Here is a 57,671-nt window from a genome sequence, read left to right as displayed (position 1 = left end):
GCGAACTCTATACGATTCATACTTGTAACGCTTGATGTACGATTGTGTAAATCTCTCAAATGCTTGTTTTGATTTTAGAGGGTCTAGCTGTACTTTATCGATATCATTCATATAATCCCATTTATACGAGGTGCTTACCATGAAAAAAACATTACTCTTGATTTTGTTATTCGTCATCCTTGGTTTACCCGCTTCAAAGTCTCTTTCATATGCGACGAGTGATCCAGGCAAACAAACCGTCGTCGATGATACAACGAAAGATCCAAAAAGTAAATACAATGCCAAATACGAACCATCAGTAGGAACACATTGCTCATCTGTTTTGCTCACATCAAGTGCCGCACTGACTGTTAAACATTGCCTTGGTCCTTCCCCCTCATCGTTTGGAACGATTTACCCAGGTGAATCAGGTCTACAAACACCGTTCGGTTACATGAATATCCGTACCTATATCCCTCATTCCACATATGACATTGCTATTCTCAAAGGCACCGATAATGACAAGTCGTCCGCCTATAAATACTACCTTAAGAATATTAAAACTGAAGTAAAAGGATTGACAGACGACGAATTAGATAAACTTAAAGGAAAAAAGATATATTCATATGGCTATCCGTACCAATTCAGTGGCTATAAGCAATACTTGAGTACAGGCACGGTTGAATTTTATGAGAAAACCCCTCATAACGTTCTCCGTACAACAATGCCAGCGACAGGCGGACAATCCGGATCTGGCGTCTTTTTACAAGAAAACGATCAACTCATTGGTATCATTATTACAGCAACACCAAACGGACAAGCGAATGTACTTCCAATTAGCCAAGAAATTGCTAATTGGATTAATCAGAACACAAATTAAACCGATGTCCTTAAGCCAATTGGCTTTAAACCTTTTGATACCTGCCATGACCAATTATATGAAGAAGATAAAATATGTCGTCTCAAGTTGAACTATCCATCATGTCTTCCTGTTTTCCTTAGTTCAATTGCATACACATTTATCTATAACAGATGCTCTTAACCTCCTCTTTTTATCACAACGCACGAAATAACGAACACTCGACACCACACAACGTCGTGTCAAAAGTGTTCGTTATATTACAAAGGGGATGTCCTCCCATTTACAGAAGAAATCGCCAACTGGATTAACGACAATTCATAATTAACAGTACATAGGTCACTCACGCACAAAGAGGTTGGCATCGCATCTCCAGCCTCTTATTCATGTCATGATTTAAATGCAAATAAACTTACACATCGAAGTGCCATGCAATAATCTCTTGTCACTTTGTAATTACACATATTTATTTTTTCATAAATTTTTAAAGTTATTCCTTTAATATATTAAATAACATCTATTAAAGGAGTGATCATATGCAAAAATTACGATTTCTATTTTTAGTGACACTAGTATGTTTTATCCTGTTACCTGTCGATACTGCTTATGCCAAAAAAGGAACACAAGAGATTGTCTCAGATACAGTTAAGGACACGCACAGCAAATATACTGCTAAATACGAGGCTGCGAACCACTCACATTGTACGGCCATCCTCATTTCACCAACTGTCGCATTAACCGCCAAACATTGTGGTGGGGATCATCCTACGACATATAACGGCAAAATTTATCCGGGCGAGTCAGGGTTGAGTACCCCTTTTGGTTATATGGATGTTAGTACCTATATTCCAAACCCGAACTATGATATTGCGATATTGAAAGGAACTGAAAAAGACCAAAGTCGCGCCTATCATTACTATATTAAATCATTCAAGACACCTGTTACAGCTCTTTCAGATGAAAAATTATATGCTATTACGGGACTTGACGTATACTCATATGGTTACCCTTACAAGTTTAGTGGTTACAAGCAATATCGCAGTGATGGTAGTATTTATTATTATTATAAAGATGTTGCTTTTGTTCATACATCATTACCTACGTATGAAGGGCAATCCGGATCCGGTGTTTTCCTAAAAGATGGTGAATTCGTCGGTATCATTATCACAAGAACAGAAAAATTTGAAGGTAATTTCCTCCCTTTTACGCAACAAATCGCGGACTGGGTTAACAAAAACGCAAATTAGTATTTTATCCTTTGTCTTATTCGCCCAAAACGAGGCTGGCGCATTACAACCAGCCTCTTCGTTATGTCGTCAACTGTCATTTAAACACATGTTTCATGCTATTTCACGTATAAAAAACATGCATGCATTACTTTTTCTTACACACTGAGTACTTTCAATTTCTTTTTGAATTTATAATACACGACAAATAGCGGTATTAAGAAAAGCAAATAAATGAAATGACCGACGATACGCATCATCGCAAAAGGGAGTTCAAACAAGTATGCAAACCAAAATTCAGCACCTTCCTTCTCCCATAGTCCTGGAGTTAAGAATATGTCCCATTTGAAATGGCTTTGCGTTAAATTTGTCATGAATAATATGAAAAACACTAAAAACATACCATTCAAATATTTCAGCCAACGGTTATAATAATTGCTTAAAGACTCTCGATCAGAAAACAACACTTCTGTCTTGTCACCTGCTTTCATCCAATATTGATTCGTACAACCGCCGCGATAACCATGTACATGCTCCCAACCAAATGATTCATATAAAGCAAGATAATCATTCATTTTTTGGCGGCTATAAATCTCTTGATAATCTAAGCGTACGATATGCGATTCATCGGTCTTTTCGAAATAATAATTGCCAAAAACTGATACTTTGGCTAAACGATAGCCTTGTTGAAGTTGGTCATTAAGCCATCGTTCTTCTTTGAGAGGATCAAAAAAACAATTCCACTTTTTATAATGCATTTTCATCTGAAATCCCTCCTTGTTGATAAAGTGACACTAAATGTTGCAAGCGTTCTGTTTCAAGTTTCAAAATTTCTTCGCCTCGTGCTGTGATTTGGTACACTTTGCGTCGTTCTTTCGGATCGCTAATCATTTGAATATAGCCATGTTTACTTAAATTTTCTATCGCCCCGTATAATGTTCCAGCAGCAATTTGTACTTGCCCTAAACTTAACTCTTGGACATAAGTCATCACACTATAGCCATGCAACGGTTGCCGTAATGCTAATAAAATGTAATGCATTGTTTCGGATAACGGGACGAGTTGAGGTCTTTTTTTCATTTATTTTCACCACACACTATATAGTTGTACTGTATAGTCAGATTATATAGTTGGACTGCATAATTGTCAAACAGCAAAAAACAGGCATTGACCACTGTCATATGTAACTAAACTCAGACAATGGTTCAACGCCTATTTATATATGTATGAAATTGTGCAAATTACCAAAATACGACCTTTTGTTTTAAAGACACTTAACGACAAATCCCTTTATAGCCTGCATTAATTAAAAATTATAGAATTAACGAAATAAAAGATAACTTTTTTATTGTATTGTATTTTTAAGTAATTAAACTAAAATACGTATAACTTAATTTATAAAGAGGTGCTTATCATGAAAAAAGTATTATTATTGATTTTATTACTTGCCACTCTTTGTCTCCCGATTTCAAAACCGCTCGCTTATGCGGCGAGTGATCCAGGTAAACAAACGGTTGTCGACGATACAACAAAAGATCCAAGAAGTATATATAATGCCAAATACGAGCCGTCAGTAGGAACGCACTGTTCAGCGCTTATCATTAACTCGAATACCGCAGTGACAGCTAAACATTGTCTCGGCGATTCACCCAAATCATTAGGAACGATTTATCCAGGTGAGTCCGGTTTGAAAACACCTTTCGGCTATATGAATATCAGTTCATATTTCCTGAACGATAAATACGACATTGCGATTCTTAAAGGAACAGACTATGATAAATCATCCGCCTATAAATATTACCTTAAAAACATTCATACAATTGTGCGCGGCCATTCAGACGAAGAATTATTTAACCTTAAAGGAAGAAATGTTTATTCGTATGGCTATCCGTACAAACTTAGTGGTTACAAGCAGTATTTTACTACAGGAACTGTTGAATATTATGAAAAAGTTCCTTATAACGTGCTTCGTACAAACATGCCTACGACAGGTGGCCAATCGGGTTCAGGTGTCTTTTTACAAAACACAAATGACTTTATCGGTATTATTATCACCCAAACGGGTGGAAAAGGCGATGTCCTTCCAATTAGCCAAGACATTGCCGATTGGATTAATAGTCACAAAGACTAATTTAAGGTCATCGTACAAAGCGATTTATCATGCCATTTTAATGAAAGAGATATCAAATCAAAATAACGAACACTTTTGACACGACATGGCGTGGTGTCAGGTGTTCGTTATTTCACTATAAAATCAGTAACTTTTCCAGTTGCCTATAACAAACAAGGTTGGACGGAGTGATTTCATTTTAATCCTCCATTTCGACTGTCATTTTCCAAGTGTGCTGTTATTTTTTAATCGGCAAACTATGCGTAATATCAATTCCTAACACAAGTGGCATGATAAAGTACACGACGACGATAATCACAACAATACTGATTAAGTTCATGACAAACCCTTTGACTGCCATTTCTTTAATTTCAATCTTGCCTGTACCAAAAACAATGGCGTTCGGTGGTGTACCGACTGGTAACATATAGGCACAGTTGGCCGCCATCGCAGCCGGTGCCATCAACAGCAATGGATGTACATCAATTGCTACTGATAAAGTCGCCAGTATTGGCAAGATCATTGTTGCGGTCGCCGTATTCGAAGTGATCTCCGTTAAGAATAAAATAAACACTGTAATCACGATTACAATGACCAGTGGACTTACGCCCTTTAATGACGTCATCTGTTCACCAAGCCACGCTGCAAGACCACTTTGTTGAATCCCTTTGGCTAATGCCAAGCCCCCACCGAATAGAATGAGCACACCCCATGGCAATTCTTTTGCAACTGACCAATCTAAAATGCGTTGATGTTGGTGTTTGGATGGGATTAAAAATAGTACAATCGACACAAACATCGCAATTGTACCGTCTGCCACGAGTTCTGTAAAAGTCCATTTCGACAGTAAAAATTCACGTGAAATCCATAAAAAACTCGCCAACAAAAAGACAACGAAGACGACTTTTTCTTCGTATTTGATTTTACCTAAAGCATCTAATTTGTCTTTAATAACTTTTTGACCACCTGGCAATGTTTTCATATCATGACGAAATGCCACAAATTTGAAGTACAACCATGCTAAAAACAGCAGTAAAATAACAGTTGGTACACCGACAATCATCCATTTCGCAAAGCTCAGTTCGCCACCAAAGTTTGTCGCATATTGGCCTTTTAAAATGATGAGCGGTGGCGTGCCAATAAGAGTACCCAAGCCCCCAATAGTGCCGGCATAACCGATACCGAGCACCAGTGAACGTTCAAACTTTTGAATACTTTCATCACTATCCGCTTCAGTTTTCAATGCATTAGCTTCTTTTACAATCGCTAAACCAATCGGAATCATAATCATTACCGCAGCAGTATTCGATACAAACATCGATAAACCACCTGTTGCAACCATAAAACCAAGTAAAATGCGCCCAGTGCTTGTACCAATACTGCTAATAATCGTGAGAGCAATCCGTGTATGTAAATCCCAGCGTTCCATCGCAATGGCCAAAATAAAACCACCTAAGAAAAGATAAATAATATCATTTCCATATTGTGCGGATACTGTCGCACTGTTCATGACATGTCCCAACGGTAACAAGACAAGTGGCAATAAACTTGTCGCTGGAATGGGAATCGCCTCTGTAATCCACCAAATCGCAATCCAAGCAGTTATCGCTAGAACGTAAACCCCTTTGAATGATAAATCATCTGGTCGTACAAAAAGTGAAATCAATACGAAAAGTAGTGGCCCGAGTACGAGCCCAATCGCTTGAGCTAACGTATAAGATGGATCTTTCTTTTTGTCAGTAAAAAAAGTTAATAATCTTGATTCGTTTGGACTGTTCATGATACGCCCCCCTTTGTTTACAATAGAACATCCGGAATTATAATAATTTTTTAAATAGTATAACATATTTAGAGATTAAGTATCTATAGGGAGTTAAGCGCTTTCTTTTCAATATTTACCAAGAAATTTAAAGCCTATCTATATTTAAAATAGAATTAAATCTAAATATAAAAAATATTAGCATCCTTTGGTGTAATAGTATAATAAAGGCAGAAATATAATGAAGAGATTGTTTTTAATTTGTTTTGGTTATGGTGATAAATTCAAAAGAAGCTATGAAATCTTAGAAAAGTTTCTCAGAATTAATATGCATAAGGTGATATGAGAATAGAACAATTTACAATCTAAAAGTGGAATTAATTACTTTTTGATACCGTTTTATTCACTTTAGTTGTTAGCCTTTTGATCACATGTATCTCTTTTTTGATGGCGATAGAAAGACTCAAAAGTGAAAGTAATAATTACGCCAGTATAGGTTGAAGTATCATGGACTCAATCCATACTGACGTTTTTTATAGTAATATCCTTTGATCAGGCAACTTGAAATTTGTATGCTACTTTTTAGCCGGCAATTTCAAAATTTCAATAGGCTTTCGAATAAATGATTTAGCCACTTGATCCGATATGAGGAGGCCTACTGCAATCGCCCCTGCGATAAGCGTCGCACGAACAAAAATATCACTTGCTTCATTAAAATTTAATGTGAGCAGTTGCTGTGTCGCTTTAAAAAAGATACTTCCCGGCACTAATGGAATAATCCCAGGCACCATAAAGATAATGACTGGCGATTTATATATTCGTGCCATGATATGTGAAATAATCCCTAGTACAAAACTGCCATATAGACTCGCATAAATACCATCTACGCCAAAAATTTCAAAGCCAATATGATACGTTAAATAACCAAAGCCCCCGCATAATCCAGCAGGTAAAAACAAACGCTTCGGCGCATCATAAATAAACGCAAAACAAAAAGACGTTAAAAAACTACAGATAAAAATGAAGAAAATTGTCAATGCAACGACCCCCTATAAAATAAGAAAAGCACTCGTCACACCTGCACCAATCGCAAAGGACGTCACAATCGCTTCTAAAAATTTCGCAGTAAACATCAACATATGGCGTCCAAACAAGTCTTGAATGGCTGTCGTAATTAATACACCCGGTACAATCGGCATCACAGCGGCTGTAATCACCGCACCGATGTTTAATCCCCCTAAGGCATGATGTAATGGAATCGCAATCAATCCAATCATCATCGCTCCTAAAAAGTCGGGAATGAATAAGGTTAACTGCTTTCCTTTCATCCATTCTGTCACAAAATAACCTAATGCCCCCGCTAGAACAGCTGGAAATAACTCGACCCATGATGCGCCTTGTAAATATAAAAAGCCCATAGAAATCAACCCTGCAAACAACATTTTATGCCCAAGTGTATAACGTTGCTGTTGTCCTTCCAATTGCTTTAACATGCGATAAGCGGTACGAAAATCTATTCTTTGTTGTGCAATTTGTCTTGAAATATGATTAACAAGGTAAACATGTCTTAAATTCGTATCATTTTTTTGAATTTTAACCATCCGTGTGTCATGGCTTGGTGATAAAGAAAAATTAATGAAAATGTTCAATGCATACCCTTGCGATGCTTCGTATCCATAACTTTTTGCAATGCGTGCCATCGTATCTTCGACGCGTGTTGCTTCAGCACCACATTCCAACAATATGCGCCCTGCTAAAATAACAAGGTTCGTTACCTCTTGATCTGACGGAAGATGTTGTGTCATCTGATCACCTTCTTTTGTTGTTTTATTCTTTCACACTTTTCATATACGTGCGCATCTCCTATGGTGCTTTCCCATTCGATGTAGAAACTACGCGCGCGACTTAAACGCTTCTCCTCAATTGAACCAGACATCGAAGTGCGGTTGTCACCTTCATATAGGCTTCACTTGATTCAAAAAGTATAAACGATTTCCGTCAAAATTGCTATGAAAACTCTATAGCACATTTCCTCACTACAACTGAATCTCCCGCTGCATTTTTCAACATATCATCTGTTTGAAGGCCAGATTTTTTCATTTGAATAACAGTCGTCAAAATGATGCCAAGCGTGCTCCTTTGAAATTTCTAAATCGAAAGGGTCACATTCAATCCTTCATTTCGTACTTACAGCTAATGGCATATCATATGCACAACATAAATAAGCAGTGACGCGATTGTACAACGTTCACTGCCCTTTTTATTCAGATTATATTTTAAATAATGTTTCTAAACGTGCATCGTCCAAACGATGTCCAACGAAGAAATTGCCAAATTCACCATAGCGCGCTGTTGTTTCATCAAACCGCATTTCATATACGATTTTTTTGAATTGTAGGACATCATCTGCAAAGAGTGTCACGCCCCACTCATAATCATCAAAACCAACGGAACCGGTAATAAATTGTTTAATCTTGCCCGCATATTTACGACCGATTAAACCATGATCATACATTAACTTTTTACGTTCTTCCATTGATAACATATACCAGTTATATGTTTCATTACGACGCTTGTTCATCGGATAGAAACAAATGTATTCCGTCTCTGGTAACGTTGGATATAAACGCGCTTTAACATGTGGATTTTCATAAGGATCTTCATTAGAATCTCCTGCTAAGTAATTGCTTAATTCTACAACGGATACATATGAATATGTTGGAATAAAATGGTCCGCAATGGCCAACTTATTGATTTCATTCTCTATTTCATTCAACGTTTTCATTTCTGGGCGTAAAAACCATAACAAGAGGTCTGCTTTTTGCCCTGTCACATTATAAAGGACTTGATCGCCTTGACCTTCAGACTGTGCCTGTTTGTACTGTTTCATCAGTTGGTTAAATTCTGTTACCATTGCTTCACGGTCTTCCTCTGGGACTAAGCGCCAAGAAGCCCAATCTATTGCATAAAATAAATGTAAACTATACCATCCATCTAAAGTCTCTGCTGCATGACTCATTCAGAACACTCCTTAGAATTATTATTATCTGTACAAATTAAATTTTATCACACATCCCGTCGTCAAAACGATTTAAATGATTACAAATTCGTGTCATGGAAATCTCAAAATAAATGGCGTATAATAATATGTGAAAAATTTGATAAAGGAAAGTCGAGGAGAAGCAGGATGTCTCATTTGTTAGATGGACTTAAAGATAAACTTTCAAACAAAAATGTTCGAATTGTACTACCAGAAGGAGAAGATGTGCGCGTCCTTAAAGCGGCCGTACAATTACACGCTTCTAATTATGTTACACCTATCGTACTAGGAAACATCGATAAAATTAAAGCACTCGCTTCTGAAAATGATTTAACGATTGAAGACTTAAATATGATTCAACCTGATACAAGCGATCTTAAAGCGGCATTAGTTGAGCAATTTGTTGAACGTCGTAAAGGAAAAGCCACTGAAGAACAAGCACAATCACTACTTAATAACGTGAACTACTTTGGAACGATGCTCGTCTATGCAGGTCATGCAGACGGTTTGGTAAGCGGCGCTGCACATTCAACAGCAGATACCGTACGCCCCGCCCTTCAAATCATCAAAACAAAACCAGGTGTCTCTAAAACATCAGGTATTTTCTTTATGATTAAAGAAAATCAACAATTTATTTTTGGTGACTGTGCAATTAATCCACAACTAACAGCCACAGATTTAGCTGAAATTGCTGTAGAAAGCGCGAAATCTGCACAAAGTTTTGGTATGACACCTCGCGTTGCAATGTTGAGCTTCTCAACAAAAGGGTCTGCTCAATCAGATGATACACGCAAAGTCGCTGAAGCCGTACAACTTGCACAAGAAAAAATTGCAGCTGAAGGATTATCTGATGTCGTGATTGACGGCGAATTCCAATTTGATGCCGCAATTGTTCCAGAAGTCGCTCAGAAAAAAGCACCGGGTGCACAAATCCAAGGCGATGCAAATGTTTTCATTTTCCCAAGTTTAGAAGCAGGTAATATTGGTTATAAAATTGCGCAACGATTAGGGGGCTTTGATGCAGTAGGGCCTGTATTACAAGGTTTGAACTCACCTGTTAATGACTTATCAAGAGGTTGTTCAACAGAAGACGTTTACAACTTATCTATTATTACAGCTGCACAAAGTTTACAATAATGGATTTCACACAACGTTTTTTCAACGGACACACATGGCGTTACGTTGACCATTCGACCGGTTTAGAACCGATGCAATCTTTCGCCTTCGATGACACCTTTTGTGAAAGTGTCGGTGCTGATTTGTCACCCAATGTTGTGCGCACTTGGGTTCATCAACATACGATTATTTTGGGCATTCATGACTCACGACTTCCTCATTTAAAAGAGGGGATTCAATATTTAACGGACGAACGCGGTTATAATGCGATTGTTCGCAATTCAGGTGGGTTAGGTGTCGTACTCGATCAAGGGATTTTAAACATTTCTCTTATTTTTAAAGGGAAGACTGAAATTTCTATTGACGAGGCATTTACTGTGATGTATGTCTTGATGAGTAAAGTCTTTGAAGACGATTTTGTAGCGATTGATACACATGAGATTACCCATTCTTATTGTCCGGGTAAATTTGACTTAAGCATCCGCCAACAAAAATTTGCCGGTATTTCACAACGCCGTGTACGTGGGGGCATTGCCGTTCAAATTTATTTATGTGTTGAAGGGTCTGGCAGTGAGCGTGCAGCACTGATGCGCCACTTTTATGCGCGCGCACTCAAAGGTGAAACGACAAAATTTACTTATCCTGACATTCACCCTAAAAGTATGGCCTCATTAGAAGAATTACTCGGTCGCCCCATTACTGTTCAAGAGGTCATGTTTAAGTTACTTTACGCAATTAAAGACTTAGGTGGGGATTTAAATATGGCACCGATAACCGATCAAGAATGGGACCGTTATGCACATTATTATGAACGAATGCTTGAGCGCAATGCGAAAATGAATACAAAAATAAGCGAGAAATAGTACAGCCACAATCATTTGAGAAAGCTTAAAAAAGAGAACTGACCACTCGTGTATCACACACGCGACCTGTCAGTTCTCTTTTTATTATGAATATGTTCCACGTTTAAAAATCGGATGTGTTATTCATGAGAAATATAATGTGACTTCCCTTTCAAGAAGAAACTTAAAATTAATGCTAATGCACTTAATGCCGTCGCGATCCAGAACGCACTATTGACACCATCTACTGATGCGAGACGACTGACGAATTGAATCAAAGCCCCCATCGCTTGTTGTTGCCCTCCCATTTGTTGCGCCATTGCTTGTAAACTATCTTGAATAGCTGGGTTTGTACGATCTAAATCTTGTTGAAACGTTGCAAGATGCGATTCTGTTTGTTGCGTCATCACAGTAACGAGAATGGCTGTCCCAATCGAACCTGCCAATTGTCTCATCGTATTCACCAGTGCATTACCGTGAGAAATTAAACGCGATGGTAAAGCATTCATTCCAGCTGTCATGATAGGCATCATCACAAAACTCATTCCAAATGATCGAATAATATAAATCATTAAAATGCTACGATAAGGCGTGTCGATTGTAAGCTGTGTGAGTTCCCATGTGCCATATGTGGTAATGGCTAAACCAATAATGGTAATCGGTTTGATCCCAATTGTATCGAGTAATTTCCCTGCAATGGGCCCCATCACCCCCATAATTAAAGCCCCTGGCAACAGGAGTAATCCAGAATCGAGTGGAGAGAATCCTCTTAAATTTTGTAAATAGAGCGGCAACAAAATCATGCCTCCGAAGAGACTCATTGTCAATATCATATTAATAACTGCCGTTAATGTGAATCCGGAATATTTAAGCACTTCAAAATTAAGCATCGGCGCTTTCATCGTCAACTCACGAACAATAAATGCGATTGTAAAAATGGTCCCAATGAGAAACATGATGACAATCTTAGTCGCGCCCCAGCCCTCATTTCCTGCTTCACTAAAACCATAGAGCAGTGCACCGAACCCGATTGTACTGAAGATGATACCCGGAATATCCGCAGTAGGGTTCGTTGTTTTTTGATAAATACCAAACCATACAAAAGTGAGTACGAGTGAGATTAAACCGACAACGAACATGCCAAAAAACATCGTATGCCAATCATAATTTTCAACGATGTAACCAGAAAGCGTTGGACCAATGGCTGGCGCTAAAATCATCGCAATGCCCATCGTCCCCATCGCCATACCACGCTTCTCAGGTGGAAAAATCGTCATAAAAACATTTGTCCCTAATGGCATTAACACACCTGCCCCCATCGCTTGAAGTACACGGCCACCCATCATCACTGGGAAATTCCATGCAAAGCCACAAACGAGTGAGCCAACCGTAAAAATCAACATCGCCGTTAAAAATAATCGTCGATATGAATACTTGTTAAAGAGAAATGCGCTAATTGGAATTAAAATCCCATTCACTAACATAAATCCTGTCATCAACCACTGTCCTGTTGATGGAGAAATATTGAAGTCCGTATTGATCTTTGGTAATGCTGTATTCAATAATGTTTGATTCAAAATGGCAATAAACATTCCGAAGACCATTGCAACTAATATTTTCGAACGTGTCACACCTTTTTTAAACACATAGCTTTGTGCTGCATCCGCAACTTTCTGATTGACGTCCTGTGTGTGGTGTTGAAGGTGCTCTGAGTGAACCATATCATCATGGTGATGCAACATCTGATGTGCTTTGCTTTCTTGCATCATAGCTTCATCGGTTCTCAGACGTTGTTGAGACCATGCACGTTTCTTTCTTCCTCTTATTAAAATTCCATTCATAATCAGTATCACAATAAGAGCGACGATAACATAAATCATCACAAACATTTGATGACCCCCTCTTAATTTTTGTGAATACGTACTTCTGCGTTCATCCCTGGAACGACACCATGTGCAGGTGGATTGTCTAATTTGATTTTAACTGGAACTACTTGAGTCACCTTTGTATAATTTCCATCACTGTTTGATGATGGCATTAACGAAAAGCTTGATGCAGTTGCAAAGCCCAGTTGGTCAACTTTCCCTTTAATTTTTGCATCTTGTCCATCAATTGTGACATCTACCTCTTGACCCGCTTGAACGTCTTTGATTGCTGTTTCATCGATGTTCGCTGTAATATATAAATCGTTCATATCATATGCGTAAGCAATAGGCTGTCCTGCTTGTACAATCCCTTCTTCTTGTGCTTCTAATTTTACAATTGTCCCTGTTTTAGGCATCTGAACTGTCATTGTCTGTGGTCCATCGCCTTCACCTGCAGTTTGTAATTTTGCGACAGTCTCTCCTTTTTTCAATTGATCCCCTTCACCCACATTTAAATCTGTGAGTTTTCCAGATGCTGGACTGGCAATTTTGATTTGTACGCCATCCACTTTGGCGTTATCTGTTTTAATATAATTTGCAGATTGATTATAAAAATAAAAACCTACTATACCTATTACAACAAGTGCGACAATTGTCACTATATTCACTAATATAATCTTTTTCATATTTGAGACTCCTTTTCTTTCATTCTTTAACTTTTGTAGTATAAAATAATTAAAGTTAAAAAAATAGAGACAATCTTTTCAAATGTGTCGGATTCGAAACTATACTATAATGTGAATGGGTGATGATATGGTAAAAACAAAATCAAAAGCACGACGCCGCATTGTTAAAGCGATGATTAAACTATTAAAAACGGAATCTTTTGAGGCGATTACAATTAAACAGATTTGTGCAGAAAGTGGCGTGCATCGCTCCACGTTTTATGCTCAATTCGAGGATAAGTATCAACTGTTCAATCTACTCATTCGCTATCATATGGCAAAGTATGAAAAACTCATGCAATCTACCTCCAAGGTCATTGGAACCTATCCGCTCGTTGAATCAAAACGTCGTATCATTAAAACATTTAGAATCTTATTCAAATATTTAGAACGGCACCGCACATTTTTTACTGCGATTCTCGTCACACGTCCACAACTTCATGTCATTAGACAATTTTTACATTTTACAAATGAGGCTTATGAATCATTATTAGCCCAGTTACCTAAAATGCATCAACCCCATTATTTTATTCACTACACGATAGGCGGAGAACTTGCATTGATTTACAGTTGGTTATCCCAAGGCTGTCAAGAATCACCAGATGAAATGGCACATATTTTGTACACGAATATTATTAAAGCGGAGCGCTAGTTTCATTTTCAAATCGCCGAACAGTCACTTCGGATTCGTTGTGGCCTCATTTCAAACAAACGATGTTCTCATCCTTCCACTCCACCTGATTTGAACGCGCTAAATAGGCCTGTCTCATCATGAACAGTCGCTACGCTATTCATGAGAGCAGGCCCTTTATTGGAGAACTTTTTGAAAATGAAAAACGCAAAATGATATGTATTTACTGCCATATATTTTGCTTATCACTACTTTACCATGTTTTTCTTCATTTGGGGATACAATTATTAAAAATTTATTGGTTTTTTATGAATTAAACTTTAAAAAAATTACTTCGTTACTTCTATTGATAAAAATCAGATTTTAAACACTCGTAATAATTTATACTTATGTATGTATCTCGGTTTAATTCGTCTTCATGTTTTACACCTACTAGACGAAACCCACTCTTTTCAGCCACACGCTGACTACCTATGTTCTCAACGTCAGCACGCAACTCAATTTTATTTAGATGATAATCATTAAAAGCAATCTCACACATTTTATGAACTGCAGCAGTCATGATACCTCGTCCCGTCGCGTGTTCTGCAAGCCAATAACCAATTTCCGCTTTCCGAACAGTGGGATTCCATGCATGCAAATCAATCATTCCGATGCATTGCTCCTTTTCATAAATAAGATAGAGCAATGCGGTCCCACGCGCCACGCTTTCTAAAGTCTCTTGTAAATACTGTCGTTCCTTCTCTACTGACGTAAGCATTTCAGCCCAAGTTAAAAAGCGCTTTAAATACGAACGATTTTTTTCGATAACTGCATAAATTTCTGCCGCATGTTCGATGGTTGGATGGACGAAATCAATTTGATCGTTCACAGACAATTTGAAGTGGTGCATATAGAACAACCCCTTGTTATTTTTTGATATTATACCAACATCAATTTGTCAATACAATAGACAGAGTTGGCGCCGTCACTTCACCTTTCAATCCCCCGATTCACTTATCCTTTTCACCACATCCTCCAACACTATAAAACAATTGAAAAACCGTGCGATACTGCCGAATATGTATGACCACACCTCATTCATGAGAAGCGTCACACTCCGAAAGCATCACACGGTACAACAAACGCATATTCAAAATTTCGATATTACTCTTCAATCATTTTTTCAACTTCGTGTTTACGTGTGTCGAGAATTAATTGCGTTAATTCATCTTTATCCATGCGACGTAACTTAGGTAAGCGGATAAAGAAGAAAATCAGCCCTAAAATTGTCCATCCACCAAGTGCGATATGCGAAGGCATGGATAACGCAGCTGGTGAAAATGGTAGCAAAAGTAATAGTAAAAAGATAAAAGCAAACAATGCTCCCAATATCGCAAAACTTTTATAAATAGGGCCATAAGTTTGACTCTTTTTGTCAAAACTGAACAATTTTACCGCAGCCAGACAGGTGACGAGATATGCAATAGACACACCTGTCGATGACATATCTACAATCCAAGTTAAGGCCGTACGCCCTAACCATGGTGCAATTAAAGTCATTGCAACTAAAAAGATAATCGCGACATAAGGTGTTTTATATTTTGGATGCAATCGACTAAATATTGACGGCATAATACCAGAACGTCCCATTGAAAATAGGAGTCGACTCGAACTTAATAAAAAGCCGTTTAATCCTGTAAAAATTCCCATAATGATTGCAATACTCAACACACCTAAGCCGAGTGTCCCAAAGGCTTTACGTGTAACAGACCCCGTTAACCACAAATCGCTACTGCCCCCTGATAACCATCCTGTGTATAAAATCATAAGGATATATGTGAGTGATGCAGCAAGCAAACTGTATACAATCAATTTAAATGTTTTATTCGGTGAAAAACTAAACTCTTCAGCCGTTTGTGGAATATTATCAAAACCAACATAGGCCCATGGTGCCACAGCAACAATCATAATAATCGCTTGAAACCAACCATAGTGCGTCCCATTGTAAGGTTTTAAATTATCTAATGAATAGTTAGAACCAAAGAATGATCCCACAAACAAAAGTAGAACAACAACGACCATTGCGACACAAAAGTAATATTGTAATGAACCTGACACACTTGCGCCTTTAATCGCAATGATCATAAAAACAAGCAATAAGATAGATGCAATTAAAATTTCAGTAATATAAACATCCCAACCCGCAATCGTATAAAGCTTTCCAAATTCAATCACATTGGGAAGTAAAAATTTAATCAGCAGACTAAAAGCGGTCGCATTTAACGCTACAACACATATGTAACCAAACGTTAAAAACCATGCTGAGAAGAAGCTGACGTATCGTCCAAATCCTAGAAAACTAAATGCAAAGCCACCCCCTGATACAGGAAAACGCTCGACTAATGCCCCATAACTCACCGCAATCACAATCATCAATAACGCACCAATAAAAATCCCTATCGATGCAGCAATTGGACCGGAAGTTTGAATCCAATCTCCTGGTAAAATAAAAGACCCCCAACCAATACAAGACCCATAGGCAATCGCCCAAACAAACTTTTCAGACAAGTTCTGTTGTAGATCGCCACGATCAGGTTTTTGATTCTTTTTTTTCATTATCATTTCACCCCTGAATATTCTTATACCCCTGTTTCATTTTTTATAACAACGAAATATTGCAGCAGAAAAATAAATCATACCTCAAAAGTTGAAAAAATGCATTAAAAATTTTTCAACTCAATATTTATGTAGATGAAATAGTGCGTTATAAGATAGATTGATGTTCAAATATATTTTGACCATGATGGCTCGTTTAACTTCTTGCTGTCGTATTGCGCATGCAGACCCATCCTCATCGTACAAAGCCTCTGTAAATGAAATGGATTCCATTCGCATCGCGTTTAACACATATCAAAAAACACCTTCCAATGGTTTCATTTCTCAATGATTCCTTTGAAAGATGTTTTTGATCATACGCACACACGTATTTATTTTAAATTGCTTCATATTTGCTGAATTCCGTGTGGTATCATTTGTATCTCGAACTATATTTTAAATGCGGCAATGGCTAACATCAACCAACCTACAACAAACAATACCCCGCCAATAGGTGTGATGGCGCCAAGTACGCTGACTTGTGTTAAAGACAAAATATACAATGAACCGCTAAAGAACACGATTCCTAAAAACATGAGCCATCCTGCCCAACCGACATTCACATTTAACGTGCTACCGATGATACCTATGAGAACAAGACCAAGGCCATGATACATTTGATACGTTGTTGCTTTTTCCCATACGGACATATAATGTTCTGATAATTTCCCATCGAGTGCATGCGCACCAAATGCACCTGTTCCAACAGCCATTAATGCATTCAATGCACCTAATATAATAAATATTTTCACGAAAATTCCTCCTAAAAATTAAAAATCAAATATCGAAGCCCCGTTGCCTATTTCATCATCCGTGACCATACGCGCATCTGATGTCGTTTGTGAGCGACTAGAAGATGCCACTTGCCCTCCCATACGTCTAATTTCTTCATCAGACACTTGCGCCACTGCCATTTTTGATGATGCCGACGCTGATCCTTGAGGACTCGAAACCGTGTCATGTTGTGGCACTGCTTGTTCACTGTATAATCCAGTTAACGCGTGGATGGCATAGATATGTTTATGAAACGCTTCATCCGACTTGGCGCCATCAGCCTGAACAAGCTCGTATTCCAACATTTGTATCAATTTTTCTTTATTCATCTTCTCCCTCCTTTTTCTCACACCAGCGAATTGGAGATAACCCTTGCGCTTCAAGGTATTGGTTTGTCTTAGAATAAGGGCGAGAGCCAAAAAAACCACGATGTGCAGACAATGGACTCGGATGCGGTGATTTAATGATGTAATGTTTCGTTGTATCAATCAGCTTTTCTTTTTGTTGTGCGGGCCTTCCCCATAATACGAAGACCACGCCTGATTTATAGTCAGAGACCGCACGAATGATTTCGTTTGTAAATATTTCCCAACCGATGTCTTTATGAGAATGTGCTTGTCCCTGTCGTACGGTAAGCACTGTATTTAGCAATAGGACACCTTCTTTCGCCCAATCTTGTAGATGCGGGGACGTGCGGTGACAACCGATATCATCTGCCAATTCTTGATACATATTTCGCAGTGAAGGCGGAAACTTCGCGCCCGGCTGAACGGAAAATGCCAGTCCATGCGCTTGGTTAGGCCCGTGATATGGATCTTGACCTAATATGACAACTTTGACATTTTCGAATGGCGTAAGGTCAAAAGCTTGGTAAATGTTTTTACGTTCTGGGTAGACAATTTGTGTTGTATATTCTTTTTCTAAAAAATCATGCATCGCTTTAAAATCATGTTTGGTTGTAATTTCATGAAATATTGTTGACCAATCCATCTGATTCACCTCAGCCACATTTTAACATAATTTGATATTCCTCACCGCTTTCATTCAATAAACATTTAGATAGCAACACAAAATTGCACGTGATAAAATAATAGCAATAGGCAACCGCCATGTTTTAGGACGATTCCTTTTCATGAACGGAAGAATTGATGCCAATTGGAGGAGTGAAAGAACGATGGCTTTAAAAAAAGTATTAACAATTGCTGGATCAGATACGAGTGCTGGTGCAGGCATGCAAGCGGATTTAAAAACATTTCAAGAATTAGATACGTATGGGATGGTGGCGCTTGCTGCAATCGTTACAATGGATAAGGAGACATGGTCACATGATGTGACACCTATTCCATTCGACGTCTTCAACAAGCAGCTCGAAACTGTGATTAGCATCGGTCCTGATGCTGTCAAAACAGGGATGCTCGGTACAGAAGAAATTATTCAACGTGCAGGAGAGGCATTTACTGAGTCTGGCGCAAAATATTTTGTCGTCGATCCTGTGATGGTTTGTAAAGGGGAAAATGAAGTACTTAACCCGGGAAATACTGAAGCAATGATTAAATATTTATTGCCAAAAGCTACAGTAACAACGCCTAACCTTTTTGAAGCGGGACAATTATCAGGATTAGGGACTTTGAAATCAATCGATGACATGAAAAAAGCAGCACAGATTATTCATAATCAAGGCGCACAACATGTGGTCATTAAAGGAGGCAAAGCATTAGACGAAGCTCAGTCTTATGATTTGTACTATGATGGTGAAACGTATTATCAATTGGCAACAGATATGTTCCAACAAAGTTATAACCACGGTGCTGGCTGTACGTTTGCAGCCGCTACAACAGCAAACTTAGCTAACGGCCAATCACCAAAAGAAGCCGTCATCAATGCCAAAGCATTCGTCGCTTCTGCAATCAAAAACGGTTGGAAAATGAATGATTTTGTTGGACCAGTGGACCATGGTGCTGCAAATCGTATTGAAAAGATTGCCGTTGACGTGACAGAAGTATAATCTTGCCCTCATATCGAACATGGCTTAGGGCTATACAGTGTAGAATCAATTGTAAGTCCAATCCCAAAATCGATATCCTCATTAAACATGGCCAGTCAGAGGTGCCTAATGGATTGCCGTAGTCGCGCATCCAATTAGGCGCCACACTGATGCGGCCAAATGAATCGCAGCGATGCATTCACATCAACTGAAACGCCTTTGTACCACATCTGCTTCCTTTAAAATCTCCGAAAAACCTCATCCGCGCGACATGACACAGCATCACTTATTCCCATCGAATGACTAACTTCTCATCACCCTTTTTATTCACGACTCGAATCGTTTGTCCTTTGCCTTCTATGTCTAATGCCTCGTCAATCCAGATTGGGCACTTGTAAACCACTTGATATGTACGCGCATCTCGCCCTAATATTTGCCAAACCTTTTCAACAACAAACTGCCCTGGCACAATATCGACGTGAATAGGATTGTCATCTTGCACAAGCGTCAAATAATGTTGCACAGCTTCTTTTGAAAATTTCATTCTGCCACCCGCTTCACAAAAACTTGTCTTATTCTATTTTCATTGGGTAAAATCAGCACAAAACAATAACGTTCAAATCCTTTTATTGGCTTGTATGACTCCCATACCAATGTCGCTTCAACCGCTGATGCTTGCGCAATGGGTTGTCCTTGAGTGACAGACGTTTCTACAAGAATAATTGGTTCTCTCATAAAAGGTTGAAACAGCATGAAGGCTTGCCAATATCGTGCAAAAAACAATAAAGGCACGTCGGATGTCATCGGTTTTTCAAACAATGCGCAATAACGTGCAAGTGCCGCTTGATCGAGATGTAACACACGTGTTTCTTTATCCCCAACGTTCAAAGAGTGCTGCATTCCCCATTCCGCCTCCAATCCCCATCGTCGCAATCGTTCTATGGGCTTGCGTCATATAAAATAAACGCGTCACTAACATCGCACCGCTCGCACTGTACGGATGACCGATTGCAATTGCGCCGCCATAACGATTGAGTTGATCATCGCGTATTCCTAATTCACGTTGGGACGCAAGAACTTGTGCACTAAATGCTTCATTGAGTTCCACCGCATCAATTTGGTCAATCCTCAATTGTTGGCGCTCTAAAATGCGCGTCACTGCGGGGACAGGACCGATACCTAAGACATGTGGCGAAACCCCCTCAACGGCGTAATCCACAAACAACAAGCCTTCTGTCAATCCGACTTGACATGCACGCGCTTCTGACATGACCACGACTAAACAAGCACCGTCATGCTTAAGACAGCAATTTCCCACTGTTACTGATCCGCCGTGACGTAACGGTTTCAAACGAGAAATACGGTCATACTGAAGATGCGGTTTGACACTTTCGTCTTGTTCAATGTACTGACCTTTAACCTTTAACGGGAGAATTTCATTTGACAAGAGGCCTTGAGCCATCGCTTGACTCGTACGCTGATGACTGCGAATCGCAAACCCATCTTGGTCTTCTCGTGATACGTGATACTGTTGTGCCACATGATCCGCCGCTTCAATCATACTCGGGTCCTGACCCGCAGGTGCAAATGGCGCGCGCTCATAAAATAATGGCGGTGTAGACGAATAAAGCGATGTCGGTTTTTCTATTTTCCAAGGCGCACGACTTGTACTTTCCACGCCTCCTGCAATATAAAAATCGCCTGCGCCACTTTCAACAAGGCGACACGCCAGATGAATCGCTTCCAATCCTGAACCACATTGACGATCTACTGTCAATCCTGGCACAGACACATCGATTCCTGCTTCCAAAAGACTCTTTCTCGCAATATTTCCTCCTTTACCGACAACATTCCCCAAGATAACATCGTCTAATGTATCCAGAGATAGGGGCAATGTGGCGGAGAAATGTTCAAACAATGGCTTGAGCAGTTGTTCAGGTTCCCATTTTTGTAACATGCCACCATAAACCCCAATCGGTGTACGTTTTGCGGTTACAATAATTGCTTTTGTCATAGATATTCCCCCTTATCATAACGCCGTTGTGCTTCAGCGCGCGACACTTTACCACTTGCAGTAAGCGGCAATGACCTGACACAAATAAATTTTGATGGTATTTCATATCTTGAAACACGTGATGAAAGCCATTGTCGCAACGCATGAACGTCCAACTGTGCGCTTCCGATATAAAGCGCAATCCCTAACTCGCCTAGCTTGTCGTGTGGATGACTTACGATGACGGTATCTACAATGCCAGACCATTGCTTGAGTTGCTGTTCAATCATTGCAGGATAAACATTTTTTCCACCAATAATGAGACGATCTTTCACACGTCCATGTAAATACAACATATTTCCTTCTAATCGCGCATAGTCACCCGTCGCAATCCATTCACTCACCTTTCCTTCACCAATATAACCTGAAAAAGTCATTGGACTACGCACCAACAATTGTCCAACGCCCGTTGCATCTTGCTCATGTATACGCACAGCAACATTCGGAAATACATATCCAACCGAATTCAGTGGTGCACTTTGATTGCGGTTCACACTAATAAAACTCGCTTCTGACGTACCGAAAAACTCGTCAATCGGAATCTCTGGAAATATGGCTTTCAATTGTGCATGGCGACTCGGTGATAATTTGTCTCCTGAAATGAAAATGTGACGAATCCAATGTGAGGTTTGTCCCAGATGGATCGTATCATATGCCATTGTAGGGACAAGAAATAATGCGCACGTTTGTTGAATTTTTGTAATGTAAGACCATGCTTTTGCCATATCATATTGATCTTGTCCTATAAATGTTTTGCCGTTCCATAGCGCGTAAATCATCACATACAACGTTAACGAATGGGCGTATGGTCCTAGTGCCATATACATCTGTACAGAACAATCTAACAATGTATCATTCACCGCAAAAGAAGCTGTCCATGATGGCCAATCTCTAATAAATCCTTTCGGTAAACCTGTCGTCCCTGACGTAAAACCAATATGTAACAGTTGCGGTATTGCCAGCGCTTCATTTAACTGTTCAAATGAAGTTGGCATCAATCCTTCATCCCCCCAAATATAGGGAATACGATGTAACGCAATGAGGGCATCACGTTGTTCTGTTGACCATTGTGCCCCCAATACACATGGTACACCTTGACGTACTCGGACTGCTAAATAAGCCACGATAAAATGCGCCGTTCGTGTATGTACTAACAAAACATTTTGAAACGCAATCGCGTCGGGTAGCGCTTCACTTTCTTCTTGTACACTTTTCCATAACGTTTCATAGGTGATTGGACTATTGTCCAGCCATAACGCAACATGCTCGGGTTTTTCTTGAGCATATATTTTAAGTTGATTTAACAATTCCAACACAATCACACTTCTTTAATATTTTTGACTTATTTTAACATAGACATTGCGTACGAGAGCGATAAAGATATTTCCCTTTCAAATCTTTTATGCTTCCAATATGTGTAATGAGAATTTATAATCCATCAGGCTAGTGAGATGACAAGATTGGATTTTCATCATAAAAAAAGCAGGGCAATGATGCTCCCTGCTGCCACACATAATAGGCATTTTTCTTTATCTTTGTCGGACTTCATTTTGATGTGCTAGCAATGTGTACGTTGTTTCAATGTATGGAATTTCCAATTGATGTTTTTGCCCTTGTTTATATATATAACCTTGGATTGCTTCGACCTCTGTCACGCGGTCATTCATCGTATCATAATACATGCTTGTCGCACTTTCTTCAGAAAAAATACGATATGCTGCGATGACATCATCTACAAATGATGCTTCATACGTAATTCCTTCTGCATTGGCCACTTTCAAACCTTCTTTAAGCAGATTTTTACACAAGTGAACCATCTTTTCATCTTTCAACAGTCTTGCAGTATCACGACTTAAAGCTGTGAGTGTATTCATACCTAGATTAAAAATCAATTTAAACCAGATTGCTTTTTCAATGTTGTCTTCTAGCTGTAAAGTTAACATTGAAGATGCTATTTCAGCTTTGAGTTGTTCAGTAAATGCATCTCTCTTGAGATGAATACGATAATCTTTATCGTGTCTGACATAGTCCTCTTTTTTCTCACCGCTAATATAAACGACTGCTTGATATGCATCGTAATCTCCAAGTTTAGACAGCAAACCGTTGCCATTTTGCGCTAAAATTACTTTCGACTGGTCATGCGTAATTCTTTTAAGATCTGCTAAAATCGTATCTAATTGATGTGTTTTCACTGCGATAAAGATGACATCAAATTGAGATGACGTATTGGATAAACTTTGAACAGCAATTGGCTTTTTCTCACCCGTTTCTCGCTCTTCAAATGTCATCGTCTTGCTTTGTCTGCCCAGCAATGTCACATCATTTGTATCTAGTGCTGAGGCAATTGCTGTTCCTACCGCACCTGATCCAATAACTGCCATTTTCATCATTACTCATCATCCTTTCTCACTCTTTACATTCAAAGTAACTTGCACAATGGGATTATGCAATTTGTTCTACACATTACTCAATATATTATTTTTTTATTTATAAGTAAAGTCCGTTGTTTAGCCAATTGAATCATTGAAGAGAACCCTCACCTGTAAAAACTTTCTTCGCGCTTTTACTGTCAAATCATTATCCTAAAAACTTGTAGAATATAAATTATGCCCACAAATCATCTATAAATCTTGCATTCTTCAGAAGTATCAAGAAATAGAACCCTACCTACATGGCTGGAACTAAGGCCAAACTCATGCTGTATCTCACTGAAAATAATCTGTCTTGTATTTTCGTACACGGTTTACCTTACATCACTTAAATGTGACTTTTCTTCCTAAAAATCGCGTTTGATTCATTTGGCATGGCTGCATCATCTACGTATACTTCGACATTGGGATGATGGTGTAAAATTGTTGCCGGTACGTCTGTTGTCACCTCTTGTCGCATCAACTGACGAATGGCTTCTTGTTTTTGTTCACCAAAAGCTAATAAAATAATACGTTTTGCTTTCATAATTGATTGTAAGCCCATAGAAATCGCTTGTTTCGGTACGTCGTCAATCGTGTCAAAATAACGACTATTAGCTTGAATGGTACTCTCTGTCAAATCAACACAATGCGTCAAACTATCAAATGATGTCCCAGGTTCATTAAAACCAATGTGACCATTTTGACCAATACCTAAAATCTGTATCTCAACTGGCCCTCCTTTTTCTAGCAGTGCTTCATAACGTTGCGCTTCTGCCTCTATATCATCAGCCACACCATTTGGGAGATGGATTCGCTGTGCATCGAAATGTGGGTACGCACCGAACAACACTTTCTTCATATACTGATAATAACTTTCTTCATGATTTGCATCTAAACCGACATATTCATCTAAGTTAAACGTTTCAATTTGAGAGACATCCAGTTGATTTTTCTGTAATAGTTCAACTAATTCACGATATACGTTAATCATCGTCCCTCCAGTGGCTAAACCGAGTCGGCTGTCCTTTTGATATAACATCTGTTTGTATAACTCACATGCAACATAAAAAGAGGCATGTGCTTCTGATCCCAAATTGATGATTTTCATACTATCCTACTCCTCAATCATTTTCACAAAACGTCGTGTGATTTCACGAGGTCTCGTAATTGCGCCACCAACCACTGCTGCATAGACCCCTTTATCGAAAACTTTTTTCAACATTTCAGGCGTTATCACGTTCCCTTCTGCAATGACTTTTTGGTCAACATTGGCAAGAACTTCATTTAAAAATTCAAAATCATTGTCATACAACACCTGACCTTGTGTTTCTTCTGTGTAACCACGTAATGTTGTACCGATATAGTCAAAATCGAGACGATCTGCATTTTTCGCTTCTTCTAATGTTGCAATATCTGCCATTATCTCAACATGAGGTGCTTTTTCTCTAATATACTTCACCAATGTATCCAAATCTTGTGCGGGACGTTGACGTAACGTTGCATCTAAAGCAATTACTTCACATCCACTTTCAATCAATTCATCCACTTCAAGTTGTGTTGCAGTAATAAAAACGGACGAATTGTCATAGTCACGCTTCACAATTCCAATAATCGGTAAATCTACTTCTTCTTTGATCGCTAAAATATCCGCTTTTGTGTTCGCTCTAATGCCTACAGCTCCACCTTCTTTAGCAGCGAGTGCCATTTTCCCCATAATCCATGGCGAATGTAAAGGCTCATCTGGCAAAGCTTGACAAGAAACGATTAATCCTTGTGGTAATTTCATCTTAATGACTCCCTTCCAATTGTTCTTCGACTTCATTTTTTATTGCTGTCACATGTGGTCCGTACACAATTTGCACACCATTACCTTTTTTGATAATCCCTTTTGCATCTGTTATCCGAATGAACGCCTCATCCATCTTGGTAATATCATTCAAGGTTACTCTAAGACGTGTTGCACAGCAGTCAATAATGGCAATGTTTTCAGCACCGCCTAATCCTTGAATAATATGAGTTGCACGTGGCTGTTCAGGGCGTTTTGTGACCGTCTCCAAATCTTCGCGTCCAGGTGTTTTAAAGTGAAATACCTGAATTAAAACTCTAAATATCACATAATAAAGCAAAAACCAAACGATACCGATTGGTATTATCCATAAATAGTGCGTCTTCGCTTGACCTTGCAACACGCCGAAGAGTATAAAGTCAATAAAGCCACCACTAAATGTTTGTCCCACGGTAATATGAAATAAATCCGCCATCATAAAAGCTAACCCATCCAATAAGGCATGCACAACATAAAGCGCAGGTGCAACAAATAAAAAGCTAAATTCTAATGGCTCTGTAATGCCTGTTAAAAAGGAAGTTAACGCTGCAGAGAGCATCAATCCCCCTACCACTTTCTTACGTTCAGGCTTGGCAGTATGATAAATGGCTAACGCTGCACCAAGCAATCCAAACATCATCGTAATAAAACGCCCTGACATATAACGAGAGATTCCCTCATAGTAATGGGTTGTATGTGTATCCGCTAATTGTGCAAAAAAGATATTCTGTGTTCCTTGAATCGTATGCCCATTTATTTCTAATGTTCCTCCAAGGGCTGTTTGCCAGAATGGGAGATAAAAAATATGATGTAATCCAAAAGGTCCTAACATGCGTAAAATAAAACCGTATAGAAACGTCCCAATCAATCCTGTTTTTTGGACTAGATGACCGGCACCTGTCATGACATGTTGAAAAAATGGCCAGACAAAGAACATCATCACACCTAATCCAATAGCACCCATTGCTGTCACAATCGGTACAAAGCGTGAACCACCAAAAAATCCTAAAAACTGAGGTAAGGTTATTTTATAATATTTGTTATGCAAAATCGCAGTCAGTAATCCGACCACAATCCCTCCAAACACACCCGTTTCCAGTGTTTGAATACCGAGTACCATTCCTTGCCCCGATTTAGCTAATGCTGTTGCTGGTGCCAATTGATCCGTTATCGTCAGTAATGCATTCATCGTTGCATTCATAATTAAAAAGCCTAACATCGCTGAAAGACCTGCCGTACCTTTATCTGCTCTTGCTAAGCCCACCGCAACACCAATAGCAAAAAGCACAGCCAAATTTTGAAAGACGATATTCCCAGCCGCACGCATCAAAATAAACAAGTACTGTAAAAAAGGGATATTCAGAAATGCGTAAGCTTCTACAGTATTGGGATTACTCAATGCACCTCCAATACCTAGCAGTAGTCCCGCTGCAGGTAAAATTGCAATCGGTAGCATAAATGACTTCCCAAATTGTTGGGCCTTATCAAAAATCCTGTTCAATTTTTCCCCTTCTTTCTCATAATGCTCTCCTTCAATATAGCATCTTGAAAAAAATCGTCAATATAATATATTGTTTTGAAAAATCTTTTCAAATATACTGTATTCACAGGGGGTGTCACGATGAAAATTGAAAATCGTATTCAACAATATCAACATTTGTTCACTAAAGTCGATCATCAAATTGCAAATTTCATTTTAACACTAGACTACCGGATTGATATCGGTGCAATCAATGATTTGGCGCATGCTATTGGCGTTTCCCCTTCTAGTGTGACGCGCTTTGCTTACAAATTAAATTACGATAGTTTTCAATCTTTTCGCTTCGCCATCCAACATGAACTACAAAACGAGCCGATTCATCAAAGCCCTTCGATACAAATCTTACATCAGCATTATCGTGCAATTATGGATCATACCGGTGAGTTTTTAAGTGAAAATGATTTAATGTATCTCGTTAATGCGATAAAAGAGAGTGAAAAAATTATTTTCCTTGGTATCGGTAGCTCTGGCTTGAGTGCACAAGAAATTTATTTCCGTACAGCACGAATGGGGTTTCATGCGATTGCGATTACAGACCCACATTTGATGACTGTCGTCGGACATATGTGTACGCCACATACGACCATCGTTGCTTTCACGAATAGTGGTGCAACGCAAGAAATTATCGACAGCCTTCGCCATGGCTCTCAAAACGGCGCCAAACGAATTGGTATCTCACACTTCCGTACACCTGCGCTCGAAACATATTGTGACCGTATCATTATGACTGCCGATCGAAGTCGTACACACGATGCCTATTTCATCAACTCTCAGCTCTCAAATCAATTTATTATTGATTTAGTAAGCTACCATTTATTACAAGATGTTCATCGCTTTGAACACTATATGAAGAGTTATCATGAACTCGCTACAAGAAGACAACAGACGCCCCAACCTCCTTCTGACACCATCTGATTTGACGTTTTAACAAGACGTCTAGCTGATGAAAACAATCATTCGTCTCACTTCTTTTCAACTGATTGGTTCAGGTCGGATTGGCATCTGGGAGATATGATTTCTCAGATGTCATCCGCTCTGACAAACTCCCCCCCTCTAATGGCAGACATATCACAAACGCGTACCACATGATTCTCTCAAAAATGCGACACCCGCTTTCCAAACTATAAGTGAAATCGAACTCTTGGCATAGTTAACAATTTGGGGAGATTAAAAAACTCATGAGATTGCACATCCTATTCTCGTCATTTCAATCATTCAAAAGTTCAAATCACACTTCTTAACATAGATGAATCACTACCACACGAAAAAAGATCGCTTTTTGCTTAAATTATATGAGCCAGTGGAAATAAAATGATAGATTAAATGAGCAGAGCTATATTATTTTTCTTTCTTTTTTAGTAAAATGGACAGATAATCACAATCAGGAAGGCAGTGAGTTTTTTGCAATCGATTACACAAGATGCGGTACAGACGCTACTCGATCAGTATGCCCATCAACCGGTTTATATCCATGTAGAGACGACTAATGGTGCTTATGCGAACCATTTTGACCAACGTGTGTTCAATGCAGGCACATTTTTAAGAAATATCCAAATCACTTATCAACATGCCCAACTTAAAGGAGGGGCAAAAGACCCTTATCGTGTAGGACTCAAACTGGATCATAACGGATGGATTTATGTCCAAGGGCTCACACATTATGAAGTGACAGAAGATGGCATGTTTTTATTAGCTGGATTTAATTACGAAGGTCAACTTGCGGCTACATTAGAAATTAGCCGTCATCCATTTAAAGCATAGAAAGGCGTGAAAATCATATGACAGTTGAACAACATATCCTTGTCATTTTCCCTCATCCAGATGACGAAACTTTTTCATCAGCTGGTACTTTGGCACATTATATCGACCAAGGGGTACCCGTCACATATGCTTGCTTAACGCTCGGACAAATGGGACGCAACCTCGGTAATCCTCCTATCGCGACACGTGAATCACTGCCTGATATTCGTGAACGCGAGCTTGAAAAAGCTGCAGCTGCAATCGGGATTACTGACTTACGAAAAATGGGATTACGAGATAAGACCGTCGAGTTTGAACCGCATGACGAATTGGATGCGATGATTCTACAGTTAATTGAAGAAACACAACCGACGACCCTCATCTCATTCTACCCCGGCTATGCTGTTCACCCTGACCACGAAGCGACTGCAGAAGCCGTGGTCAGAACAGTAGGCCGTATGGACGCCCAACAACGTCCAAGGCTACAACTTGTTGCATTTAGCAATGATGCCATTGAAGCACTCGGTGAACCCGATATTGTCAATGACATCTCAAAATATAGAGATCGAAAATATGCTGCATTTGAAGCACATCTATCACAGACTGGACCTTTCTTGGAACAACTTGCCAATCCTCAAATCAAAACATCAGGTGTTCCCAAAGATACTGCAGCATTTTTAACAAACGAAACCTTTTGGACTTATCGTTTTTAATGAATCACACGACATTCACAATACTGTGAAAATATAGTGGAGGCAAAGACATGACTGAATTTGATTTATCGACACGTGAAGGACGATGGAAACATTTTGGCTCGGTTGACCCAATCGAGGGGTCAAAACCAACAACAAAAGCTGAAATGACCGACCTTCAAAGTACACACAAAAATTTTTTATTTGAAATAGAAGAAGTTGGCATTAAAAATTTGATTTATCCCGTTTGGATTGATCAATATCAAACGGCAGGAAACTTTAGTTTTTCTACTAGTTTAAATCAAGACGAAAAAGGAATTAATATGAGTCGTATTTTAGAGTCGGTGGAAGCAGAGTACGACAACGGCATTCGACTCGAATTCCATACACTGACACAACTGCTTAATCGACTTAAAAGCAGTATGAAACAACACAGTGCTGGGGTAGATGTCAGTGGCAAATGGTTCTTCAACCGCTATAGCCCGATAACGCACATTAAGGCAGTCGGTTATGCAGATGTCACATACGGCTTAGCAATCGATGAAGATACAATCACACGCAAAGAATTAACGATTGAAGCGGCCGTAACAACACTTTGTCCATGTTCAAAAGAAATCAGTGAATATTCCGCACATAACCAACGCGGAATCATTACGGTAAAATCATATCTTGATAAAGACGTGACACTTCCAGAAAATTATAAAGAAGTTATTTTAGATGCGATGGAAGCGAATGCAAGCTCCATGTTATATCCTATTTTGAAGCGTCCAGATGAAAAACGCGTGACAGAACGTGCATATGAAAACCCTCGTTTTGTCGAAGATTTAATTCGCTTGATTGCAGCAGATCTCGTTGATGTCGCTTGGATTGCAGGATTTGATATTGAGTGCCGTAATGAAGAATCCATTCACCAACACGACGCCTTTGCAAAACTGAAGTATAGAAAATCATAACACTTATTAAAGACAGAGGGTCGCACATACGCATACACATGTGCGATCCTCCAATGTAAAAAAATTCCGCAATAAAAAAGAAGCCCTACAATTCTATTGTCTGGCTCCTAAAAAAGTTCATTCACAACCACTCTCGCTCCATCCAACACAACATACAATGATTTTTAGCATACTTGGTTTAACACTCATTGACACCCTAAAAATATCCATGGTTGATATACTGTTCAATTCAACGCACTTAAGTTAATCACTCTATCTGCTTGTTGCGCTTGTTCCATATTATGTGTTACTAAAACAACCGTTTTTCCATGCTGATCTCTCAATTCTTGAATTAATTGGAAAGCTGTATGTGCAAGTTGTGGATCCAGTGATCCGGTAGGTTCATCAGCAAGTATGATGTCTCCCGGTTTTAAAATGGTTCTCGCTACTGCGACACGCTGCTGCTCCCCACCTGATAAAGTGTTAATTGTGTTCTGTGCTAAATCCTCTATCCCCAAACGCCTTAAAACGTGTTCTATTTTTTTATATTTTTCATATCTATTTAATTTAACATATTCAAGCGCAATCATGAGGTTTTCCTTGACTGATAAGTTTGATATTAATGCATAAGACTGAAATAAATAGTTAATCGTCTTTCTTCTTATTCGTGTCGCAGCCATAGAATGAATATTGGGTAGCGGTTGTCCATATATTTTTATTTCGCCCTCTTCTATCGTTTCTAATAAACCCATCATATTTAATAAGGTCGACTTCCCACACCCTGACTGACCAACAATCGCTACAAACGCACCTTGATCTATTGACAAAGAAAAACCATCTATAACCTTTCTATTCCCGAACCTTTTAGTCACCTGTTTGATTTCTATTGCTTTCATTATGTTCTCTCCTTTATTGCAAGAAGTAATTGTTTAATATCATTACGTGTCATATAGAAATAAAAAACGAACAATTGAATGACCTCATAAATGATCATAATGATAATGCCTGACTTGGAATGCCGTAAGTAAACAATACCTAAGTCTATGATCCAAATGATCGTCATTATCATTAATGGCTTGTTGTACATTTTTAAAAAGCCATATCCTAAAAACTTAGAAATATAACAGCGTTCATTATTAGAAAGACGATAGACATAAGCAATTGATAATAAGACTAAAATCGAAAGCAATAAACCTGTTAAAATGGCTAATCCAAACCATGTGATAGTCTCTACTAAGTCTTTTTGCAGTCCATCGATATAGACCCGTATGGGAACAAAATCTAAGGCGTTATCATCTAAATGATATTGTGACAAATAACCTTGTGTGGTATACTTTTCAGCCGTTTGTTGATTGTCAAATTTAATGTAGCCATTCATTTCATTACTTCTCAAGCTTCCTGACTGCATATCATTCATATTCGCTGGTGTGATGATGTAAACAATAGGATTTGATACCATCACATGAGAATCTGGTTTGACACTCCAATTAAATATCTCTTTGTCATAATGATACGATACAAATTCAAAGCGGTTATTTTCGTTAAAAGCAGTCATCATATCACTATCTTTCGCAACACTCTTCTCACTTTCTTTAATCCATTTTTTAAATTTTTCTCTTTCGCTGTCACTGTATGTGTCTGGTATTAAAAAGACCTTTGTTCCCTGTTCTGCTGAAGTTAACGACTGATGATGCACCTTGATTCCTATTTTCTTCAAATAGTTAGGAGAAAATGTCATATACCAAAATGGGGTTTCCGGTAGATTTTGATAAACCTTATTCCGTCTATAATCATCTAGCAACCTTCGACTTATATACTCAGAATGGGCAATATAGACATCAGGATCTTCGACAATAGATTGATACCATTGATAAACATCTTTATTCAATATATTAGATTTTCCAGCAATAGAAGCTTGGTCATCACCGACATTAACCGTCTTGAGCGTATACACATCTATCACCGACTGCCATTGTTTCGATATCTGAATATTACTAACGACTTGTTTCATAGGACTATCCATATAGAGACTTCCGATTACAAGCAGACCACTGAGTAGCACGTAACCTATCCCACCAATTAAATAGAGTAAAGGCATCGACATTTTCCCTTTAATGGCGTTAATCGGCTTCATGGAAAAAACGACTCCTCCCGCAAAGCTAATCATTAAAAAGATGAGAATAGTATGAATGACACCTCCTAAAAAGAAATAGGAGAGTGCTCTTAATGAAATAGCATACCATCCGCTTACCCACCAAGAAATTACGCCTAGTATCGGTATAAGTAAAATTGAGAAAATAACAAATTGTTGAAACAGCTTTTTAGCAAGCGTAAGCTTTGACCAGCCAAGTAAGGTTAAAAACCCTAAATTCTTTAAACTTGAGAGGGCAATAGCTACAAACAAAGTAAATAATGCCACCATATTCAGTAATAATAAGCCTGAAAGTGTCTGTGGAAGCATGCTCCCCAGTTCAATCATCCCTTGACTTGGCGACATGAGTGATGTTGTTGACTGGTGTGTTACAGCAGATAATTCTTGTAACAATTGCTCTTTTTCCTGATCACGATGAAGCCCATAGACCGTATAAGAACCTTCTACACTTTTGGTGATATCCATATAATCTTGCATTTTAAGAATCGAATACCGTTTTGAAAATTGAGGACTGTCTATTTTCTTAATACTATGAACCGAACCATTAAAAGGGCCAATCGTTGCATTTTTTTCTCGACTCGAGAATAATTTAACAATATCTTGAGACGATACGATAACGTGATTAAAAGATTGGATAACAGGAAATTGCTTTGCATCTCCAACTACCCCTATCACTTTATGTCCGGTATCGTTATTGATGGTAGAAGTCATAAACATGAGATGTGGATGACGATGAAAGATGTCAAGAATTTCGTCTTTTTGTTCAGTCGTCTTATATTTTACATAAAATGTGTCATGGTCTGACGTACTTTCTATACTTTCCCATTGATTGTCATAATCATCTCCTAAATGAAAAGTCACCATCATTAGAATCAATACCGCTTGCATCACAATCAAAATAAACGTGAGATATTTTATTTTTCCTACGAATTGTACATGTCTCATCTTATTTTACCTTTTATGTCTATCTGCAGTTCCAATAAGCAACTGCCTTTTTAAATCCAACATATTGTTGTGCATATGCGCTAGTTCCAGGTCTCTTCCAACCAGAAAAGATCGCATTGGCAGTTGCGGAATGCATAAATTTTCCCGTTTGAACATTAGAGTAACTGTAAAAAAAATGTTTTCTGCCATGCTCCCAATGTATTTTCACTCCTTTAAAAGTAGGACTTTCTGTAGCTGCATCTATCACAGCAGGAATAGACATCATCATCGAAATAGATAACAAAAAAACAACAACCCATCTTTTGATATTCATATCCATCTCTCCTTAAAACATCATGATATATCACCTCATTATAATGATAGCGCCAATTATTGTAAAGTAATTATAATATATTTATTTTAATTAATATACATATTTATATTAATATATATACCACAAATTATAAAATAATAAGGTCCCCCAAAAATCCAAATATTTGATAACAATAAAGCCTGTTCTTTAAGAAGCGAATAATGACTGACACAAAAGCTTTGACCTCAAAATCGTCGCTATAATAAATTTTCTGGTCTCATATCAATGATGTTGATTCTTTATCAAATTGAGCTGGTGAGCAAAAATTATAGAGATTCAGCGACATAAAGTGGGCTTGGTCTCTTTTTGATTTGGTCTACAAAAGATTCGTACATAAAATAAGACAACTTCGTAGGGGGTAGGTTGTTCATAAAATTTTAAAAGTGTTTTCTAGTCACGCTGCTATTGATTGTATAAAGTGCTCTGAGCTATTTTAAAACGGAGCATCACTGTGACATAGGGCTCAATTATTTGAGCACCGTAAGATGAAATTGTTAATAAGAATATCATCTACATGATCTTGTCTGCAAAATTCACATCATTCAAGACCATCACTTAACTGATCAAAATAAAATAAAGCTAAGGCACCTTTATCCTTCTTCTTCAACCTCATCTTCATCATGCGTCATGCATTGTTACTAAGATTTTTCTACTATTGATGAAACCACTCTAGGTAGAGCGTAACCCCTTTTCACTCATATTATCGTACCGTTTACATTACAAAGCCTAAATATATTGGACTGTATCTCCTTTAGCAGTGCGCACAATTTTATCCTATTTTCTTCAGATATCACATTGCAATGGATACCTATGTCTATCGCTAATGTTCCTATTCCCATGTCTGTATTGGTTCTTTACCTTCAAGTTCTTGCGTATGATGAACATACAAAACCGCTTAAATAAAGCGCTATTTTTTATAAAAACTAATTAGTTGACGTATGTTAATTTTAGAATTAAACTAAATAGTAGAAAACAATCTCTCAATCTTAGTGATTTTTTAAAGGTAGTTTTAGAGTGAATAATCTTTATCTAGTTGTAAGTTTATTTAGGGGGTAAATTAATTTATGAAAAAGTTAAAAAGTCTTGATTTTTTGCCAAACAAGCTGAATAAGTATTCCATTCGTAGGTATACAGTGGGAACAGCTTCTATTTTAATTGGTTCATTGATGTACTTAGGGGTATCGAACAATGCCGATGCATCCGAATTGAATGAACAGACTAAAGCAGAGGCTACAAGTCCAATGGTGGATGTTGTCAATCCAACTACTGAGACACCTCAAACCAATTCAGCAGTTGCTACACCAGTTGAAGGACAACAAGCAAATCCAATAATGATGAGTCCAGGCACAGGTGAAAACGTAGGTTCAAACATTATTGTTGAAGATGATGATATGCAAAACAATACTGTGGGTCCAAGTACAGGTGAAAACGTAGGTTCAAACATTATTGTTGAAGATGATGAATCAGATGCTGATGCTGATGCTGACGCTGATGCAGATGCTGATGCCGACGCTGATGCGGATGCTGACGCTGATGCAGATGCTGACGCCGACGCGGATGCTGATGCGGATGCTGACGCTGATGCAGATGCTGATGCCGACGCTGATGCGGATGCAGATGCGGATGCTGACGCTGATGCTGATGCCGACGCGGATGCGGATGCTGACGCTGATGCTGATGCTGATGCTGATGCTGATGCTGATGCAGATGCGGATGCTGACGCGGATGCCGACGCTGATTCGGATGCTGATGCAGATGCTGACGCGGATGCGGATGCAGATGCCGACGCTGATGCCGACTCGGATGCTGATGCCGATGCGGATGCTGACGCTGATGCTGATGCCGACGCTGACGCTGATGCGGATGCTGACGCTGATGCGGATGCTGACGCTGATGCAGATGCTGATGCTGATGCGGATGCGGATGCTGACGCTGATGCAGATGCGGATGCCGACGCTGATGCCGATGCCGACGCTGATGCTGACGCGGATGCTGACGCGGATGCTGACGCCGACGCTGATGCCGATGCCGACGCTGATGCGGATGCGGATGCTGACGCGGATGCCGACTCAGATGCGGATGCGGATGCGGACGCTGATGCGGATGCGGATGCTGACGCTGATGCGGATGCGGACGCTGATGCTGATGCCGACGCTGATGCTGATGCCGACGCTGATGCTGATGCCGACGCTGATGCTGATGCGGATGCGGATGCTGACGCGGATGCCGACTCGGATGCTGATGCCGATGCGGATGCTGACGCTGATGCTGATGCCGACGCTGACGCTGATGCGGATGCTGACGCTGATGCGGATGCGGATGCCGACGCCGACGCTGATGCCGATGCTGATGCCGACGCCGACGCGGATGCTGATGCCGATGCTGATGCCGACGCCGACGCGGATGCTGATGCCGATGCCGATGCCGACGCTGATGCCGATGCCGACGCTGATGCCGATGCCGACGCTGATGCCGATGCCGATGCCGACGCTGATGCCGACGCTGATGCTGATGCGGATGCCGATGCTGACGCTGATGCCGACTCAGATGCTGATGCGGATGCTGACGCTGATGCGGATGCGGACGCCGACGCGGATATGGATCACAATAATGATAAAAATACAAAAGCATCTTTACCAAATACAGGTCAAACAACAAATACTGCACCACTTGCAACAGGCACACTGTTAGCTGGATTAGGCACACTATTCCTTTCTAGAAGAAGAAAGAACAACAAAGATCAATCATAATTTTATAGGGCATACCGTTCATCTTGAGCGGTATGCCCTGCTGTACATATTGCTATGGAAATCTTGTTTAATGCTATTTTAAACAGATTTGAAGTTGAAATGTTTGAACTGAGTCAACATGATGTTGTCAATTGAGGTATAATTCATAAAAAGGTATTCATTTGTTATATCAAAAGATCGAAAAATTTAAGCAAAGCAATATCTATTATATTGACAGGCATAAAACGAATCCTGACTTCATTAAAATGGACTTTTTGTATGAAAAGACGTAGGTTTCATTCGAAGTGATTGTGAAAGAAATGCTGTAAACAAGAAGGGCTGCTATTGATTTTGATGTGAGTAATAATGGGAAGCGGACACTGTCATTTTTAACTTGCCATTGACACATCATCTATATTTTGTGCTATCATTCACTAAATATCATATAATGAATCGCCACAATAGATTAGTTTTGTTTAGACAAAGAAGCATAACATGAAGAGGTTAATAGAGTAGGAAGTGCTCGTCCTCATCATTAAAGGAACTAGGACATAAATATGTTTTAGAGCGCAAAACAGGAAGAACTTCTATATTAAAGGGTTTCTCAAATGAAGTGTGTAAGTTATTCAAGATATTTTATGACTCTATCTTTAATTTGATTATGCAAAAGAAACTGATTCATAACCATAGACCCATTTGGAATGAAACCAGTTGACCATTTCTTTTCAAGTTCCTTAGTTCGTATAAACAGAAGTTTTAGGAGTGCATTCTCATTTGGGAATGCACCCTTTTTTGTTACTTTTGGTAACTTGAATGAATAAAGTTTGATGGTGATGCATTTGGGAATTGTGTAGCATTCTTGCCTGAATGAGTATATACAACGTTATAGGTCGATTCCCTAGGACTTTTACTATAGAAAGCCCAACCTTGAGGGAAAAATTCATACATGTGTTTTCCTATTACAGACGTCTTATCTTTTATAGGGTTATTAGGAAAAATGTCTTGAGTTGCTACAAAGAACAACATAACATATGCCACTAAAGTTACCATAAAAAGTAGTGACAACCTTTTATTATTATTTTTGTTCTTTTGTAAATTTTTTCACCTTTGTTTCTGTTAATGTAATTATTACAATAACTGATAAAAAGTAAATTAAAGCTTGAATGATAATAGAGCTACTATTCAGAAAATTAATCACATCGTAAATAATCCAAATGCTACCCATGAACATCAAAAGAAACTGGGTCTTAATAAAAATCTTTTTAAACTCCTTTTGAGAGAAGTCCCATACTTTTTTAGATTGCATAGATGTTGGAGTTCTGTAACCAATAAAAAAGTTAGGCTTATCACCAACTTCATTTTTTTGAGCAAAAAAGACTAAATATGTGGTTGCTAAGGATAATACACACAATCCCATCAATAACATTGTCACACCCCATTATTAGAATTATGATTTAATATAAATCACACTTGGATTATACAATATTTTTTATTTCAATTAAAATTTCTCCCTAACTGTTGAAGTTTAGTTCCTAACTATTGTAAACAAATATACATATTACTTTTTATTAGATGTATGTTCTTTTTAGAAACTAATAATACGTTACAGATATGATACAAATATTTGATACATTACCAATAAAGTAAGATTGTATGAAGAGTGTAGTATTATATTATTAATAATTTTTCCAGTTTTATGATACAACCAACAAAATATTAAGCCTGTGCCTATTAAAGGTAAAATATATTCGCTTAAATGTAATAATGCAAAAACAATTGAAGAGAAAAGTGCAGTGACTCGTTTTTGATTAAAAATCCTATTTAGAAAACTCCATAAATACTTTCGAAATATTAACTTTTCTACTAAAGGCGATATGAAGATACAAATCATTAATAAAAATGTATTGTTAAGATATTTTACTGAATCACTTGTAGCAATCCTATTTACTATATAGAACTCGGGTAGTATGGGACTTCATCTTGTTTAGTAGACTCATCCATTCTACATAGCCTTAGTATGATGTTTCTGTTCGTCGGTGCGCGTGTTTGCGTCCGACTTCCTTCAGATTCCACCTCACGATGGACACCCTTGTCATTCGCTAACAGTGCCTACTAACAAGCCTGTAACGAACTTTCACCGTCAAGTTGTTATCTATATCGGGGCACCATAAAAACGCATTAAACAACAAAATAACGTTGCTTAATGCGTGATCGTCTCACCAATCGACGTTGACAAAAAACCTTTAGATCATATCTAAAAAGATCGGATTTATCCGGCCCCTAGTCTCTCATCTTTTATGATATTCCCATGTCACATAATTTTTCTATTCGTCTTTCCCCAACACACGATAAATCGCTTTGGCAACTCCACTGTTTTCATTGGAATCCGTGACAAATGTTGCACGTTCTTTTAATTCTGGCAATGCATTTTCCATCGCAACTGCTACACCTACACGGTCTAGCATAGATTTGTCATTCAAATTATCTCCGACTGCCATCGTCTCGGACATATCGATTCCCAACTGTTCAGCAAGCGTTTGCAATGCGAGACCTTTTTGTGCATCGCTATGCGTGATTTCAATATTGCCAATCGATGAAGAGGAAACAGCCAAATTACTACTGTTTGCTAATTCTGCTTTGACACGCTCAATTTTTTCTAAATCTGTGTCATGCGCCAAAACTTTCATAATCAATTCCCCTGGCACCGCTTCAATGTGATTATAATTCTCGACGACTTTTAATGTCCCAATGTCAATACGATGATCGATGTGCGCTCGTATTTTTTCCACGTTCGGTTGTTGGCCTGCACGTTCAGCAATATCTACATAGATTGCTAAGTCTCTTTCAGGATCTTCAGTATAAATACCAAAATTTGTATACACTTGATAATAAATGCCTTCACGATTTAAAACGTCTCGAATACGTTGATATAACCCGTGATTTAAACTTGAAGTATGAACAATATCAAAACTTTCATCCCTAACTTCTGCACCATTTAAACAGATGTAAGGGACCTTTAATCCTGTTGGAATAATGGGATCATTTGCTTCGTAAAACGCGCGTCCCGTCGCAATTACCACTGTAATCCCTTGAGACTGTGCATATTGAATCGCTTTGATATTTTCTTGTGACACTTCATGTGCAGCATTTAATAAAGTTCCGTCCATATCTGTTGCAATCAATTTAATCATACAATTTCACCTTTATCCTCTTAAGGGAGTGTAAAATCCCCCTCTCTTTTTCATGCACTTCATTATAACATAGAACACAAAAAAACGCGTGCCATTTCTGACACGCCCATACTGTCATCTTCCACTTTCACGAGATAACAACCGTTCTATTAAAAAACACTCTGATTAATGCACATCATTCTTTTTGAATAGCACACTAAACACTAACGATAAGAGCATGATTGCTAATCCAATGATTAAAAAATTTAAATGATTTGATGGATTTAATATGGCAGCAAAGGTTCCTGTTCCGATGGGCATAAAAAGAACTGCTACTGTAAAGATAATCCCAAACACTCTACCGAGCAACGCACTCTCCACGTCTCGTTGTATAACCGAGAAAAATTGAATATTGAAAATGGAAAGAAATAAGCTGAATAAGGCTGGGGAAAACGCAAGAATCACGGCATTATGAAACGTAAAGTACACGGGTGTAATCAATGTGAGCATCAATCCAGATAACGCTAAAAACATCATTAAACGCATCATCGATAATTGTTTATTCACAACACCACTTAATATCGCTCCAGCAAAGCCACCTATTGCTTCTGCCGTTAAGAAAGTTCCGTACAGTCTATCTGATAAATGTCCAAACATCTGACTACTATATGGTAGCAACAGATTATAAGCTGCTAGAAAAAAGTTAACGAGTGCCGATAGAACAATAATGATAAAAATAGATTTATGGTGATACACATACACAAATCCTATTTTTAAGTCCTTAAAAATATCGCTGATTGACGTCTTCTCTTTTGTTGCTACTTCTTTATTCACAGGGATAATAAAGAACACCAGTAATGCAGATATTAAAAATGATAATCCATCAAGCAATAAAACACCGTGTACCCCTATCATATGGTATAAAAAAACAGCAATCATGGGAATCGTTACTTTGATGATGGTACTCGTTGTTTCCAAGAGAGAATTAAGTCTAGCAATACGATCCTTTCTTACAATTTCTTTAGTAAATGCTTTATAGGATGGACCAGAAAAAGCGCTCATCAATGCTAAAAAGACATTCGTCAGCACAATCGCATAGATTAACCATTGTTCTTGAGTGATAAATGAGAGCATCACACAAGCAACACCACATAAGATATCTGTCCAAATAATGATTTTTTTGCGCCTAAAGCGATCCGCCATCACACCACCAAATAAATTGAATAAAACACCTATTATATTTTCCAAAGATTGATAGATTGCAACCAATGATAGCGAAGTTGGATTTATCCCAGCAAGAAATGTATTATTCGCAAAATCAAACATGATATCTCCAATTCGAGAGATCCCTTTACTACTTATCAAAAATAGAATATTATTTTTTTCGTTTGTTTTCACTTTAAATTCCTTTCATTTAAAAATTTAAGTCCTTATTATGCTAAGTTCCTCACTACATTTGAGCTGTATCGGTGTCCTCACCCCGAATCCAATTGTTTTAAGATCACATCGACCAGAAACATGGCGTTCTGAACGCATATTGTGAATATTCAAAATTTAATCCTTTTATCTGTACCTTACAAATTGATAAAAAACACGCTGCCTTTTTAACTTATTATCGACAGTTGTATTTCCCAAAATGGCAGATGATATGAAATGCTTTGATTCTTTCTCTATGTATCTCTAATTTATTTAATATTCAATCTTTTTTATTCAGATGTCAAGCAATTTTTTAAACTTATTTTATATTATAAGTACGATAAACGGACATCCACCAGTTGCTCAAAATGTCTTGTCACTTCAAATTTTTTCAAACTCAAAAAAGGCTTTAAAACGAACCCATTTCAAGCCTTTCTCTGAATTTCATTATTTTGATGACAAGGTAGAGGTCACCCTCTCATGCCTACTTTTTTTGTTTTTTGCGCATCCGTAATGATTTGAAAAATTGACGTAAGATTTCACCACAGGAATACGCAAGAACGCCTGTTACGACCGTCGCGCGATGGTTCATTCGGTGATCTTGGACGAGATTCATCAAACTGCCCACGCAGCCCCCTTTCGGATCAGCCGCACCATAGACTACCTGATCCACCCGACTCATCACAATCGCGCCTGCACACATCACACAAGGTTCCAGTGTCACATAAAGCGTGCAGCCTTCTAAACGCCATGTCCCTAATACTTTCGCCGCTTGTTCGATGGCGATATGTTCTGCATGGGCAGTCGGTTGTTGGTCTATTTCTCTTAAATTATGCGCGCGTGCAATGATTTCCCCATCCTTCACCACAATTGCGCCGATAGGGACTTCCCCTTTTTGAGCGGCTTGCCTCGCCTCTTCTAACGCAATTGACATATAATATTGATGACTTGTCATACAGAAATAGCCTCACTTATGTTAAAATTTGTAGTATTGATTCAATTAAAATAATAATGGAGCGAAAAAAATGAAAAAACCGTTTATCGCAATTGAAGGTCCGATAGGCGTTGGCAAATCTTCACTCGCACATCTGTTAAGTCAATCTTATCACTTTTATGAAGCGAAAGAAATTGTTGGCGAAAACCCTTACCTATCTGATTTTTATACTGATATTTCAAAGTGGAGTTTTCAAACGGAGATGTTTTTCTTATGTCACCGTTACAAAGCTTATCAAGACCTCGCTGAACATACGGAAGGTATTGTCAGTGACTATCATATCTATAAAAACAAGATTTTTGCACGCAATACATTAAATGAAATAGAATATGACAAATTTTCACGGATTTATGATATTTTAACCGAAGATCTCATTCATCCCGATTTTACTGTCATTTTAGATGCAGATTTAGCTGTGCTCAAAAAACGCATCGCTCAACGTGATCGTCATTTTGAAGCACATATTGAAGACAGTTATTTACTTAAATTAAAAGAAGACTACGCAAATTACTACACTTCTTTAAAAAATGAAGGACATGCAGTGTTATGGATTGATACCACACACATCGATTTTGTCCAAAACGAAGCAGATTATCATGCGATACGTCATCAAATTAACGAACTCATCGGAGGCTATGAAAATGAATGAATATAATATTCCATCCAATGCCGTCATTACTATTGCGGGGACTGTAGGTGTTGGCAAATCTTCTTTAACACGGGCGCTTGCCGAAAAACTCAACTTTAGAACTTCATATGAAAACGTTGAACACAATCCATACTTAGATAAATTTTATCACGACTTCAATCGTTGGAGTTTTCATCTCCAAATTTATTTTTTAGCTGAGCGCTTTAAAGAACAAAAGCGTATGTTTGAATACGGTGGCGGTTTTGTTCAAGATCGTTCGATTTATGAAGACGTTGATATTTTTGCAAAAATGCATGAAGAACAAGGGACCATGTCACGTGAAGACTTCGATACATATTCAAACCTTTTTAAAGCCATGGTCTTAACCCCCTATTTTCCAAAACCAGATGTGCTGATTTATCTTGAATCAGATTATGATACTGTGATTAATCGCATTCAAACGCGCGGACGTCAAATGGAAATCGAAACAGATCCTGAATATTGGAAAATGTTATTCAAACGCTATGATGACTGGATTAATCAGTTTAACGCATGCCCCGTTGTCCGTGTGAACATCAAAGAATATGATTTGTACGAAGATCCCGCTTCCATTGATATCGTCTTGAAAAAAATCGAACAAGTCATCCAAACATACAGACAAGTTGATCCACGTTCATAGACCTTTGTGCGAGGTCTTAAAATAGCCGAGATTGAAACGCCCCTAAAGTTGTACCTTAACATTCAACTTTAGGGGTTTTATTTTGATGTAACGCTTGACGTTTACCGCCTTAGTTAAGAATGAAAAGGAGATACGCCCCATTATTCTGAAGTCATCTCCGTTAAAACATCTTCTAATAAACCCACATGATCAATGACCGCATCCGCCGCATCAAATGTCGCATCCCTGCCTAGACCCGTTCTCACACCTACATTCAATGCACTCCCCATATTTTTACCGGTACGCATATCAATATCTGTGTCTCCAACCATAACAACCTGCTTCCCACTAATCCCCTGTTCCCATAAAGGATTAAGCAAACGAATGTCTGGTTTTTCATATTGCCCCTCATTTGTTGAAATCAATAAATCAAAATAACCTTCCAGACCTGTCTGCTCAATAAACTGAGTCATGCCTGTCGCATTATCACTTGTCACAAGACCTAATCGGTACGACTGGACTTTTAAACGTTCAAGCAATGTCTGAACACCCGGGTAAAGTTCAATTTCAGGAACACGCTGACGCATCAACTTTTGACTCTGTTGTGACACCCATTGCGACACATCTTGTTGCGTGAACTGTTGAAACACATCAATCATCTCTGCCAATGTACCGCGCTCCATCACACTGCCTTTAACAAATTGATTGCCGTTAACGCCGATTGCACGATACACAGACGCTACATCTTTAATATTAAAATGCGCACAAACATCATTGACGAGCTGAATCCCTATTTTGACCCAACTTTCATCAAAATGAATCAAAGTCCCATCTTTATCAAATAAAATCCATTTCAATTGCGCCATCAATTTCCCTCCATTTTTATAGCTCTTTAGCCTACATCATACATCGAATATACGTTAAAGACGAGATAAACCCATTTCACTACGTGTATGCACTATAACAATAGCATTCAAATACACGATTCACACCTCAAAGATTTTAAACTATAGCACAAAATAAATACAGACCATTAAATCTTTTTACGTATAAAAAGCATTCTAATATTTCATTTTAATACCTTAAATATATCTTAAAATATTTTTAATAATAATTTAATTGTTTTATCTAATACAAGGTATATTATTTAATTGAGGAGTGGTAAAAATGAAAAATATTATTAGAAAAAAGAAATTAATGTCTTTAGCTTTAGCGACTTTAATGTTCACTGGGATCGTCAATACTGGGGAAGTACGCGCAGCATCTCCTGCGCCTCATTCAGAATTAACGTTAGCCACACATAACGTTTATATGTTGTCCACCTATTTATATCCAAACTGGGGTCAAAACATCCGGGCCGACTTAATCGCCAAATCGCAGTATATCAAAGGAAACGATGTCGTCATACTAAATGAAGTATTTGATAATGGCGCGTCAGACCGATTACTAAACAATCTAAAAGCTGACTATCCTTATCAAACAAGCGTGCTAGGGCGTTCAACATCGGGCTGGGATCGAACAGAGGGGAATTATTCGAGCTCAACATTTGAAGATGGTGGGGTCGCTATCGTGAGTCAATACCCTATCAAAGAAAAAATTCAACACGTCTTTCAACATGGTTGTGGCTTCGATAACAATAGTAATAAAGGCTTTGTTTATACTAAAATCGAAAAAGAGGGTAAATTTGTCCACGTCATCGGTACACATACACAATCCGAAGATTCACAATGCGGTGCTGGACACGACAGAACAATTCGTGCTGAACAAATGAAAGAGATCAGTACATTCGTAAAAAATAAAAACATTCCAAAAGATGAAGTGGTTTACATCGGTGGAGATTTGAATGTCAATAAAAATTCAACATCTGGAGAATACCAAGAGATGCTTAAAAACTTAAATGTGAATGATGTGATTTATAACGGTTATACAAGCACTTGGGATCCGAAATACAACTCTATTGCGAAATATAATTTCCCTAATGCACAGCCGGAATATTTAGATTATATTTTTGTCGATAAAAATCATAGACAACCTGGGAAATTAGTCAATGCGGCAATTAATGAGAAAGCACCTACATGGGATGTTTACAAATTCCCTTACTTATATGTCTACAATGATTATTCAGACCATTTCCCTGTAAAAGCGTATAGTCAATCATCTTGATGATGACTTCACATGCAGAAAACATGGCTGATACAGGCAACGAAAAGCGAGAAAACTTGAGTATCCAAGATTTCTCGCTTTTAAATATAGGCGAATGCTCAATAGCATATTAATAGTAAAAATAATTTCCCACGCTATTGAACCTGTCCGATGAAATACCTTTTAATATCTTGGTACGACAACACGCCAACCTTGTGGATCTTCTAATTGTCCGCTTTGTATACCAGTATATTGATCATAAAGATGTTGTGTAATCGGCCCAGTTTTGTTGTCGTTAATCACCATCTGCTGGTCTTTAAATTGCAACGTTCCAACAGGAGATATGACCGCCGCTGTCCCCGTACCGAAAATCTCTTCCAAATCACCTTGATGATAGAGTTCGAACAACTCTTCTATAGAAATACGGCGTTCTTCTGTTTCATAGCCTAATAACGTCGCAAGTTCTAATACTGTTTTACGCGTAATACCCGGTAGAATACTGCCGTTAAGCGCAGGTGTCACAACTTTTCCTTTGATGACAAAAAAGATGTTCATACTACCGACTTCTTCTACGTATTTTTGCTCTACACCGTCTAACCATAAGACTTGATCAAAACCAAGTGCATTGGCATTAGCTTGTGCGAGTAAACTTGCTGCATAGTTACCAGCTACCTTTGCAAAACCGACGCCTCCCCGTACTGCACGCACATATTCATCTTCAACATAAATTTTTGTCGGACGTAATGAGTCACCACCATAGTATGAACCTGAAGGCGACAATATAATCAACAATCGATACTCGTGGGAAGGATGAACCCCTAACACACCTTGTGTTGCAAATACAGTAGGTCGAATATATAACGATTGACCTTCCCCATCAGGCACCCAATCTCGATCAATATCGACAAGTTGTTTCAATCCTTCTAGTAATAAAGATTCATCAATTTCCGGCATTTTCAACCGTGCTAATGACTGATTAATACGTTTAAAGTTTTCCTCAGGTCTAAATAATACAACCTCGCCATCATGCTTATATGCTTTTAATCCTTCAAAAACAGACTGTCCGTAATGGATGCTTTGCGCAGCAGGAGATATCTCAATTGGACCATAAGGAATAATCTTTAAATCGTGCCATCCTTTATCTGATGAATACTCAAAACTTAACATGTAATCAGTAAATACTTCACCAAAAGTCAGCGTATTAAAATCTGGCTTTTCTTTCAGCGAAGGACTTACTTCTAATTTGACTTGATCTGACATGATTATTCCTCCTATATGTAATTTCATATATGACATTATATCAGTGTAAGTCTTATAATTCAACGAGTATTCCGAAAATTTAAAATAATTAATGCCTATTAATTTAATATTTTACAACCTTACTTCAATTATCCATTATTATTTTGTATCTTTAAATGACAATAAAAAGTAAGGTCTCGCAAAAACAGTCAATACCGATTTATTGCTTTACCTTACTTTTTATCTCGATTTATTTTATTGCACTTTATGATTTTCTTTTTCGCGAATACCTTCAAGCATACGCACAGTCATCTTCTCTAAATCATATTGTGGATTAAAGCCCCATTCTCCACGTGCACAACTTGTATCAATATTGTCTGGCCAACTTTCCGCAATGTCTTGACGGGCAGGATCGACATCATAATCTAATGTAAAATCAGGAATATGCTCTTGAATCGCTGTTTTAATCATTTCAGGCTCAAGGCTCATCGCACTTAAGTTATATGCATTACGGTGGATCAATTTTCCGCCATCCGCTTCCATCAATTGAATAATGGCATCAATGGCATCGTCCATAAACATCATATCCATATAGGTGTCTTTAGCAATATAACTTGTATATCGTCCCTCACGAAGTGCTTGAAAATATATATCTACCGCATAGTCTGTCGTTCCTCCACCTGGTTCTTTCACATAAGAAATCAAACCAGGAAAACGGACGCTACGTGTATCCACTCCAAATTTAGTGAAGTAATAGTCACATAGAAGTTCCCCAGAAACTTTATTCACACCGTACATCGTATTCGGACGTTGTATGGTGACTTGAGGTGTATTTTTCTTAGGGGTATTCGGACCAAATGCACCAATTGAGCTCGGTGTGAAGAATTGTAAGCGATATTTACGAGCAGTTTCTAATGCATTAATTAAACCACCCATATTCAAATTCCAAGCCAATAATGGTTTTTGTTCACAAGTCGCTGATAATAATGCCGCCATATGCATGAGCGTATCAGGTTTAAACGATTCGACTAATTGTATCATTCTATTTTCATCTGTGACATCAAGCACCTCAAAAGGGCCTGCAGCAACGATAGAATCTGCCTCTGGTTCACGGATATCTGTTGCTAAAACATTGTCATTCCCATAGATTTCTCGACATTTCGCAACAAGTTCCGTTCCAATTTGCCCTAGTGCACCTGTAATCATTATTCTTTTCATCGTCTTCCATCTCCAATCTGTCTTTATCACGCGGACATATGCGTTTCTTGCACAATCATTTTCTCCAACAACTATTCAGATTATACCATTTAAGCGATTTATTGTATATCTATCAAACACATCGTCACACAGTCCCATATTTAAATCGCTATTCGACATATCAAAAAAGAGGTGAACACCGCTTCAAGATGCTTCACCTCTCATGTATGCACAATTCGTATTAAATGATGTCGAGTTCTTTACCTACACGTTCATACACTTCTAATGCTTGATCTAACATTTCTTTTGTATGTGCGGCTGTAGGCATGTTACGAACACGTCCCGTACCTCGTGGAACAGTTGGGAAAACAATCGATTTCACATAGATCCCCTCTTCCATTAGACGCTTACTAAATTGTTGTGTTTTCTTTTCATCACCAATAATCACTGGTGTAATCGGCGTTTCAGATGCACCAGTATTAAAACCTAAACGTGCTAAACCGTCTTTTAAGTAGTTGGCATTTTCCCATAAACGATCATGAAGCGCTGTAGATGCCATCAATTTCTTCACTGCTTCTGTAATCGCTTTTGTGTCTCCAGGCGCCAATGATGTTGAGAATAAGAATGGACGTGATTGTGCTTTCAACCAGTCTATTAACTTTTGACTCCCCGCAACATAACCGCCGACAACACCGATTGCTTTTGATAACGTACCGATTTGGAAGTCCACTTTATCTTGCAAACCAAAGTGTTTCACTGTTCCTGCACCTTTACCCATCACACCTGAGCCATGTGCGTCGTCAACATATATCATGATGCCATATGCTTCACAAATTTCAACAATCTCAGGTAACTTCGCAACATCACCGTCCATACTGAAGACACCATCAGTAATGTACATCACTTTGTTATAGAGCCCTGATTCTACAGCCTCTTTGGCTTTTTGACGTAAATCATCCATATCTGAGTGATTGACACGAATAATTTTAGCTTTTGATAAGCGACAACCATCAATAATTGAAGCATGGTTTAACTCATCAGATAAAATCGCATCATTTTTATTCATAACTGCTGAAATTGCTGCCATATTACAGTTAAACCCTGATTGATACGCAACTGCTGCTTCAGTCCCTTTAAATTCTGCTAATGTTGCCTCTAATTCATCGTGTAAATCTAAAGTCCCGTTAATCGAACGAACGGCACCTGCTCCGACACCATGTGAATCGATTGCACTTTTAGCAGCTGCTTTTAAGTCTTCATTTGTTGCTAAGCCTAAATAGTTGTTTGAAGACAAATTAATGTATTTTTTACCATTAATTTGAATTTCTGGTCCATTTGCACCTTCTACTGTGTCAATCTCGTTGTATAGACCATTTTCTTTTAAATGGTTTAAATTTTCATCAAGAAAATCGTTTAAATGTTGTACCACCGTCAATTCCCCTTTCACCTTTTCAATTATCTTTATCATAACGTATTTTGAACAAAGTTAAAAGCAAGTGTATAATAAATAAAATCACTGTACTGAAGGAGAGAGTTATTGTGAAAGATTGGTTTCAACTGGCATCTGACAAAGAAGAGGAGATGATACGTACACGTCGCTACCTCCATCAGCATCCTGAATTGTCATTTCAAGAAAAGCATACAGCGACTTATATTTTAAACAGATTAAAGGCATTAAATTTTCAAATTGAAACACCTGTCGGGCGTCACGGTATCGTTGCACGTATCAATGGCTCACAAAATGGACCAACAATTGCATTACGCGCGGATTTTGATGCCCTCCCCATCCAAGATTTAAAGGCGGTTGCTTATCGTTCGACCATCCCAGGTGTGATGCATGCATGTGGACATGATGGACATACTGCGATTTTATTAACAGTCGCTGAACTCCTTCACGAACATCAACACCAACTTAAAGGTACTGTCATCCTTATTTTTCAATATGGTGAAGAAGTCATGCCGGGAGGTGCCCAAGAGATGATTGCTGATAATGCCTTAATGGGCGTCGATAAAGTCTATGGCAATCATTTGTGGACGGGTTATCCTACAGGCACGATTCATTCACGTCCAGGACCGATGATGGCACAACCTGATGAATTTACCGTTACAATCCATGGTAAGGGCGGACATGGCGCAAAACCGCATGAAACGATTGATCCTATTGTTATTTTGGCTGAATTTATTTTAAGTACCCAAAAGATTATTTCTCGTACGCTAGACCCTGTCAAACAAGCCGTCATCTCTTTTGGAAAAATCGAAGCTGGTGAGGCAGATAATGTCATTCCTGATACTGCAACTTGTCGCGGAACAGTACGTACCTTTGAAACGGATATTCAAGCACATATTTATCACAAAATGGACCTGTTGTTACAGGGCTTGTCCCTTGCTAATGACGTCACTTATTCATTTGACTATATTAAAGGATACTTACCTGTATACAATCATGCGCCCTCAGTCGAAACAGTGCAAAAAGCAGCCGATGCGCTCAATTTTAGATACCGCACCGCTGACTTAATGATGGTCGGTGAAGATTTTTCTTATTATTTAAATGCACGACCTGGTGCTTTTTTCTTAACAGGATGTGGGAATGCTGAAAAAGGTACAAATTGGCCGCATCATAGTCCTCATTTTGATATAGATGAACAAGCTATGAAATACGCAGTCAGTACCTTTATGAAAATCCTTGAACTTGAATCACTGTTTTAAATGATCGAATCAAAAAAGAGCTGGCGAAAAACGCCAACTCTTTTTTATCTATAACATATAGATTATTTTTCGATTTCAGTAACAACGCCTGATCCTACAGTACGTCCACCTTCACGGATTGAGAAACGTGTACCGTCTTCGATAGCGATTGGTGAAATTAATTCAACTTCCATTTCAACGTTGTCACCAGGCATTACCATTTCAGTACCTTCTGGTAAATTAACAACACCTGTTACGTCAGTTGTACGGAAATAGAATTGTGGGCGGTAGTTAGAGAAGAATGGTGTATGACGACCACCTTCGTCTTTTGATAATACGTAAACTTCCGCTTTAAATTTTGTATGTGGTGTGATTGAACCAGGTGCTGCTAAAACTTGACCACGGTTGATGTCTTCACGTGCAACACCACGTAATAAAGCACCAATGTTGTCTCCAGCTTCAGCGTAGTCTAATAACTTACGGAACATTTCTACACCAGTAACAGTTGTTTTAGAAGATTCTTCAGTTAAACCGATGATTTCTACTTCGTCACCAACTTTGATTTGACCACGTTCAACACGGCCTGTCGCTACTGTACCACGACCAGTAATTGAGAAAACGTCCTCAATCGGCATCATGAATGGTTTGTCTGAGTCACGGTCTGGTGTTGGAATGTAAGTGTCAACCGCATCCATTAGTTCTAAGATTTTTTCTTCGTATTGTGGGTCGCCTTCTAAAGCTTTTAATGCTGAACCAGCGATTACAGGAACGTCATCACCTGGGAAGTCGTATTCAGATAATAAGTCACGTACTTCCATTTCAACTAATTCTAATAATTCTTCATCGTCAACCATGTCAACTTTGTTTAAGAATACAACTAATGCAGGTACACCTACGTTACGTGATAAAAGAATGTGCTCACGAGTTTGTGGCATTGGACCATCAGCAGCTGATACTACCAAGATACCACCGTCCATTTGAGCCGCACCAGTAATCATGTTTTTAACATAGTCCGCGTGACCTGGGCAGTCAACGTGTGCATAGTGACGTTTTTCAGTTTGGTATTCGATGTGTGAAGTATTGATTGTGATACCACGTTCTTTTTCTTCTGGTGCGTTGTCGATCATGTCGTATGATTGTGCAACAGAGTCACCATGTTTTGCTAATACAGTTGCGATAGCCGCTGTTAAAGTTGTTTTACCATGGTCAACGTGACCGATAGTACCGATATTGGCATGTTCTTTTGAGCGATCGAATTTTTCTTTTGCCATTATAAAATCTCTCCTCTTTGATTAAGAATTAATTATTTTAATATCTCTCATGAAAGTTTCTCACCAACATGAGAGAAATCATGTTATTTCCTTTATAAATCATTTCTTAGAAAAAATCAATTTAAAAAACAGTAGGGTTCAGAATGATTAAGCCCCTTTATTCTTTTTGATGATTTCCTCAGAAATTGATTTAGGTACTTCTGCGTAGTGATCGAAGTACATTGTGTAAGTACCACGACCTTGTGTATTAGAACGTAATGAAGTTGCGTAACCAAACATTTCTGAAAGTGGAACATATGCATTAACCACTTGTGCGTTACCACGTGCTTCCATACCGTCTACACGGCCACGACGTGCTGTAACGTCACCCATGATATCACCCATGTATTCTTCAGGCATTTCGATAGTAACTTTCATCATCGGTTCTAAGATAACAGGATCACATTTTTTAGCAGCTTCTTTAAGCGCTAAAGATGCAGCAATTTTGAAGGCCATTTCAGATGAATCGACATCATGGTATGAACCGTCAAATAATTTTGCTTTTACATCAATTAATGGATAACCTGCTAATACACCATTTTCCATTGCGTCTTTAAGACCTTGTTCAACTGATGGAATGTATTCACGAGGAACAACACCACCAACGATAGCATTTTCAAACTCAAAGCCTGCGCCAGTTTCGTTTGGTGTGAATTCGATGTGAACATCACCATATTGACCACGACCACCAGATTGACGAGAGAATTTACCTTGAACGGCTGCAGATTGTTTGAATGTTTCACGGTAAGATACCATTGGTGCACCCACATTCGCTTCTACATTAAATTCTTTCTTCATACGGTCAACAATGATGTCAAGGTGAAGCTCACCCATACCACCAATGATAACTTGACCTGTTTCTTCATCTGTATGCGCTTTGAAAGTTGGATCTTCTTCTTGAAGTTTAACAAGCGCTTGAGTCATTTTATCTTGGTCCGCTTTAGACTTAGGTTCAACTGATAAGTGGATAACTGGCTCTGGGAATTCCATTGACTCAAGGATGATGTCATTTTTCTCTCCACAAAGTGTATCCCCTGTACCTGTATCTTTAAGACCTACAGCTGCTGCGATATCACCAGAGTATACGCTGCTGATCTCCTCACGTGAGTTCGCATGCATTTGTAAAATACGTCCTACACGCTCACGCTTACCTTTAGTTGAGTTTTTAACGTATGAACCTGAAGTTAATGTTCCTGAGTATACACGGAAGAACGTTAATTTACCAACATAAGGGTCTGTCATTACTTTAAACGCTAATGCTGCGAATTCCGCATCATCATCTGCTTTAGCAATAACTTCTTCTTCAGGGTTGTCAATACGATGACCTACGATTGGTTTAACATCTAAAGGTGATGGAAGGTAATCAATAACAGCGTCCAACATTAATTGAACACCTTTGTTTTTGAATGCTGTACCACATAAAACCGGATAGAATTCAACGTCTGTAGTCGCTTGACGGATTGCGTCTTTAAGCTCTTCAACAGTGATTTCTTCCTCTTCAAAGATTTTTTCCATTAAACCTTCATTTGTTTCAGCAACAGCTTCAATTAATGCTTCACGTGCTTCTTCTGCACGCTCACGATAATCCTCAGGAATTTCAGTTTCTTCAATTTCAGTTCCTAAGTCGTTCGTGTATTTGAAACATTTCATTGTGACTAAGTCGATGATTGCTGAGAAATCATCTTCCGCACCGATTGGTAATTGAATTGGTGCAGCATTTGCTTGTAAACGGTCATGTAGTGTGCTAACTGCATAATCAAAGTTTGCACCTAGTTTGTCCATTTTGTTTACAAATACGATACGTGGTACGCCGTATGTTGTTGCTTGACGCCAAACTGTCTCAGTTTGTGGTTCTACACCTGATTGTGCGTCTAAAACAGCAACTGCACCATCAAGTACACGTAATGAACGTTCAACTTCTACTGTGAAGTCTACGTGTCCTGGTGTATCGATGATGTTAACACGGTGACCCTTCCAAGCTGCAGTTGTAGCGGCTGAAGTGATCGTAATACCACGGTCTTGCTCTTGTTCCATCCAGTCCATTTGTGAAGCACCTTCATGTGTTTCACCAATTTTATGGATACGTCCAGTGTAATAAAGAATACGTTCAGTCGTCGTCGTTTTACCTGCATCAATGTGTGCCATGATACCGATATTACGCGTGTTCTTTAAAGAAAAATCTCTTCCCATAGGTATTCTTTCTCCTTCCAGAATAATAGGATTATATGATCAGATATAGCTTTACCCTAAGCATGTATAGCACAGTTCATTCACAAGCGATAAAGCAAGTTGACGGGACTATACGGAAATTGCTCAGGGAATTCGCAAATATCTTACCAGCGGTAGTGCGCAAATGCTTTGTTCGCTTCAGCCATTTTGTGAGTGTCCTCACGTTTTTTAACTGCACCACCAGTGTTGTTAGCTGCGTCTAAGATTTCGTTAGCTAAACGCTCTTCCATCGTTTTTTCACCGCGAAGACGCGCATAGTTTACTAACCAACGTAAACCTAAAGTAGTACGACGCTCTGGACGAACTTCTACAGGCACTTGATAGTTAGAACCACCTACACGGCGTGCTTTAACTTCAAGTACTGGCATAATATTGTTGATTGCTTCATCGAAAACTTCCATAGCATCACGACCAGAACGTTCTTGAACTAAGTCAAATGCTGAATAAAGAATACGTTGAGCAGTTCCACGTTTACCATCTAACATAATCTTGTTGATTAATTTTGTTACTAATTTAGAGTTGTGAATTGGATCTGGTAACACATCTCTTTTAGGTACTGATCCTTTACGAGGCATAATATAAGTCCTCCCTTCCTATTATAATATATTTGATTTCTTGCGAGATGACTAAAAAGAATTTTTACATTTTTTTAATCTTATTTTTTAGGTTTTTTCGTACCGTAAAGTGAACGACCTTGCATACGACCGTCAACACCTGACGTATCTAAAGCACCACGAACGATATGGTAACGCACACCTGGTAAGTCTTTTACACGTCCACCACGTACAAGTACAACACTGTGCTCTTGTAAATTGTGGCCAATACCAGGGATGTATGCGTTGATTTCAATGTTATTTGATAAACGCACACGTGCATATTTACGCAACGCTGAGTTTGGTTTTTTAGGTGTCATTGTACCCACACGTGTACATACGCCACGTTTTTGTGGAGAATTCAATTTAGTAAATTGTTTCTTTTGACTATTAAAACCTCTATTTAAAGCTGGTGAATCAGATTTTTTAGTTTTGCTTTGTCTTGGTTTACGTACTAATTGGTTAATAGTAGGCATTCAAGTTTCCTCCTCTCTTGATTTCTTAATCCCACACATCCAGGTGGTTCATTTTTTGGTCAAATAAAATTTAGTAAGTATTTCACTTACTAATCTCACTTCAGCAAAGCAACGACTGTCGCTTTTACATTGATACCCACGTATTCTCCAAGCGCTTGTTGGCTTGAAAAAAATTCAATCGGTATCTTATTTTGATTGGCAAAGCTTAACACGCATGCGAGTAGATGCACATTTACATCTTCACCTATAATCAGTTTGCGTACCCGTTGTTGCCGAAGCGCTTTTAACGTTTCTTTTAAACCAACAACGCAGGCTTGTTTGTCAAAGCGTGTGACTTTTTCATTAGACATTTTCATATCCTCCAAAGTACTGCTTGCATCAACCTTTACTATATTATCATTTTCTCAAAACGTTCGTCAATAGTTATTGATAAAATTCTTGATTCCCACTCACGATTTAAAAATGTTGCTAAAACAAGCCACGGACGACGCTCCTGAACGCCAGCGATAAACCACTTTTTCAGGTCAAGTCATCCATGCTCATCTTAGAATATTAACCGCATTAGAGAGAGAAGTTTTTCTTCTCTCCCTTATATTCGTACACCGAATGGGTCAAGGTTAGTCTACAACGACTTGTTCTTCAGCTCCAGCTTGTTTCGATTCGTCTTTTTCGATATCGACTTTACTGTAACGTTTCATACCTGTACCGGCAGGAATTAACTTGCCGATAATAACGTTTTCTTTAAGACCTAACAAGTCATCACGTTTACCTTTAATTGCCGCATCAGTTAACACACGTGTTGTTTCTTGGAATGAAGCCGCAGACAAGAAGCTTTCTGTTTCAAGAGAGGCTTTCGTAATACCAAGCAATACCGGTTTAGCCGTTGCTGGACGCTTACGTTCTTTAAATGCTTCACGGTTTGCATCTGTGAAATTATGAATATCCACCAATGAACCTGGAAGCAATTTCGTATCTCCTGCTTCAATGATACGTACTTTACGCAACATTTGACGCACCATCACTTCGACGTGTTTGTCATCGATTTCTACCCCTTGCATACGGTAAACTTTTTGAACTTCTTTCAGCAAGTACTCTTCTGTTGCAGTTAAACCAGCGACAGAAAGGAAGTTTTTCGGCTCGATAGATCCTTCTGTTAAGACTTCACCGCGTGCAACGGATTGTCCAATTTCCACTTTCAAACGAGATGTACCTGAAGCAAGGTATGCACGTGTTTCGTTCGCACCTTTAACCACGATTTCTTGTTGACGGTCTTTACCTACTGTAATATTGTCGATGACACCTTCAATTTCAGTAATGACAGCTTGACCTTTCGGGTTACGCGCTTCGAAAATTTCTTGAATACGTGGTAAACCTTGTGTAATATCGCTTCCGGCAACCCCACCTGTATGGAATGTACGCATTGTCAACTGTGTACCCGGTTCACCGATAGATTGTGCAGCAATTGTTCCTACTGCTTCACCCACTTCTACTTTTTCACCAGTCGCTAAGTTTTTACCATAACATTTTTCACATACACCATGCCGTGTGTTACATGTAAATGCAGAACGAATGTACATTTCTTCAATACCTGCATCTGTAATTTCTTTCGCAATTTCAGGTGTAATCAACTCGTCAGGACGAATAATCACTTTGTCCGTTTCAGGATGACGAACGGTTTGTTTAGAATAACGCCCTTCAATCCGCTCGATAAATGGTTCAATCATTTCTGTACCTTCTTTGATATCTGAAACGAGCAAGCCACGATCTGTACCACAGTCTTCTTCACGGACGATGACATCTTGTGCCACGTCAACGAGACGACGTGTTAAGTAACCTGAGTCCGCAGTCTTAAGTGCCGTATCCGCAAGTCCCTTACGCGCACCGTGCGTCGAGATAAAGTACTCTAGTACCGTTAAACCTTCACGGAATGATGATGTGATTGGCAATTCGATGATTTTACCTGATGGTGCGGCCATTAATCCACGCATACCTGCAAGTTGCGTGAAGTTAGATGCG

At 38.6% G+C, this 57,671-nt stretch carries 56 protein-coding genes and 1 pseudogene (1 of these 57 cut by a window edge); 16 read left to right on the top strand and 41 right to left on the bottom strand.

The window, feature by feature from the left end; genetic code table 11:
• The first annotated feature begins 139 nt into the window (after positions 1-139).
• Complete coding sequence (locus B5P37_RS07425; RefSeq protein WP_085237618.1) at positions 140-859, top strand: trypsin-like serine peptidase; 720 nt, start codon at positions 140-142, stop codon at positions 857-859.
• 515 nt (positions 860-1,374) lie between these two features.
• The gene (locus tag B5P37_RS07420; protein WP_085237617.1) at positions 1,375-2,085 is read left to right on the top strand and encodes a trypsin-like serine peptidase; all 711 of its coding nucleotides are present in this window, start codon (positions 1,375-1,377) and stop codon (positions 2,083-2,085) included.
• Positions 2,086-2,222: 137 nt separating this feature from the next.
• Here the strand turns inward: B5P37_RS07420 and B5P37_RS07415 are convergent, their stop codons facing one another.
• Positions 2,223-2,828 carry a DUF2812 domain-containing protein gene (locus B5P37_RS07415; protein WP_085237616.1) on the bottom strand — a complete coding sequence of 202 codons (606 nt, stop codon included), beginning with the start codon at positions 2,826-2,828 and terminating at the stop codon, positions 2,223-2,225.
• The gene (locus tag B5P37_RS07410; protein WP_085237615.1) at positions 2,812-3,144 is read right to left on the bottom strand and encodes a PadR family transcriptional regulator; all 333 of its coding nucleotides are present in this window, start codon (positions 3,142-3,144) and stop codon (positions 2,812-2,814) included. Before B5P37_RS07410 ends, B5P37_RS07415 begins: the two co-directional genes overlap by 17 nt.
• A 334-nt stretch (positions 3,145-3,478) precedes the next feature.
• Here B5P37_RS07410 and B5P37_RS07405 point away from each other — a divergent pair, with 334 nt between their 5' ends.
• Positions 3,479-4,195, top strand: a complete 717-nt coding sequence (locus B5P37_RS07405; protein ID WP_085237614.1) for a trypsin-like serine peptidase — start codon at positions 3,479-3,481, stop codon at positions 4,193-4,195.
• A 217-nt stretch (positions 4,196-4,412) separates the two neighbouring features.
• Here B5P37_RS07405 and B5P37_RS07400 read toward each other — a convergent pair whose 3' ends face one another.
• The 4 genes from B5P37_RS07400 to hemQ form a co-directional block, all read right to left on the bottom strand.
• Positions 4,413-5,954: an SLC13 family permease gene (locus tag B5P37_RS07400; RefSeq protein WP_085237613.1), complete on the bottom strand. Its 1,542-nt coding sequence runs from the start codon at positions 5,952-5,954 to the stop codon at positions 4,413-4,415.
• 554 nt (positions 5,955-6,508) lie between these two features.
• Positions 6,509-6,970 (bottom strand): threonine/serine exporter family protein, encoded by a 462-nt coding sequence (locus B5P37_RS07395; RefSeq protein WP_085237612.1) that lies wholly within the window; start codon positions 6,968-6,970, stop codon positions 6,509-6,511.
• A gap of 12 nt (positions 6,971-6,982) precedes the next feature.
• Positions 6,983-7,738, bottom strand: coding sequence for a threonine/serine exporter family protein (locus B5P37_RS07390; RefSeq protein WP_085237611.1), 756 nt, complete (start codon positions 7,736-7,738; stop codon positions 6,983-6,985).
• Between the two features lie 464 nt (positions 7,739-8,202).
• Positions 8,203-8,952 (bottom strand): hydrogen peroxide-dependent heme synthase, encoded by a 750-nt coding sequence (gene hemQ, locus B5P37_RS07385; protein WP_085237610.1) that lies wholly within the window; start codon positions 8,950-8,952, stop codon positions 8,203-8,205.
• Between the two features lie 168 nt (positions 8,953-9,120).
• Here hemQ and pta point away from each other — a divergent pair, with 168 nt between their 5' ends.
• Together pta and B5P37_RS07375 are read left to right on the top strand one after the other, a co-directional pair.
• Positions 9,121-10,110 carry a phosphate acetyltransferase gene (gene pta, locus B5P37_RS07380; protein ID WP_085237609.1) on the top strand — a complete coding sequence of 330 codons (990 nt, stop codon included), beginning with the start codon at positions 9,121-9,123 and terminating at the stop codon, positions 10,108-10,110.
• Positions 10,110-10,952 (top strand): lipoate--protein ligase family protein, encoded by an 843-nt coding sequence (locus B5P37_RS07375; protein ID WP_085237608.1) that lies wholly within the window; start codon positions 10,110-10,112, stop codon positions 10,950-10,952. The genes pta and B5P37_RS07375 overlap by 1 nt, the downstream gene beginning before the upstream one ends.
• A 119-nt stretch (positions 10,953-11,071) precedes the next feature.
• Here B5P37_RS07375 and B5P37_RS07370 read toward each other — a convergent pair whose 3' ends face one another.
• Complete coding sequence (locus B5P37_RS07370; protein WP_085237607.1) at positions 11,072-12,820, bottom strand: DHA2 family efflux MFS transporter permease subunit; 1,749 nt, start codon at positions 12,818-12,820, stop codon at positions 11,072-11,074.
• 14 nt (positions 12,821-12,834) lie between these two features.
• Positions 12,835-13,482 carry an HlyD family secretion protein gene (locus B5P37_RS07365; RefSeq protein ID WP_085237606.1) on the bottom strand — a complete coding sequence of 216 codons (648 nt, stop codon included), beginning with the start codon at positions 13,480-13,482 and terminating at the stop codon, positions 12,835-12,837.
• 127 nt (positions 13,483-13,609) lie between these two features.
• Here B5P37_RS07365 and B5P37_RS07360 point away from each other — a divergent pair, with 127 nt between their 5' ends.
• The gene (locus B5P37_RS07360) at positions 13,610-14,173 is read left to right on the top strand and encodes a TetR/AcrR family transcriptional regulator (RefSeq protein ID WP_085237605.1); all 564 of its coding nucleotides are present in this window, start codon (positions 13,610-13,612) and stop codon (positions 14,171-14,173) included.
• Positions 14,174-14,495: 322 nt separating this feature from the next.
• On the opposite strand, the gene B5P37_RS07355 is transcribed toward B5P37_RS07360, so the two are convergent.
• The 5 genes from B5P37_RS07355 to B5P37_RS07335 all read right to left on the bottom strand — a co-directional run bounded on the left by B5P37_RS07355 (position 14,496) and on the right by B5P37_RS07335 (position 18,553).
• The gene (locus tag B5P37_RS07355; RefSeq protein WP_085237604.1) at positions 14,496-15,044 is read right to left on the bottom strand and encodes a GNAT family N-acetyltransferase; all 549 of its coding nucleotides are present in this window, start codon (positions 15,042-15,044) and stop codon (positions 14,496-14,498) included.
• A 254-nt stretch (positions 15,045-15,298) separates the two neighbouring features.
• Positions 15,299-16,750: an APC family permease gene (locus tag B5P37_RS07350; protein ID WP_085237603.1), complete on the bottom strand. Its 1,452-nt coding sequence runs from the start codon at positions 16,748-16,750 to the stop codon at positions 15,299-15,301.
• A 428-nt stretch (positions 16,751-17,178) separates the two neighbouring features.
• Positions 17,179-17,541, bottom strand: a complete 363-nt coding sequence (locus B5P37_RS07345; protein WP_085237602.1) for a DUF423 domain-containing protein — start codon at positions 17,539-17,541, stop codon at positions 17,179-17,181.
• 18 nt (positions 17,542-17,559) lie between these two features.
• Complete coding sequence (locus B5P37_RS07340; protein WP_085237601.1) at positions 17,560-17,892, bottom strand: DUF5327 family protein; 333 nt, start codon at positions 17,890-17,892, stop codon at positions 17,560-17,562.
• Positions 17,885-18,553 carry a uracil-DNA glycosylase gene (locus B5P37_RS07335; protein WP_085237600.1) on the bottom strand — a complete coding sequence of 223 codons (669 nt, stop codon included), beginning with the start codon at positions 18,551-18,553 and terminating at the stop codon, positions 17,885-17,887. Before B5P37_RS07335 ends, B5P37_RS07340 begins: the two co-directional genes overlap by 8 nt.
• 184 nt (positions 18,554-18,737) lie before the next feature.
• On the opposite strand from B5P37_RS07335, the gene thiD reads away from it, so the two are divergent.
• Complete coding sequence (gene thiD, locus B5P37_RS07330) at positions 18,738-19,568, top strand: bifunctional hydroxymethylpyrimidine kinase/phosphomethylpyrimidine kinase (RefSeq protein WP_085237599.1); 831 nt, start codon at positions 18,738-18,740, stop codon at positions 19,566-19,568.
• 265 nt (positions 19,569-19,833) lie between these two features.
• Here thiD and B5P37_RS07325 read toward each other — a convergent pair whose 3' ends face one another.
• From B5P37_RS07325 to B5P37_RS07290, 8 genes are all read right to left on the bottom strand, one after another.
• Complete coding sequence (locus B5P37_RS07325) at positions 19,834-20,091, bottom strand: hypothetical protein (protein WP_085237598.1); 258 nt, start codon at positions 20,089-20,091, stop codon at positions 19,834-19,836.
• The gene (locus tag B5P37_RS07320) at positions 20,088-20,447 is read right to left on the bottom strand and encodes a hypothetical protein (RefSeq protein WP_085237597.1); all 360 of its coding nucleotides are present in this window, start codon (positions 20,445-20,447) and stop codon (positions 20,088-20,090) included. Before B5P37_RS07320 ends, B5P37_RS07325 begins: the two co-directional genes overlap by 4 nt.
• The gene (locus tag B5P37_RS07315) at positions 20,419-21,561 is read right to left on the bottom strand and encodes a thiolase family protein (RefSeq protein WP_085237596.1); all 1,143 of its coding nucleotides are present in this window, start codon (positions 21,559-21,561) and stop codon (positions 20,419-20,421) included. The genes B5P37_RS07320 and B5P37_RS07315 overlap by 29 nt, the downstream gene beginning before the upstream one ends.
• Complete coding sequence (locus B5P37_RS07310; protein ID WP_244898602.1) at positions 21,558-22,922, bottom strand: AMP-binding protein; 1,365 nt, start codon at positions 22,920-22,922, stop codon at positions 21,558-21,560. Before B5P37_RS07310 ends, B5P37_RS07315 begins: the two co-directional genes overlap by 4 nt.
• Positions 22,923-23,129: 207 nt before the next feature.
• A complete protein-coding gene (locus B5P37_RS07305; protein WP_085238440.1) occupies positions 23,130-23,987 on the bottom strand; it encodes an oxidoreductase in 858 nt (285 codons plus the stop codon).
• A gap of 370 nt (positions 23,988-24,357) precedes the next feature.
• Complete coding sequence (nagB, locus tag B5P37_RS07300) at positions 24,358-25,119, bottom strand: glucosamine-6-phosphate deaminase (RefSeq protein WP_085237595.1); 762 nt, start codon at positions 25,117-25,119, stop codon at positions 24,358-24,360.
• A gap of 6 nt (positions 25,120-25,125) precedes the next feature.
• The gene (locus tag B5P37_RS07295; RefSeq protein WP_085237594.1) at positions 25,126-25,797 is read right to left on the bottom strand and encodes an N-acetylmannosamine-6-phosphate 2-epimerase; all 672 of its coding nucleotides are present in this window, start codon (positions 25,795-25,797) and stop codon (positions 25,126-25,128) included.
• 1 nt (position 25,798) lies between these two features.
• Entirely contained in the window at positions 25,799-27,337 is a 1,539-nt protein-coding gene (locus B5P37_RS07290; protein ID WP_085237593.1) for a PTS transporter subunit EIIC, read from the bottom strand.
• A gap of 120 nt (positions 27,338-27,457) precedes the next feature.
• Here B5P37_RS07290 and B5P37_RS07285 point away from each other — a divergent pair, with 120 nt between their 5' ends.
• The 4 genes from B5P37_RS07285 to folE2 all read left to right on the top strand — a co-directional run bounded on the left by B5P37_RS07285 (position 27,458) and on the right by folE2 (position 30,761).
• Positions 27,458-28,291, top strand: a complete 834-nt coding sequence (locus B5P37_RS07285; RefSeq protein ID WP_085237592.1) for a MurR/RpiR family transcriptional regulator — start codon at positions 27,458-27,460, stop codon at positions 28,289-28,291.
• 486 nt (positions 28,292-28,777) lie between these two features.
• A complete protein-coding gene (locus B5P37_RS07280; RefSeq protein WP_085237591.1) occupies positions 28,778-29,137 on the top strand; it encodes a YojF family protein in 360 nt (119 codons plus the stop codon).
• 17 nt (positions 29,138-29,154) lie between these two features.
• Entirely contained in the window at positions 29,155-29,829 is a 675-nt protein-coding gene (gene bshB2, locus B5P37_RS07275; RefSeq protein ID WP_085237590.1) for a bacillithiol biosynthesis deacetylase BshB2, read from the top strand.
• Positions 29,830-29,879: 50 nt separating this feature from the next.
• Entirely contained in the window at positions 29,880-30,761 is an 882-nt protein-coding gene (gene folE2 / locus B5P37_RS07270) for a GTP cyclohydrolase FolE2 (RefSeq protein WP_085237589.1), read from the top strand.
• Positions 30,762-30,985: 224 nt separating this feature from the next.
• On the opposite strand, the gene B5P37_RS07265 is transcribed toward folE2, so the two are convergent.
• From B5P37_RS07265 to B5P37_RS07255, 3 genes are read right to left on the bottom strand one after another with little or no spacing between them, the layout of a single operon-like run.
• Positions 30,986-31,636: an ABC transporter ATP-binding protein gene (locus B5P37_RS07265; protein WP_085237588.1), complete on the bottom strand. Its 651-nt coding sequence runs from the start codon at positions 31,634-31,636 to the stop codon at positions 30,986-30,988.
• On the bottom strand, positions 31,636-33,837 hold the full coding sequence (locus tag B5P37_RS07260; RefSeq protein WP_085237587.1) for an amino acid ABC transporter permease: 2,202 nt from the start codon (positions 33,835-33,837) through the stop codon (positions 31,636-31,638). The genes B5P37_RS07265 and B5P37_RS07260 overlap by 1 nt, the downstream gene beginning before the upstream one ends.
• A gap of 19 nt (positions 33,838-33,856) precedes the next feature.
• Complete coding sequence (locus B5P37_RS07255; RefSeq protein ID WP_085237586.1) at positions 33,857-34,150, bottom strand: hypothetical protein; 294 nt, start codon at positions 34,148-34,150, stop codon at positions 33,857-33,859.
• Positions 34,151-35,253: 1,103 nt separating this feature from the next.
• On the opposite strand from B5P37_RS07255, the gene B5P37_RS07250 reads away from it, so the two are divergent.
• Positions 35,254-36,939 carry a YSIRK-type signal peptide-containing protein gene (locus B5P37_RS07250; RefSeq protein WP_085237585.1) on the top strand — a complete coding sequence of 562 codons (1,686 nt, stop codon included), beginning with the start codon at positions 35,254-35,256 and terminating at the stop codon, positions 36,937-36,939.
• A 601-nt stretch (positions 36,940-37,540) separates the two neighbouring features.
• Here B5P37_RS07250 and B5P37_RS07245 read toward each other — a convergent pair.
• From B5P37_RS07245 to tadA, 7 genes and pseudogenes are all read right to left on the bottom strand, one after another.
• A pseudogene (locus tag B5P37_RS07245) lies at positions 37,541-37,720 on the bottom strand (IS256 family transposase); the annotation flags it as partial.
• Entirely contained in the window at positions 37,714-37,866 is a 153-nt protein-coding gene (locus B5P37_RS12370) for a hypothetical protein (protein ID WP_425319123.1), read from the bottom strand. The gene B5P37_RS12370 and the pseudogene B5P37_RS07245, both read right to left, overlap by 7 nt.
• Positions 37,867-37,993: 127 nt before the next feature.
• On the bottom strand, positions 37,994-38,344 hold the full coding sequence (locus B5P37_RS07235; protein ID WP_085237583.1) for an SdpI family protein: 351 nt from the start codon (positions 38,342-38,344) through the stop codon (positions 37,994-37,996).
• 177 nt (positions 38,345-38,521) lie between these two features.
• Positions 38,522-38,809 carry a CPBP family intramembrane glutamic endopeptidase gene (locus B5P37_RS12365; protein WP_085237582.1) on the bottom strand — a complete coding sequence of 96 codons (288 nt, stop codon included), beginning with the start codon at positions 38,807-38,809 and terminating at the stop codon, positions 38,522-38,524.
• Between the two features lie 433 nt (positions 38,810-39,242).
• Entirely contained in the window at positions 39,243-40,109 is an 867-nt protein-coding gene (locus tag B5P37_RS07225) for a Cof-type HAD-IIB family hydrolase (protein WP_085237581.1), read from the bottom strand.
• 165 nt (positions 40,110-40,274) lie between these two features.
• On the bottom strand, positions 40,275-41,453 hold the full coding sequence (locus B5P37_RS07220) for an MFS transporter (protein ID WP_244898601.1): 1,179 nt from the start codon (positions 41,451-41,453) through the stop codon (positions 40,275-40,277).
• 535 nt (positions 41,454-41,988) lie between these two features.
• On the bottom strand, positions 41,989-42,459 hold the full coding sequence (tadA, locus tag B5P37_RS07215) for a tRNA adenosine(34) deaminase TadA (RefSeq protein WP_085237579.1): 471 nt from the start codon (positions 42,457-42,459) through the stop codon (positions 41,989-41,991).
• A 70-nt stretch (positions 42,460-42,529) separates the two neighbouring features.
• Between tadA and B5P37_RS07210 the strand changes: the two genes are divergently transcribed.
• Positions 42,530-43,147 carry a deoxynucleoside kinase gene (locus B5P37_RS07210; protein WP_085237578.1) on the top strand — a complete coding sequence of 206 codons (618 nt, stop codon included), beginning with the start codon at positions 42,530-42,532 and terminating at the stop codon, positions 43,145-43,147.
• Positions 43,140-43,805, top strand: a complete 666-nt coding sequence (locus tag B5P37_RS07205; protein WP_085237577.1) for a deoxynucleoside kinase — start codon at positions 43,140-43,142, stop codon at positions 43,803-43,805. Before B5P37_RS07210 ends, B5P37_RS07205 begins: the two co-directional genes overlap by 8 nt.
• A gap of 140 nt (positions 43,806-43,945) precedes the next feature.
• Here the strand turns inward: B5P37_RS07205 and B5P37_RS07200 are convergent, their stop codons facing one another.
• Positions 43,946-44,650 carry an HAD family hydrolase gene (locus B5P37_RS07200; RefSeq protein ID WP_085237576.1) on the bottom strand — a complete coding sequence of 235 codons (705 nt, stop codon included), beginning with the start codon at positions 44,648-44,650 and terminating at the stop codon, positions 43,946-43,948.
• Positions 44,651-44,951: 301 nt separating this feature from the next.
• On the opposite strand from B5P37_RS07200, the gene sph reads away from it, so the two are divergent.
• Positions 44,952-45,947 (top strand): sphingomyelin phosphodiesterase, encoded by a 996-nt coding sequence (gene sph / locus B5P37_RS07195; protein ID WP_085237575.1) that lies wholly within the window; start codon positions 44,952-44,954, stop codon positions 45,945-45,947.
• A 162-nt stretch (positions 45,948-46,109) separates the two neighbouring features.
• On the opposite strand, the gene B5P37_RS07190 is transcribed toward sph, so the two are convergent.
• The 3 genes from B5P37_RS07190 to B5P37_RS07180 all read right to left on the bottom strand — a co-directional run bounded on the left by B5P37_RS07190 (position 46,110) and on the right by B5P37_RS07180 (position 49,791).
• The gene (locus B5P37_RS07190) at positions 46,110-47,186 is read right to left on the bottom strand and encodes a branched-chain amino acid aminotransferase (RefSeq protein WP_085237574.1); all 1,077 of its coding nucleotides are present in this window, start codon (positions 47,184-47,186) and stop codon (positions 46,110-46,112) included.
• A 234-nt stretch (positions 47,187-47,420) separates the two neighbouring features.
• Positions 47,421-48,383 carry an NAD-dependent epimerase/dehydratase family protein gene (locus tag B5P37_RS07185; protein WP_085237573.1) on the bottom strand — a complete coding sequence of 321 codons (963 nt, stop codon included), beginning with the start codon at positions 48,381-48,383 and terminating at the stop codon, positions 47,421-47,423.
• A 220-nt stretch (positions 48,384-48,603) separates the two neighbouring features.
• Complete coding sequence (locus B5P37_RS07180; RefSeq protein ID WP_085237572.1) at positions 48,604-49,791, bottom strand: glycine C-acetyltransferase; 1,188 nt, start codon at positions 49,789-49,791, stop codon at positions 48,604-48,606.
• 110 nt (positions 49,792-49,901) lie between these two features.
• On the opposite strand from B5P37_RS07180, the gene B5P37_RS07175 reads away from it, so the two are divergent.
• Entirely contained in the window at positions 49,902-51,068 is a 1,167-nt protein-coding gene (locus B5P37_RS07175; RefSeq protein WP_085237571.1) for an amidohydrolase, read from the top strand.
• A 62-nt stretch (positions 51,069-51,130) separates the two neighbouring features.
• On the opposite strand, the gene tuf is transcribed toward B5P37_RS07175, so the two are convergent.
• The 6 genes from tuf to rpoC form a co-directional block, all read right to left on the bottom strand.
• Positions 51,131-52,318, bottom strand: a complete 1,188-nt coding sequence (gene tuf / locus B5P37_RS07170) for an elongation factor Tu (protein ID WP_085237570.1) — start codon at positions 52,316-52,318, stop codon at positions 51,131-51,133.
• A 147-nt stretch (positions 52,319-52,465) separates the two neighbouring features.
• Positions 52,466-54,547 (bottom strand): elongation factor G, encoded by a 2,082-nt coding sequence (gene fusA / locus B5P37_RS07165; RefSeq protein ID WP_085237569.1) that lies wholly within the window; start codon positions 54,545-54,547, stop codon positions 52,466-52,468.
• 143 nt (positions 54,548-54,690) lie between these two features.
• Positions 54,691-55,161, bottom strand: coding sequence for a 30S ribosomal protein S7 (rpsG, locus tag B5P37_RS07160; protein WP_014614746.1), 471 nt, complete (start codon positions 55,159-55,161; stop codon positions 54,691-54,693).
• Between the two features lie 80 nt (positions 55,162-55,241).
• Positions 55,242-55,655, bottom strand: a complete 414-nt coding sequence (rpsL, locus tag B5P37_RS07155; protein ID WP_037566320.1) for a 30S ribosomal protein S12 — start codon at positions 55,653-55,655, stop codon at positions 55,242-55,244.
• A 95-nt stretch (positions 55,656-55,750) separates the two neighbouring features.
• Complete coding sequence (locus B5P37_RS07150; protein WP_085237568.1) at positions 55,751-56,005, bottom strand: 50S ribosomal protein L7ae-like protein; 255 nt, start codon at positions 56,003-56,005, stop codon at positions 55,751-55,753.
• A gap of 267 nt (positions 56,006-56,272) precedes the next feature.
• On the bottom strand, positions 56,273-57,671 hold the 3' end of the coding sequence (rpoC, locus tag B5P37_RS07145; protein ID WP_240622368.1) for a DNA-directed RNA polymerase subunit beta'. It continues 2,195 nt past the right edge of the window; 1,399 of the gene's 3,594 nt are visible here — the last part of the coding sequence; its start codon lies off the right edge, out of view — the gene reads right to left on this strand; it ends in the stop codon at positions 56,273-56,275.

The sequence above is a fragment of the Staphylococcus lutrae genome (assembly GCF_002101335.1).
Taxonomy (GTDB): Bacteria; Bacillota; Bacilli; order Staphylococcales; family Staphylococcaceae; genus Staphylococcus; species Staphylococcus lutrae.
This window is presented reverse-complemented; position numbering and strand designations above follow the sequence as displayed.

Excerpts from the sequence above, each read along its gene's own strand:
- B5P37_RS07425 (WP_085237618.1), top strand. The coding sequence starts at position 140 with ATGAAAAAAACATTACTCTTGATTTTGTTATTCGTCATCCTTGGTTTA.
- B5P37_RS07420 (WP_085237617.1), top strand. The coding sequence starts at position 1,375 with ATGCAAAAATTACGATTTCTATTTTTAGTGACACTAGTATGTTTTATC.
- B5P37_RS07415 (WP_085237616.1), bottom strand. The coding sequence starts at position 2,828 with ATGAAAATGCATTATAAAAAGTGGAATTGTTTTTTTGATCCTCTCAAA.
- B5P37_RS07410 (WP_085237615.1), bottom strand. The coding sequence starts at position 3,144 with ATGAAAAAAAGACCTCAACTCGTCCCGTTATCCGAAACAATGCATTAC.
- B5P37_RS07405 (WP_085237614.1), top strand. The coding sequence starts at position 3,479 with ATGAAAAAAGTATTATTATTGATTTTATTACTTGCCACTCTTTGTCTC.
- B5P37_RS07400 (WP_085237613.1), bottom strand. The coding sequence starts at position 5,954 with ATGAACAGTCCAAACGAATCAAGATTATTAACTTTTTTTACTGACAAA.
- B5P37_RS07390 (WP_085237611.1), bottom strand. The coding sequence starts at position 7,738 with ATGACACAACATCTTCCGTCAGATCAAGAGGTAACGAACCTTGTTATT.
- hemQ (WP_085237610.1), bottom strand. The coding sequence starts at position 8,952 with ATGAGTCATGCAGCAGAGACTTTAGATGGATGGTATAGTTTACATTTA.
- pta (WP_085237609.1), top strand. The coding sequence starts at position 9,121 with ATGTCTCATTTGTTAGATGGACTTAAAGATAAACTTTCAAACAAAAAT.
- B5P37_RS07375 (WP_085237608.1), top strand. The coding sequence starts at position 10,110 with ATGGATTTCACACAACGTTTTTTCAACGGACACACATGGCGTTACGTT.
- B5P37_RS07370 (WP_085237607.1), bottom strand. The coding sequence starts at position 12,820 with ATGTTTGTGATGATTTATGTTATCGTCGCTCTTATTGTGATACTGATT.
- B5P37_RS07365 (WP_085237606.1), bottom strand. The coding sequence starts at position 13,482 with ATGAAAAAGATTATATTAGTGAATATAGTGACAATTGTCGCACTTGTT.
- B5P37_RS07360 (WP_085237605.1), top strand. The coding sequence starts at position 13,610 with ATGGTAAAAACAAAATCAAAAGCACGACGCCGCATTGTTAAAGCGATG.
- B5P37_RS07355 (WP_085237604.1), bottom strand. The coding sequence starts at position 15,044 with ATGCACCACTTCAAATTGTCTGTGAACGATCAAATTGATTTCGTCCAT.
- B5P37_RS07350 (WP_085237603.1), bottom strand. The coding sequence starts at position 16,750 with ATGAAAAAAAAGAATCAAAAACCTGATCGTGGCGATCTACAACAGAAC.
- B5P37_RS07340 (WP_085237601.1), bottom strand. The coding sequence starts at position 17,892 with ATGAATAAAGAAAAATTGATACAAATGTTGGAATACGAGCTTGTTCAG.
- B5P37_RS07335 (WP_085237600.1), bottom strand. The coding sequence starts at position 18,553 with ATGGATTGGTCAACAATATTTCATGAAATTACAACCAAACATGATTTT.
- thiD (WP_085237599.1), top strand. The coding sequence starts at position 18,738 with ATGGCTTTAAAAAAAGTATTAACAATTGCTGGATCAGATACGAGTGCT.
- B5P37_RS07325 (WP_085237598.1), bottom strand. The coding sequence starts at position 20,091 with ATGAAATTTTCAAAAGAAGCTGTGCAACATTATTTGACGCTTGTGCAA.
- B5P37_RS07320 (WP_085237597.1), bottom strand. The coding sequence starts at position 20,447 with ATGCAGCACTCTTTGAACGTTGGGGATAAAGAAACACGTGTGTTACAT.
- B5P37_RS07315 (WP_085237596.1), bottom strand. The coding sequence starts at position 21,561 with ATGACAAAAGCAATTATTGTAACCGCAAAACGTACACCGATTGGGGTT.
- B5P37_RS07305 (WP_085238440.1), bottom strand. The coding sequence starts at position 23,987 with ATGAAAATGGCAGTTATTGGATCAGGTGCGGTAGGAACAGCAATTGCC.
- nagB (WP_085237595.1), bottom strand. The coding sequence starts at position 25,119 with ATGAAAATCATCAATTTGGGATCAGAAGCACATGCCTCTTTTTATGTT.
- B5P37_RS07295 (WP_085237594.1), bottom strand. The coding sequence starts at position 25,797 with ATGAAATTACCACAAGGATTAATCGTTTCTTGTCAAGCTTTGCCAGAT.
- B5P37_RS07285 (WP_085237592.1), top strand. The coding sequence starts at position 27,458 with ATGAAAATTGAAAATCGTATTCAACAATATCAACATTTGTTCACTAAA.
- bshB2 (WP_085237590.1), top strand. The coding sequence starts at position 29,155 with ATGACAGTTGAACAACATATCCTTGTCATTTTCCCTCATCCAGATGAC.
- folE2 (WP_085237589.1), top strand. The coding sequence starts at position 29,880 with ATGACTGAATTTGATTTATCGACACGTGAAGGACGATGGAAACATTTT.
- B5P37_RS07265 (WP_085237588.1), bottom strand. The coding sequence starts at position 31,636 with ATGAAAGCAATAGAAATCAAACAGGTGACTAAAAGGTTCGGGAATAGA.
- B5P37_RS07260 (WP_085237587.1), bottom strand. The coding sequence starts at position 33,837 with ATGAGACATGTACAATTCGTAGGAAAAATAAAATATCTCACGTTTATT.
- B5P37_RS07255 (WP_085237586.1), bottom strand. The coding sequence starts at position 34,150 with ATGAATATCAAAAGATGGGTTGTTGTTTTTTTGTTATCTATTTCGATG.
- B5P37_RS07250 (WP_085237585.1), top strand. The coding sequence starts at position 35,254 with ATGAAAAAGTTAAAAAGTCTTGATTTTTTGCCAAACAAGCTGAATAAG.
- B5P37_RS12370 (WP_425319123.1), bottom strand. The coding sequence starts at position 37,866 with ATGTATGAATTTTTCCCTCAAGGTTGGGCTTTCTATAGTAAAAGTCCT.
- B5P37_RS07235 (WP_085237583.1), bottom strand. The coding sequence starts at position 38,344 with ATGTTATTGATGGGATTGTGTGTATTATCCTTAGCAACCACATATTTA.
- B5P37_RS12365 (WP_085237582.1), bottom strand. The coding sequence starts at position 38,809 with ATGATTTGTATCTTCATATCGCCTTTAGTAGAAAAGTTAATATTTCGA.
- B5P37_RS07225 (WP_085237581.1), bottom strand. The coding sequence starts at position 40,109 with ATGATTAAATTGATTGCAACAGATATGGACGGAACTTTATTAAATGCT.
- tadA (WP_085237579.1), bottom strand. The coding sequence starts at position 42,459 with ATGACAAGTCATCAATATTATATGTCAATTGCGTTAGAAGAGGCGAGG.
- B5P37_RS07210 (WP_085237578.1), top strand. The coding sequence starts at position 42,530 with ATGAAAAAACCGTTTATCGCAATTGAAGGTCCGATAGGCGTTGGCAAA.
- B5P37_RS07205 (WP_085237577.1), top strand. The coding sequence starts at position 43,140 with ATGAATGAATATAATATTCCATCCAATGCCGTCATTACTATTGCGGGG.
- B5P37_RS07200 (WP_085237576.1), bottom strand. The coding sequence starts at position 44,650 with ATGGCGCAATTGAAATGGATTTTATTTGATAAAGATGGGACTTTGATT.
- sph (WP_085237575.1), top strand. The coding sequence starts at position 44,952 with ATGAAAAATATTATTAGAAAAAAGAAATTAATGTCTTTAGCTTTAGCG.
- B5P37_RS07190 (WP_085237574.1), bottom strand. The coding sequence starts at position 47,186 with ATGTCAGATCAAGTCAAATTAGAAGTAAGTCCTTCGCTGAAAGAAAAG.
- B5P37_RS07185 (WP_085237573.1), bottom strand. The coding sequence starts at position 48,383 with ATGAAAAGAATAATGATTACAGGTGCACTAGGGCAAATTGGAACGGAA.
- tuf (WP_085237570.1), bottom strand. The coding sequence starts at position 52,318 with ATGGCAAAAGAAAAATTCGATCGCTCAAAAGAACATGCCAATATCGGT.
- fusA (WP_085237569.1), bottom strand. The coding sequence starts at position 54,547 with ATGGGAAGAGATTTTTCTTTAAAGAACACGCGTAATATCGGTATCATG.
- rpsG (WP_014614746.1), bottom strand. The coding sequence starts at position 55,161 with ATGCCTCGTAAAGGATCAGTACCTAAAAGAGATGTGTTACCAGATCCA.
- rpsL (WP_037566320.1), bottom strand. The coding sequence starts at position 55,655 with ATGCCTACTATTAACCAATTAGTACGTAAACCAAGACAAAGCAAAACT.
- B5P37_RS07150 (WP_085237568.1), bottom strand. The coding sequence starts at position 56,005 with ATGTCTAATGAAAAAGTCACACGCTTTGACAAACAAGCCTGCGTTGTT.